This window comes from Rhizobium sp. K33, from assembly GCF_056501445.1.
Map to the genome: position 1 here is coordinate 4206347 of NZ_CP096478.1, position 57671 is coordinate 4264017.

At 58.4% G+C, this 57671-nt stretch carries 47 protein-coding genes and 1 tRNA gene (2 of these 48 running past the window's edge); 26 read left to right on the forward strand and 22 right to left on the reverse strand.

Going from position 1 to position 57671, the window contains the following annotated elements:
• Window positions 1-409: the 3' portion of a uracil phosphoribosyltransferase gene (gene upp / locus M1E12_RS20255; protein ID WP_113458212.1), read on the forward strand. It extends 221 nt beyond the left edge of the window; only the last 409 of its 630 coding nucleotides appear in the window; the start codon falls outside the window, past its left edge; the stop codon is at window positions 407-409.
• Between the two features lie 124 nt (window positions 410-533).
• Window positions 534-1055 (forward strand): TIGR02281 family clan AA aspartic protease, encoded by a 522-nt coding sequence (locus M1E12_RS20260; protein ID WP_479563060.1) that lies wholly within the window; start codon window positions 534-536, stop codon window positions 1053-1055.
• Between the two features lie 12 nt (window positions 1056-1067).
• On the opposite strand, the gene deoA is transcribed toward M1E12_RS20260, so the two are convergent.
• From deoA to M1E12_RS20310, 10 genes are all read right to left on the reverse strand, one after another.
• Window positions 1068-2384 carry a thymidine phosphorylase gene (gene deoA, locus M1E12_RS20265; RefSeq protein WP_479563061.1) on the reverse strand — a complete coding sequence of 439 codons (1317 nt, stop codon included), beginning with the start codon at window positions 2382-2384 and terminating at the stop codon, window positions 1068-1070.
• 3 nt (window positions 2385-2387) lie between these two features.
• Complete coding sequence (deoC, locus tag M1E12_RS20270) at window positions 2388-3158, reverse strand: deoxyribose-phosphate aldolase (RefSeq protein WP_479563062.1); 771 nt, start codon at window positions 3156-3158, stop codon at window positions 2388-2390.
• Window positions 3151-3957, reverse strand: coding sequence for a purine-nucleoside phosphorylase (locus tag M1E12_RS20275; protein WP_136539961.1), 807 nt, complete (start codon window positions 3955-3957; stop codon window positions 3151-3153). The genes deoC and M1E12_RS20275 overlap by 8 nt, the downstream gene beginning before the upstream one ends.
• Window positions 3954-4346 (reverse strand): cytidine deaminase, encoded by a 393-nt coding sequence (locus tag M1E12_RS20280; RefSeq protein ID WP_113458217.1) that lies wholly within the window; start codon window positions 4344-4346, stop codon window positions 3954-3956. The genes M1E12_RS20275 and M1E12_RS20280 overlap by 4 nt, the downstream gene beginning before the upstream one ends.
• A gap of 3 nt (window positions 4347-4349) precedes the next feature.
• Window positions 4350-5321, reverse strand: coding sequence for an ABC transporter permease (locus M1E12_RS20285; protein WP_113458218.1), 972 nt, complete (start codon window positions 5319-5321; stop codon window positions 4350-4352).
• Between the two features lie 10 nt (window positions 5322-5331).
• On the reverse strand, window positions 5332-6435 hold the full coding sequence (locus tag M1E12_RS20290; protein ID WP_113458219.1) for an ABC transporter permease: 1104 nt from the start codon (window positions 6433-6435) through the stop codon (window positions 5332-5334).
• A gap of 7 nt (window positions 6436-6442) precedes the next feature.
• Window positions 6443-7963 carry an ABC transporter ATP-binding protein gene (locus tag M1E12_RS20295; protein ID WP_113458220.1) on the reverse strand — a complete coding sequence of 507 codons (1521 nt, stop codon included), beginning with the start codon at window positions 7961-7963 and terminating at the stop codon, window positions 6443-6445.
• 68 nt (window positions 7964-8031) lie between these two features.
• On the reverse strand, window positions 8032-9024 hold the full coding sequence (locus tag M1E12_RS20300; RefSeq protein WP_479563063.1) for a BMP family lipoprotein: 993 nt from the start codon (window positions 9022-9024) through the stop codon (window positions 8032-8034).
• 255 nt (window positions 9025-9279) lie between these two features.
• Window positions 9280-9939: a peptide-methionine (S)-S-oxide reductase MsrA gene (gene msrA / locus M1E12_RS20305; protein WP_479563064.1), complete on the reverse strand. Its 660-nt coding sequence runs from the start codon at window positions 9937-9939 to the stop codon at window positions 9280-9282.
• Window positions 9940-10119: 180 nt separating this feature from the next.
• A complete protein-coding gene (locus tag M1E12_RS20310) occupies window positions 10120-10437 on the reverse strand; it encodes a hypothetical protein (protein ID WP_246035034.1) in 318 nt (105 codons plus the stop codon).
• Window positions 10438-10609: 172 nt separating this feature from the next.
• Here M1E12_RS20310 and M1E12_RS20315 point away from each other — a divergent pair.
• The 4 genes from M1E12_RS20315 to M1E12_RS20330 all read left to right on the forward strand — a co-directional run bounded on the left by M1E12_RS20315 (window position 10610) and on the right by M1E12_RS20330 (window position 13084).
• Window positions 10610-10699: transfer RNA gene (locus M1E12_RS20315), tRNA-Ser, on the forward strand.
• Between the two features lie 222 nt (window positions 10700-10921).
• Complete coding sequence (locus M1E12_RS20320) at window positions 10922-11326, forward strand: helix-turn-helix transcriptional regulator (RefSeq protein ID WP_479563065.1); 405 nt, start codon at window positions 10922-10924, stop codon at window positions 11324-11326.
• A complete protein-coding gene (locus tag M1E12_RS20325; RefSeq protein ID WP_479563066.1) occupies window positions 11323-11781 on the forward strand; it encodes a hypothetical protein in 459 nt (152 codons plus the stop codon). Before M1E12_RS20320 ends, M1E12_RS20325 begins: the two co-directional genes overlap by 4 nt.
• A 190-nt stretch (window positions 11782-11971) precedes the next feature.
• Complete coding sequence (locus tag M1E12_RS20330; RefSeq protein ID WP_479563067.1) at window positions 11972-13084, forward strand: tyrosine-type recombinase/integrase; 1113 nt, start codon at window positions 11972-11974, stop codon at window positions 13082-13084.
• A gap of 23 nt (window positions 13085-13107) precedes the next feature.
• On the opposite strand, the gene otnI is transcribed toward M1E12_RS20330, so the two are convergent.
• The gene (gene otnI / locus M1E12_RS20335; protein ID WP_479563068.1) at window positions 13108-13875 is read right to left on the reverse strand and encodes a 2-oxo-tetronate isomerase; all 768 of its coding nucleotides are present in this window, start codon (window positions 13873-13875) and stop codon (window positions 13108-13110) included.
• 1 nt (window position 13876) lies between these two features.
• The gene (gene ltnD / locus M1E12_RS20340; protein WP_479563069.1) at window positions 13877-14791 is read right to left on the reverse strand and encodes an L-threonate dehydrogenase; all 915 of its coding nucleotides are present in this window, start codon (window positions 14789-14791) and stop codon (window positions 13877-13879) included.
• Between the two features lie 303 nt (window positions 14792-15094).
• Between ltnD and M1E12_RS20345 the strand changes: the two genes are divergently transcribed.
• The 3 genes from M1E12_RS20345 to otnC are packed head-to-tail and all read left to right on the forward strand — an operon-like array spanning window position 15095 to window position 18027.
• Window positions 15095-16096: a LacI family DNA-binding transcriptional regulator gene (locus M1E12_RS20345; protein ID WP_479563070.1), complete on the forward strand. Its 1002-nt coding sequence runs from the start codon at window positions 15095-15097 to the stop codon at window positions 16094-16096.
• 27 nt (window positions 16097-16123) lie between these two features.
• Window positions 16124-17389, forward strand: a complete 1266-nt coding sequence (otnK, locus tag M1E12_RS20350) for a 3-oxo-tetronate kinase (RefSeq protein WP_479563071.1) — start codon at window positions 16124-16126, stop codon at window positions 17387-17389.
• Complete coding sequence (gene otnC / locus M1E12_RS20355) at window positions 17386-18027, forward strand: 3-oxo-tetronate 4-phosphate decarboxylase (protein ID WP_479563072.1); 642 nt, start codon at window positions 17386-17388, stop codon at window positions 18025-18027. The genes otnK and otnC overlap by 4 nt, the downstream gene beginning before the upstream one ends.
• A gap of 33 nt (window positions 18028-18060) precedes the next feature.
• Here otnC and M1E12_RS20360 read toward each other — a convergent pair whose 3' ends face one another.
• From M1E12_RS20360 to M1E12_RS20370, 3 genes are read right to left on the reverse strand one after another with little or no spacing between them, the layout of a single operon-like run.
• Window positions 18061-19122 carry an aldo/keto reductase gene (locus M1E12_RS20360; RefSeq protein WP_479563073.1) on the reverse strand — a complete coding sequence of 354 codons (1062 nt, stop codon included), beginning with the start codon at window positions 19120-19122 and terminating at the stop codon, window positions 18061-18063.
• A gap of 16 nt (window positions 19123-19138) precedes the next feature.
• Window positions 19139-19834: an aspartate/glutamate racemase family protein gene (locus tag M1E12_RS20365; RefSeq protein WP_479563074.1), complete on the reverse strand. Its 696-nt coding sequence runs from the start codon at window positions 19832-19834 to the stop codon at window positions 19139-19141.
• The gene (locus M1E12_RS20370) at window positions 19831-20913 is read right to left on the reverse strand and encodes a LacI family DNA-binding transcriptional regulator (RefSeq protein ID WP_479563075.1); all 1083 of its coding nucleotides are present in this window, start codon (window positions 20911-20913) and stop codon (window positions 19831-19833) included. Before M1E12_RS20370 ends, M1E12_RS20365 begins: the two co-directional genes overlap by 4 nt.
• Before the next feature lie 185 nt (window positions 20914-21098).
• Here M1E12_RS20370 and M1E12_RS20375 point away from each other — a divergent pair, with 185 nt between their 5' ends.
• The 7 genes from M1E12_RS20375 to M1E12_RS20405 all read left to right on the forward strand — a co-directional run bounded on the left by M1E12_RS20375 (window position 21099) and on the right by M1E12_RS20405 (window position 29150).
• Window positions 21099-22121 (forward strand): ABC transporter permease, encoded by a 1023-nt coding sequence (locus M1E12_RS20375; RefSeq protein ID WP_479563076.1) that lies wholly within the window; start codon window positions 21099-21101, stop codon window positions 22119-22121.
• Window positions 22122-22151: 30 nt separating this feature from the next.
• Window positions 22152-23162, forward strand: a complete 1011-nt coding sequence (locus tag M1E12_RS20380) for a substrate-binding domain-containing protein (protein ID WP_113460716.1) — start codon at window positions 22152-22154, stop codon at window positions 23160-23162.
• Window positions 23163-23261: 99 nt separating this feature from the next.
• Entirely contained in the window at window positions 23262-24806 is a 1545-nt protein-coding gene (locus tag M1E12_RS20385; protein ID WP_479564931.1) for a sugar ABC transporter ATP-binding protein, read from the forward strand.
• Between the two features lie 2 nt (window positions 24807-24808).
• Window positions 24809-25834: an ABC transporter permease gene (locus tag M1E12_RS20390; RefSeq protein WP_479564932.1), complete on the forward strand. Its 1026-nt coding sequence runs from the start codon at window positions 24809-24811 to the stop codon at window positions 25832-25834.
• 14 nt (window positions 25835-25848) lie between these two features.
• Entirely contained in the window at window positions 25849-26850 is a 1002-nt protein-coding gene (locus M1E12_RS20395) for a dihydroxyacetone kinase subunit DhaK (protein WP_479564933.1), read from the forward strand.
• Window positions 26851-26854: 4 nt separating this feature from the next.
• The gene (locus tag M1E12_RS20400; RefSeq protein ID WP_479563077.1) at window positions 26855-27502 is read left to right on the forward strand and encodes a dihydroxyacetone kinase family protein; all 648 of its coding nucleotides are present in this window, start codon (window positions 26855-26857) and stop codon (window positions 27500-27502) included.
• Window positions 27503-27533: 31 nt separating this feature from the next.
• Window positions 27534-29150 carry an FGGY-family carbohydrate kinase gene (locus M1E12_RS20405; RefSeq protein ID WP_479563078.1) on the forward strand — a complete coding sequence of 539 codons (1617 nt, stop codon included), beginning with the start codon at window positions 27534-27536 and terminating at the stop codon, window positions 29148-29150.
• A 573-nt stretch (window positions 29151-29723) separates the two neighbouring features.
• On the opposite strand, the gene M1E12_RS20410 is transcribed toward M1E12_RS20405, so the two are convergent.
• From M1E12_RS20410 to M1E12_RS20420, 3 genes are read right to left on the reverse strand one after another with little or no spacing between them, the layout of a single operon-like run.
• Entirely contained in the window at window positions 29724-30929 is a 1206-nt protein-coding gene (locus tag M1E12_RS20410; RefSeq protein ID WP_479563079.1) for a GIY-YIG nuclease family protein, read from the reverse strand.
• Window positions 30929-33055, reverse strand: coding sequence for a DEAD/DEAH box helicase (locus M1E12_RS20415; RefSeq protein WP_479563080.1), 2127 nt, complete (start codon window positions 33053-33055; stop codon window positions 30929-30931). Before M1E12_RS20415 ends, M1E12_RS20410 begins: the two co-directional genes overlap by 1 nt.
• Window positions 33056-35734 carry a class I SAM-dependent DNA methyltransferase gene (locus M1E12_RS20420; protein WP_479563081.1) on the reverse strand — a complete coding sequence of 893 codons (2679 nt, stop codon included), beginning with the start codon at window positions 35732-35734 and terminating at the stop codon, window positions 33056-33058. It abuts the gene before it with no gap.
• Between the two features lie 333 nt (window positions 35735-36067).
• Here M1E12_RS20420 and M1E12_RS20425 point away from each other — a divergent pair, with 333 nt between their 5' ends.
• Window positions 36068-36694, forward strand: coding sequence for a hypothetical protein (locus M1E12_RS20425; RefSeq protein ID WP_479563082.1), 627 nt, complete (start codon window positions 36068-36070; stop codon window positions 36692-36694).
• Between the two features lie 54 nt (window positions 36695-36748).
• Here M1E12_RS20425 and M1E12_RS20430 read toward each other — a convergent pair whose 3' ends face one another.
• Window positions 36749-37999 carry a PDDEXK-like family protein gene (locus M1E12_RS20430; RefSeq protein WP_479563083.1) on the reverse strand — a complete coding sequence of 417 codons (1251 nt, stop codon included), beginning with the start codon at window positions 37997-37999 and terminating at the stop codon, window positions 36749-36751.
• Window positions 38000-38393: 394 nt separating this feature from the next.
• Here M1E12_RS20430 and M1E12_RS20435 point away from each other — a divergent pair, with 394 nt between their 5' ends.
• From M1E12_RS20435 to M1E12_RS20455, 5 genes are read left to right on the forward strand one after another with little or no spacing between them, the layout of a single operon-like run.
• Window positions 38394-41537, forward strand: coding sequence for an AAA domain-containing protein (locus M1E12_RS20435; protein WP_479563084.1), 3144 nt, complete (start codon window positions 38394-38396; stop codon window positions 41535-41537).
• Complete coding sequence (locus M1E12_RS20440; RefSeq protein ID WP_479563085.1) at window positions 41509-43029, forward strand: hypothetical protein; 1521 nt, start codon at window positions 41509-41511, stop codon at window positions 43027-43029. The genes M1E12_RS20435 and M1E12_RS20440 overlap by 29 nt, the downstream gene beginning before the upstream one ends.
• Window positions 43030-43038: 9 nt before the next feature.
• Window positions 43039-45075, forward strand: a complete 2037-nt coding sequence (locus M1E12_RS20445) for an McrB family protein (protein ID WP_479563086.1) — start codon at window positions 43039-43041, stop codon at window positions 45073-45075.
• Window positions 45075-46571, forward strand: coding sequence for a DUF2357 domain-containing protein (locus M1E12_RS20450; RefSeq protein WP_479563087.1), 1497 nt, complete (start codon window positions 45075-45077; stop codon window positions 46569-46571). Before M1E12_RS20445 ends, M1E12_RS20450 begins: the two co-directional genes overlap by 1 nt.
• Complete coding sequence (locus tag M1E12_RS20455; RefSeq protein WP_479563088.1) at window positions 46571-48916, forward strand: hypothetical protein; 2346 nt, start codon at window positions 46571-46573, stop codon at window positions 48914-48916. Before M1E12_RS20450 ends, M1E12_RS20455 begins: the two co-directional genes overlap by 1 nt.
• Before the next feature lie 454 nt (window positions 48917-49370).
• Here the strand turns inward: M1E12_RS20455 and M1E12_RS20460 are convergent, their stop codons facing one another.
• The 3 genes from M1E12_RS20460 to M1E12_RS20470 form a co-directional block, all read right to left on the reverse strand.
• Window positions 49371-50663 (reverse strand): McrC family protein, encoded by a 1293-nt coding sequence (locus M1E12_RS20460; protein WP_479563089.1) that lies wholly within the window; start codon window positions 50661-50663, stop codon window positions 49371-49373.
• Window positions 50660-53119, reverse strand: coding sequence for an AAA family ATPase (locus M1E12_RS20465; protein ID WP_479563090.1), 2460 nt, complete (start codon window positions 53117-53119; stop codon window positions 50660-50662). Before M1E12_RS20465 ends, M1E12_RS20460 begins: the two co-directional genes overlap by 4 nt.
• 351 nt (window positions 53120-53470) lie before the next feature.
• Window positions 53471-54679 (reverse strand): tyrosine-type recombinase/integrase, encoded by a 1209-nt coding sequence (locus tag M1E12_RS20470; RefSeq protein ID WP_479563091.1) that lies wholly within the window; start codon window positions 54677-54679, stop codon window positions 53471-53473.
• A 395-nt stretch (window positions 54680-55074) separates the two neighbouring features.
• Here M1E12_RS20470 and M1E12_RS20475 point away from each other — a divergent pair, with 395 nt between their 5' ends.
• From M1E12_RS20475 to M1E12_RS20490, 4 genes are all read left to right on the forward strand, one after another.
• Window positions 55075-55377 carry a hypothetical protein gene (locus M1E12_RS20475; protein WP_479563092.1) on the forward strand — a complete coding sequence of 101 codons (303 nt, stop codon included), beginning with the start codon at window positions 55075-55077 and terminating at the stop codon, window positions 55375-55377.
• Window positions 55378-55423: 46 nt separating this feature from the next.
• Window positions 55424-55633 carry a hypervirulence associated TUDOR domain-containing protein gene (locus M1E12_RS20480; RefSeq protein WP_479563093.1) on the forward strand — a complete coding sequence of 70 codons (210 nt, stop codon included), beginning with the start codon at window positions 55424-55426 and terminating at the stop codon, window positions 55631-55633.
• Between the two features lie 96 nt (window positions 55634-55729).
• Complete coding sequence (locus M1E12_RS20485) at window positions 55730-56887, forward strand: osmoprotectant NAGGN system M42 family peptidase (RefSeq protein ID WP_479563094.1); 1158 nt, start codon at window positions 55730-55732, stop codon at window positions 56885-56887.
• A 68-nt stretch (window positions 56888-56955) separates the two neighbouring features.
• Window positions 56956-57671, forward strand: partial view of a GlxA family transcriptional regulator gene (locus tag M1E12_RS20490; protein WP_113458251.1) — the 5' portion only. It continues 271 nt past the right edge of the window; only the first 716 of its 987 coding nucleotides appear in the window; its start codon is at window positions 56956-56958; its stop codon lies beyond the right edge, outside the window.

Sequence of the window (57671 nt, forward strand, 5' to 3'; positions counted from 1 at the left end):
CGCTTCCATCCTGCGTGCCGGCAATGGTCTGCTCGAAGGCATGCTCGAGCTGGTTCCGGCCGCCCGCGTCGCCCATGTCGGCGTCTATCGCGATCATGAAACCCTGCAGGCCGTCGAATACTACTTCAAGGCACCGGAAGCCCTGTCCGAGCGCTTGATCATCGTGGTCGATCCCATGCTCGCCACCGGCAATTCCTCGATCGCAGCCATCGAGAAGCTCAAGGAGCGCGGCGCAAAGAACATCCGCTTCCTCTGCCTTCTCGCCGCACCGGAGGGCATCAAGAACTTCCACGCCGCTCATCCGGACGTGCCGATCTTCACCGCCTCGATCGACAGCCATCTCAACGAGAAAGGCTATATCATGCCAGGCCTCGGCGATGCCGGCGACCGCATGTACGGAACGAAGTGATTTCTTAACCAGATCGCAAGCTTTGGCGGCCCGAAACCCCGGTTTCGGGCCGTTTTGCGTGATGCGTTATCCAAATTCCGGATCGCGGCTGCTAGCATCCCGCCAACGCTCACGGAGATGACGGATGTTCGCTCGCACGCTGTTCACGGTCCTGATGCTCGCTCTGTCGGCCAGCCAGTGGCCGACGATCGCCGAGAAGGTTCAGGTGATGCTGGACGAGCGCGAGACAGCCGGTCCGCAAGACGTCGCCGCCAAGCCCGTCGCCGCGACGCCTTCAGGCCAGACGGTGCTGACCATGGCGCCCAATGGCCACTATACCGGTACCTTCAGGATCAACGGCAAGCCCATCGAAGCCATGGTCGATACCGGCGCCTCACTGGTCGCGATCAACGTCTCCACCGCCCGCCGCCTCGGCTTCAGCCCGGCAGCGCTCGATTTCCAGCATCAGGTGAGAACGGCCAATGGATCGACGAAAGCCGCCCATGTGGTTCTCGACCGCATCGAGATCGGCAGCATCCGCGTACGGGACGTCGATGCGGTGGTTCTCGGCGACGAGGCACTGTCTTCCACGCTCGTCGGCATGAGCTTCATGCAGAAGCTCAAGTCCTATACCGCCGAAAAGCGCGTCCTGCGGATGATCCAGTAAACCCCTTGGCTTTTACTCTGCGCCGATGCGCAGACCGATGACCGGCGTCGCAGCCGGCTTTGCAGCAGAAATGCTGTAGCATTCCGCCACTGTCTTTGCGGCTTCAGCCGCGGCCACCTTGTCATTGGCCCGCACGAAGGCGATCGGCTCACCCTTCGCGACCTTCGTGCCCAGCGGCTTGAAGCCGGAGAGACCCACGCCATGATCGATCGCGTCGCTCGGACGCTGCCGGCCACCGCCAAGGGACACCACTGCCAGCCCGAGGCGACGTGTGTCGCAGGCGCTGAGATAACCGTCCTGCTCGGCAAGAACCGGGACGTCGACCTTGCCGCGCGGCAAATAGCTTGACGCCTTCTCCATGAAGTCTGAGGGGCCACCGAGTTCGCGCACCATCTGGCCGAAGAGCTCTGCCGCCTGACCGGAGGCCAGAGCGTCCCGGCAACTGGCCAGCGCCGCTGCCCGGTCGCTTTCGACCCCGGCATTCACCAGCATCTCGGCGCCCAGCGCCAGCGTCACCTCTTCAAGCCGCGTGCCGCTCTTGCCGCCCTTCAGGAAGTCGACCGCATTCTGCACTTCGATCGCGTTGCCCGCGCAGTCGGCCAGCGGCTCGTTCATGTCGGTCAGAAGTGCCGTGGTCTTCACCCCGGCGCCGTTCGCCACCCGCACCAGCGAGCGCGCCAGGGCTTCGGCATCCTCGGCTTTCGCCATGAAGGCGCCATTGCCGACCTTCACGTCGAGCACCAGGCTCTCAAGGCCGGCTGCGAGCTTCTTCGACAGGATGGAGGCGGTGATCAGCGGAATGGATTCCACCGTCGCCGTCACGTCGCGGATCGCATAGAGCCGCTTGTCGGCCGGCGCCAGATCCCCCGTCTGGCCGATGATCGCGCAGCCGGCACGATCGACCGTCCGGCGGAAGGTGACATTGTCAGGCATCACGTCATAGCCAGGGATCGACTGCAGCTTGTCGAGCGTGCCGCCGGTATGACCGAGGCCTCGGCCTGAGATCATCGGCACCGCCAGCCCGCAGGCCGCGACGATGGGTGCGAGCATCAGCGAGACATTGTCGCCCACGCCGCCGGTCGAATGCTTGTCGGCCACGGGTTTGCCGACACCTGCCCAGGAGAGCACATCGCCGGAATCGCGCATCGCAAGGGTCAGCGCCACGATCTCGTCCGGGCTCATGCCCTGAAAGAAGACGGCCATGGCGAAGGCCGCGACCTGTCCCTCGGAGATCGTTTCCCTGGAAAGGCCCCCGATGAAGCTGGCGATTTCCTGCCCGCTGAGAGCCTTGCCGTCACGCTTGCGCCGGATGATCTCCTGAGGAAGCATGGTTCAATATCCCGATGCCGCCGCCGTGGATCGTTCGCCGGACAGGACGGCGATAATGTCGTCGAGAAGGCCGGAAGCGCCGAAGCGGAAGGTCGAGGGGATCACCCAGTCGTCGCCCATGATGGTATCGGCGAGCCTTAGATAGTGACCGGCATCGGCAACGGTCGAAATGCCGCCGGCGGGCTTGAAGCCCACCTTCCTGCGGCTGTCGCGGATCGCCTGCAGCATGATGTCGGCGGCTTCCAGGGTCGCGTTGACGCCGACCTTGCCGGTCGAGGTCTTGATGAAGCCGGCCCCTGCGGCAATCGAGAGATCCGACGCACGGCGGATCAGCGCGATGTCCTTCAGCTCCCCGGTCTCGAGGATCGTCTTCAGGATCGCCGGGCCGCAGGCCGCTTTCACCGCCGTCACCATATCGGTCACGGCCTTCTCGTCGCCCTTGGCAAGCGCACGATAGGGAATGACGAGGTCGATCTCGTCGGCGCCATCGGCCACCGCATCGCGCGTCTCGGCCAGCACGTCCTCGGTCTTCATCTCGCCGGAGGGGAAGTTCACCACGGTGGCAATCCGGATTGGACTATCGGGACCGAGCAGCGTGCGCGCCTGCATCACGAAGCGCGGCCAGATGCAGATCGCAGCCGTCGGGCCGAATGGGCTCTGAGCCCTCTCGCAGAGCGTAACGATCTGGTCGGGGGTGCAATCGTCCTTCAGATTGGTGAGGTCGAGGAGTGCAAGTGCCCGTGAAGCCACGGCACGCAGTTCTGGATTATTCAATGTCGTTTCCTCCGCCGAGCATCCTCTTGAGGATGCTGGCCAGACGTTTGCCGCCGATCGGCGCCATGTCTTTTGTTTCTTCGTGGCTGAGTTCGCCACCGGTCATTCCAGCCCCATAATTGGTGATGACGGACGCAGCTGCAACCCTCAGGCCAAAGAAGCGGGCAAGAATGACTTCCGGCACGGTCGACATGCCGACCGCATCTGCCCCGAGAATACGGGCCATCCGGATCTCCGCCGGCGTCTCGAAGCTCGGCCCGGAAAACCACATATAGACGCCCTGCGAGAGCGGCACGCCTTCCGCTTCCGCGGCTGCCCGCATGGATGCCTGCAGCTCGGCATCATAGGCCGAGGTCATGCCGACGAAGCGCCCGTCGCTCGGCTCGCCGATCAGCGGGTTCTTGCCCGAGAAGTTGATGTGGTCGGTAATCTGCATCACCGAACCCGGTGCCATGTCCTCACGTAGCGAGCCGGCCGCATTGGTCAGGATCAGCGACTTGACGCCAATCCCCATCAGCACTTCGATCGGCTTGCGCATGGCGTTGGCATCGCCGTGTTCGTAGTAATGCATGCGCCCGGCCAGCATGATGACGGGGGTGCGCCCGAGATAGCCGGCAACGATTTCGCCGGCGTGGCCGGAAACGCCGCTCAGCGGGAAGCCCGGCAGATCGGAATAGGGGATGCGGACGGCGTCACGAACCTCGTTGACGAGCGAGCCGAGGCCCGAGCCGAGAACAATCCCGTGGCGGGGCATGAGGCCGTTCAGGCGCTCGACGAGAAGATCGACCGCTGCCTTCATCCCAGGATATCCGTCTTGAAGCTGAGCGGCAGCAACTCGTCCATGGTCATGGTCTTCTGCACGCCGACCTCGTCGCAGAGATAGATCTTGGTGCTCGCCGAAGCGAATTCCGAGATCTTCTGCCGGCAGCCGCCGCAGGGCGGGCAAAGCGCCAGCTTCTCGGCAATCACGGCCATTTCGATGATCTTCTTGCCGCCGCCCATGATCATGCAGCCGATCGCCGTCGGCTCGGCACACCAGCCTTGCGGGAACGAGAGGTTCTCGATGTTCGCGCCGGTATAGATCTTGCCGTCATCCGCACGGATGGCTGCACCCACGGGGAACTTGGAATAGGGCGCGTGCGCAAACTGCATCGCGTCGCGCGCGGCTTCGAAGAGGTCGTGAGCCATTAATCAGCGCTCCTTGGTATAGGCGACGCCACCGGCCTTGGGCGGGTTGGCAGCACCGATGAAGCCCGCAAGCAGAATGCAGGTCAGGATATAGGGCAGGGCCTGGAAGAGCTGGACCGGCACTTCGCCGATGACCGGGATCTCCTTGCCCTGCATGAAGTTTGCAAGTGCATCGAGGAAGCCGAACAAGAGGCAGGCGAACATGACCGGCACTGGTTTCCACTTGGCGAAGATGAGGGCTGCAAGCGCGATGAAGCCCTTGCCCGCGGACATGTCCTTGATAAAGGCCGCCGACTGGGCGATCGCGAGATAAGTCCCGGCAATGCCGCACAGCAGCCCGGCCATCAGCACGGCGCGGTAGCGCAGGAAGGTGACCGAAATACCCGCCGTATCGACGGCACCGGGATTTTCACCGACAGCGCGCAGGCGGAGGCCAAAGCGCGTGCGATAAAGCACCCACCAGGAGATCGGCACGGCAAGGAAGGCCATATAGGTCAGGATGTTGTTGCCGGAGATGACGTTCGAGTAAAGCGGCCCGATGAACGGCACGTCACGCATCACGTCCGCACCCGGCAGAATGATCGGCGAGAAGCGGCCTTCTCCGGAGACCTGCGGCGTGCGTCCGCCCTGGCCGAACCAGGCTTGCCCGAGCACCACGGTCAGACCCGCAGCGACGAAGTTTAGCGCCACGCCCGAGACGATCTGGTTGCCGCGATTGGTGATCGAGGCAAAGCCGTGGATCAGCGAGAAGACGAGTGAAACGGCGATGCCGGAGAAGAGCCCGAGCCAGGCCGAGCCGGTGAGATAGGCAACACAGGCAGCAGCAAAGGCGGCCGCCAGCATCTTGCCCTCGAGACCGATATCGAAGACTCCGGCGCGTTCGGAATAAAGACCGGCAAGGGCCGCGAGGATCAGCGGGATCGACAGACGGATCGTCGAACCGAGGATGCTGATGAGCATGTCAAAGGATTCCATGGTCTCGTCCTCAGGCCTTGGTCAGTGTCTGGTAGATGCGCACGATCATCGGCCGGCACATGTATTCGAGTGCGCCGGCAAACAGGATCACGAGACCCTGGATGACCACGATCATCTCGCGGGTGATGTTCGGCATGTCGAAGGAGAGCCAGGCGCCACCCTGATAGAGAATGCCGAACAGGATGGCCGCAAGCACGATGCCGAGCGGATGGTTGCGTCCCATCAGCGAGACGGCAATGCCGACGAAGCCGGCCCCCGCGACGAATTCCACCTGCAGTCGGGCCGAGGCGCCGAGCACCGGGTTCAACGCCATCATGCCGGCAAGGCCGCCGGAGATCAGCATGGTGATCATGACGATCTTCACATAGGGAATACCGGCATAGGCGGCAGCCGAGCGGCTGATACCAAGCGTCCGCATCTCGAAGCCGAGCTTGGTCCGCCAGATCAGCACCCAGACCAGGACACACATCACGAGTGCGATCAGGAAGGAGACGTTGAACGGGGCCGGGCCGAGCGTGCCGCCGAACATCGAGATCAGCCAGTCGAGCTTCGGCAACTGTCCGCCCTCGAGGAAGGTGCGGGTTTCCGGCGCCATCTTGCCCGGCACGATCAGCACGTTGACGAGCAGATAGACCATCAGCGCTGCGCCGATGAAGTTGAACATGATCGTGGTGATGACGATATGGCTGCCGCGCTTGGCCTGCAGCCAGGCCGGGATGAAGGCCCAGGCAGCACCGAAGAGCGCCGCTGCCATGATGGCAAACGGCATGGTCACATACCACGGCACGTAATGATCAAGCGCCAGTGCCGCGAGCGCTGCGCCGAGACCACCGAGATAGGCCTGACCCTCGGAGCCGATGTTGAACAGTCCGGCATGATAGGCGACAGCCACCGAAAGCCCGGTGAAGATGAAGTTCGTCGCGTAAAACAGCGTGAAACCGATGCCTTCGCCGCTGCCGAGAGCGCCTTCCAGCATCAGCTTCAGGGCGTCCCACGGGTTTTCGCCGATGATCCAGACGACAAGGCCCGAAACCAGGAAGGCGAGCAGGAGGTTGATCAGCGGCAGCAGCGCATAGTTGATCCAATTCGGAAGGGGTACGGATGCAGTGCTCATCAAATCCTCAAGCGGCAATGCCGGCCATCATTAGGCCGAGTGTCTGTTCGCCGGTGTCAGGCGTCTTCTCGCCGACGACCTTGCCGGCGAACATCACCAGAATGCGGTCGGAAAGCGAGCGGATCTCGTCGAGTTCGACGGAAACGAGCAGCACGGCCTTGCCGGCATCGCGCGTCTCGACGATCCGCTTGTGAATGAATTCGATCGCGCCGATGTCGACGCCGCGGGTCGGCTGGCCGACGATCAAGAGCTTCGGATCGCGCTCGATCTCGCGGGCAACGACGATCTTCTGCTGGTTGCCGCCGGAGAAATTGGCGGTCTTCAGCCGCGGGTTCGGCGGGCGGATGTCGTACTTCTCAATCTCCTCGACGGCCGCCTTGCGGATCAGGTCCGGGCTTAAGAACATGCCCTTGCCGTAGCGTTCGTCGCGGTGATAGCCGAGGATCGCGTTCTGGCTCTCCTCGAAGGGCAGCACCAGGCCCATGTGATGGCGATCTTCCGGAATATGGGCGACCCCGATGCCGCGCAGTTCCGCCGGATCAAGCCCGGCCACGTTCTGGCCATTGATCCAGATCTCGCCGGCCACCGGCTTGCGAATGCCCGTGATCGCCTCGAGCAGCTCGCTCTGGCCATTGCCGGCCACACCGGCAATGCCGACGATCTCGCCGGCGCGGACGTCGAAGGAGACATTGTCCACCATCACGACGCCGCGATTGTCCTTGACCGTCAGATTGCGCACGGAGAGGAAGATCTCGCCCGGATTGGCCGGCTTCTTCTCCACATGCAGGAGCACGCGGCGGCCGACCATCAGCTCGGCCAGCTCTTCGACCGTCGTCTCGGCGGTCTTGCGGGTGGCCACCATCTCGCCACGGCGCATGACGGAGACCGTGTCGGTGATCGCCATGATCTCGCGCAGCTTGTGGGTGATCAGGATGACCGTCTTGCCCTGGTCGCGCAGCACGCCGAGGATCTTGAACAGGTGGTCGGCTTCCGCCGGTGTGAGAACGCCCGTCGGCTCGTCGAGGATCAGGATCTCGGCGCCGCGATAAAGCGCTTTCAGGATTTCGACGCGCTGCTGCAGACCGACCGGCAGTTCCTCGACAACAGCGTCGGGATCAACATCCAGTTCATAGTCCTCTTCCAGCTTCTTCAGCGCCGCACGCGCAGCATCCGTGCCCTTGCCGAGCAGGGCGCCGCCTTCGGCGCCGAGCATCAGGTTTTCGAGCACGGTGAAATTCTCGACCAGCATGAAGTGCTGGTGCACCATTCCGATCCCGGAATTGATGGCGGTCTGACTGTCCTTGATGATGATTGGCTTGCCGTCGATCTGGATGGATCCGTGATCGGCCTGGTAGAAGCCGTAAAGGATCGACATCAGCGTCGATTTGCCGGCGCCGTTTTCACCGATGATGCCGTGGATGGAGCCCTTGGCGACCGTCAGATTGATGTTCTTGTTGGCATGCACCGCACCGAATTTCTTGTCGATGCCGATCAGTTCGATCGCGGGTGCCTGGTTGGCTGCACTCATTCCGGTCCCCCAGACATACAATAAGGGCGCAAGACGACAAGAGAGCCGTCCTGCGCCCGGATTTCAAATCACTTCGGGCAGGAATTGTCCGACATATAGTCGTGGACCTTGACCGTGCCGGCAACGATATCGGCCTTGGCCTTCTCGACGGCAGCCTTCATGTCGTCGGTGATCAGCTTGGCATTGTTGTCGTCGAGGGCATAGGCAACACCGTCCTGAGCCACGCCGAGAACCTGGAGGCCGGGGGTGAACTTGTCGTTCTTGGCGTCCGAATAGGCGTTGTAGACGGCGAGGTCGACGCGCTTGACCATCGAGGTCAGAACCGAGCCCGGATGCAGGTGGTTCTGGTTGGAATCGACGCCGATCGACATCTTGCCGTTGTCGGCTGCGGTCTGAAGAACGCCGAGACCGGTTGCACCGGCTGCCGCGTAGATCACGTCTGCACCCTGGTCGATCTGGTTCTTGGTGAGCTCACCGCCGCGAACCGGGTCGTTCCAGGCAGCACCCGTGGTGCCGGTCATGTTCTGGAACACTTCGATGTCAGCCTTGGCAGCGCGTGCGCCCTGCTCGTAGCCGCAGGCGAACTTGCGGATCAGCGGAATGTCCATGCCGCCGACGAAGCCGACCTTGCCGGTCTGCGAAGCCATGCCGGCGAGCAGGCCGACGAGGTAAGAGCCTTCCTCTTCCTTGTAGACGACCGAACGGACATTCGGCTTGTCGACGACGGCATCGACGATCACGAACTGGGTGTCCGGGAATTCAGCGGCAACCTTTTCGATGGCCGAGGTCCAGGCGAAGGAGACGGCGACAACCGGGTTGAAGCCGCGCGAAGCGAAGTTGCGGATGGCCTGTTCGCCCTGCGTGTCGCTGGTCGGCTCGAAATCGCGGTAGTCGATGCCGGTCTCGGCCTTGAACTTCTCGGCGCCGCCGTAAGCGGCTTCGTTGAAGGATTTGTCGAACTTGCCGCCCGTGCCGTAGACCAGCGCCGGCTTGACATCGGCCGCAAGCGCGGTCGCCGACATCGCGGCCAAGGCAAAGAGACTGAGGAGGGTTTTCTTCATTGTGCAGCCCTGTTGTTGCTATTGATCTTGTTGGGTCCTCCCGCAAGCCTTCCTCATGAGAAAGACATGTCTGCGGAACCGCCGCCTCCTTATTGGAGGTCCTGGCTGGCTTTCATCCTTGCATGGCTCGCTTCAAAATTCACCAGATTTTTTTCATCTGGTAAAGATTCACAAGCCTGCTGATTTTTCAGCGCTTGGCGCTGAAAAATCAGTCAGATCAATAGGATTTTCTGCTGCTGCTTTGGGCAACTGCTCTCAGGCAGCAGGCGAGATCGGGCAGGACACCCCGGTCCCACGCAGGCCGCAATAGCCGTTCGGATTCTTCGCCAGATACTGCTGGTGATAGTCCTCGGCATAGTAGAACGGGCCGGCATGGGCAATTTCGGTGGTGATCCGGCTGTTGCGGCCGGCCTTCTCCAGCGCTTCCTGGAACCGGTCGCGAACCGTCACGGCGAGCGCCATGTCATCTTCGTCCTCGACATAGATCGCCGAGCGATAGGTCGTGCCGATATCATTGCCCTGGCGCATGCCCTGGGTCGGATCATGGGCCTCGAAAAAGATCTTAAGCAGGGCCTCGAGCGATATCTTGGCCGGGTCGTAGACCACCTTCACCACTTCCGTATGGCCGGTCAGACCGGTCACCGTCTCCTGATAGGTCGGGTTCGGCGTGATCCCGCCCTGGTAGCCGGCAGCGGTGAGATAGACCCCCGGCGTCTGCCAGAGCAACCGCTCGGCACCCCAGAAGCAGCCCATGCCGAGATAGACGGCCTTCATGCCCTCGGGCAGGGGACCCTTCAGCGGCAAGCCGGAAATGAAATGCGTCGCCGCCGTCGGGATCGGCTCGGCGCGTCCGGGCAGGGCGTTCTCCGCCGTCGGCATCACGGTCTTCTTGTTGAACATGTCGATCAGGAACATTCTATACCTCCTGAGGCCATCAAAGGGCCTGTCACGTCGTTGGCAGTGCAGCCTTGGGCGGATCGGCAACCTCTGCTTCCGCCGGGCTTCATTGTCTTAAGTCTTATGTCGTCGCGACCGCCTGAAACTTACAGTCGGGTGCGTCAAACACGCATCTCCACCCAGAAAGCCGCAGGCGGCTCAGGCCGCAAAACGCCCGGCTGGCGAAGGCTTCTTGTAGCCGATCATCCAGAACAGCAGCGAAAGAACGAAAAAGGCGCCGGATGCCGGCTGCGGCAGGATCACGTCGCGCAGCGCAAGCCAGGCACCATCGCCAAGCCGCGTCTCGACCAGGCCTTCCAGCGCCATCAGCGAACCGGGATGGGCATCGATCCAGGCTTCCGAGAGCGGCGTCATGATCACCTGCGAGGCCGAAACCGAAGCGATCGAATCGACGACGCCGAACACGACACCGACGCAAAGCGCAAGCAAACTCAAGACCCTGAACAGGAACCGCACCACCAATGTCTCCGGCTGAAGCCCGCCACGGCCTGCAATCCGCCGCGCGTGAGCCTATAGATAGGGAATTGTCGGCCGATGTCAAAATTCTGATAGATTTCGGTTGATCCGCCGAAATTCATCGGTATATATCGCGCCCGACCAACCGCGGTGATTTTCCCGCGTTCCCCCTGGACAGGTGGCCGAGTGGTTTAAGGCGCACGCCTGGAACGCGTGTGTGCGTGAAAGCGTACCGTGGGTTCGAATCCCACCCTGTCCGCCACTTTCTGATCTAAATATCTGATATTGCAGTGGAAATTATGGCGCCCGAGCTCCGGCCCGCCAGTCAGCCCGCCACGGCATTTTGGCAGACATTTTCCTGCTATCTCCACAGAAGAAATTCAAATCACCCACTTGCCAATCGTTACGTTATTCGACTACTTGAGAGTCATTGTCTAACCAACCACTGCGCAAGACGTGCGGGGTCCTTAACAAAGGGACACCTATGTCTGCTGATCCGCAGTTGGGCCTATTTTCTGGCCTTGGTACCTTCGAAGCTACTCCATCAAGCGATGTAGCGACGACAACCCCAGACTATTGCAAAGCCACTGCCGCCAATCCTGCTGCAGTCTCCGAGCGCGCGCCGATATCACAGCCCGTTTCTACAGAAAGCGCTCATCCTCGGCGTAAGAGCAAGGCCGCATGGGACGGCCAACCGCACGCAGAAGAGCGCTATCTCTCTGTCCAGGATGTTGCGCGCCGTTATGCGATCAGCATCCAGACCGTTTGGCGCCATACCAAGCAAAATCCGGCCTTCCCGAAGCCGATAAAGATCCTGAATGGCACTACTCGTTGGAGGATGAGTGACATCCTCTCGTTCGAGCTCGCGCGCCAGGAGGCTGATCAATGAGTTCCTCGGTTTCTGCCAAGAAGAAGCGGCGAAACGTCCAGAGCGATCAAAAGGCAAAGCTGCACTGGTTGTATGCCGATGACGACGTCATGAAGCTCTATGATGTTTGTCGGAACACGCTCATCAACTGGGTTGCCGCTGGTCTGCCGTTCATCAATGCCAAACCGCGCCTGTTTCGGGGGGCGGACCTCAATGCATTCCATCGCAAGCGCAGGGCGAAGCTAATCGGTGAGCCGCTTGGAACACATGAGGCGAGGTGCTTTAGCTGTAAGCGCCACCACTCTCTGCTGGAGGGCGTAATCGATATTTCGGCGGCTGGCGACAAGGGGAACTTCTCGGTGTCTGTGGCGTGCCGCGAGACTGGATCGAGAGCCTATCGTTGGATGAATCGTCAGGAATTGGAGACCTTGGAGCGACTTCGCCAAACCAATCCCGGACCCAAGACTCCAGACTAATATGTTTCGCTGGTCCACTCCGGCTTTGTGCAATCTGGCGGTTTTGACTCCGAGGCCGCCAGAGCAACAACGCCCCCGCCATTCCGAGGGCATCACCGGCCGCAAAACCTCTTCTCTCCCAAGGGCTGCGTCCCGGCTGGGCTGAAATCACCCTGTCTATATCAATCTCAATCAGTCGGAAGAAATGCATATGAATGCAATGGAGCAAAATGCCTCTATCGTTTATCTCTACCAAGGGGAATTGAAGCACGCAAAGGCGTATCACCTCAAAACCATTGACGGCATCCTGCGCCATATCTGGCAGTTTGAGCGCTGTACAGGTTCAGTTGATTTTCGCTCTGTCACTCGCAACATAATAGCGGACTTCAAGGATGGGCTCATAAGCAGATCAGAAAAAGCTGGCAGAGAGGGGCTCTCTGCCTCGACCATTGTTCACACCTTCGGCGACCTGAAAGCCTTCTTCATGTGGCTATCCACGCAGGATGGATACAAGCGGTCGATCACAGCCGGGATCTACAATCACTTCAATTCGCCACGACGCCTGGTAGAGCTTGCGGGAGCGGCGGCTCAGAAGTTCGTTCCGAGTTCGGACGAGATCAGGATGGTGTTGGAGGTTATGCCCAGTAAGACGCCGGCCCAACTCAGGGATCGGGCAATACTTGCAGCGCTCTTACTATTCGGTGTTCGCGACGGCGCGCTTGTCTCCCTTCGGCTCAAACACGTCGACATTGATTGCAAGCAGCTCTTTCAGGACGCGCGTGAGGTGAATACGAAGTTTAGCAAGACCAGTGTTGTCGACTGGTTTCCGGTTGGGGACGACATGGAGTGCATTGTTACTGACTGGATTGCCACACTAAGGAGCATGGGTGCGCAGGACGATGCTCTACTCTTCCCAAAGACACCCTTTAAGCCTTGGATTGGTTGCCACAATGTCGAGTTCAACGTCCCGACTTCGAAGAAGCAGGTTCGTGAGGTCCTTCGAAAGGCAACTGCGGCCGCTGGCGTTCCCTATTTTAAGCCACATGCAGTGCGATCGACGGTCGCTAAGCTATGTGACGAATGGGCCACCTCTTTTCGAGATGTTAAGGCACTTAGTCAAAATCTCGGTCATGAGCAGTTCGATACCACATGGAAGTACTACGGGGACGTCGATGCCCAGCTCAAACAGGAGCTATTTCGTAAAATGCGGGAGAAGCAGAGGGCGCCAGTTGCTCGCGACATTGCGGAGCTTGCCGAGCGCGCCAGCCTAGAAACTCAGGATGTCGTCCGAAAGATTCTGCAAATGGACTTGAACAGGAACTGAGTGGCTGGGACCTCCCCGCAAGATTAGAGTGTACTTATCCAGCCCAAGCCCTCACGGGTGCCTGCAGCCGGACGATATTCGCAGCCAACATAGCCCTGGTAGCCGATCGCATCGATCTCAGCGAAGATCCTCCGGTCATCAAGCTCGCCAGTGAGTGGTTCATGGCGTGCGGGCACAGAGGCGATCTGTATATGGCCGATGACCGGTGCCATCTGTCGTAGGGCCGTGATCACGTCCCCATGCAGGATCTGCCGGTGGTAGACGTCGAATTGCAGCTTCACATGGGCCGCATCCATGTCGGCGATGAAATCGATTGCGCGGTTGAAGTCGTTGAGGAAATAGCCAGTCATGTCGCGACCGTTGATAGGCTCGATGACGAGACCAATGCCGGCTTCGCCTGTGCGGTCGGTGGCGCGCTTCAGGTTATAGCGATAGGTGGCGATTGCGGTCGGATCGGTCGCTGGTGCCAGGCCTGCCATCATGTGTAGCAGTGGCGTGCCGATCACATTTGCATAGGCGATTGCCGTGTCCAATGCGGCCGCGAAATCCGCCTCGCGGCCCTGAAGTGCTGCCATGCCGCGCTCGCCTGCCGCCCAGTCGCCGGGTGGCATGTTGAACAGCGCCTGGGCCAAGCCTGCAGCCTGCAGGCGCTCTGCGACGAGTTCGGCCGGGTGATCGTACGGGAAGAGATATTCAACGGCCGTGAAACCGCAGTCGGCTGCGGCAGCGAAACGGTCAAGGAAGGGAACCTCGTTGAACATCATCGACAGGTTGGCGGCAAACTTCGGCATGTCAGTCCTCGTCTTCCGTACCAGGCAGCTTCAGCCCGGCAATCTTTGCCAGCAGGCGTGCCACCGAGCTGTCGTCGTCGCGACCCATGCCGGCGGCCTCTGTCATGATGAAGAGCTGAAGCGCGGCGCTTGCGATCGGTAAGGGGAATTTCGACTGGCGGCCAATATCCGAGACGATGCCGAGGTCCTTGGTGAAGATCGCGACAGCACTATGCGGGGTGTAGTCGCCTTCCAGCACATGCGGGATGCGATTTTCGAACATCCAGCTGTTGCCGGCCGATTTGGTGATGACGTCAAAGACGCGGGAGATGTCGAGGTCCATGCTCTTGGCGAAGGTGATCGCCTCGCAGGCAGCGGCGATGTGCACGCCCGCCAGCAGCTGGTTGACCATCTTGAACGAGGAGCCAATGCCTGGCTGATCGCCGAGTTCGTAGACCGTTCCGGCCATCGCATCGAGGGCTGATCGGGCGGCCGCAAAAGCGGCGGACGAGCCAGAGGCCATGAAGGTCAACTGGCCGGCTTCGGCCTTCTTCGAACCGCCGCTGATCGGGCCATCGACGTAATGAAGCCCTGCCTCTTCGACACGGGCAGCGAAGCGCTTGGCTTCGGCCGGCGAGATCGTTGCGCAGGCAATGATGACGCCGCCGGACTTCATGGCAGCGACCACACCATTCTCCCCAAAAAGCACGGTCTCTGTCTGGGCAGCGTTCACCACCACAATAACGGCAACATCGGCGCCCGCAACAGCATCCCCCGGATTGGCGCCCGGGGTGCCGCCGGCGGCCTCGAGCGCGTTCAGCGCATCTGCACTGATGTCAAAGCCACGCACGGCGTGTCCGGCCCCGACCAGCGAGCGCGCCATGCCGAGGCCCATGGAGCCGAGGCCGACGACGGCGACGGACGGAAGGTGAGACATCAGCGAAAGCTCCTTTTGTAGCCACGGATCAAAAGCATGGTCAAAATGATGACACCGAGGACAATCTGCCTGAAGGCTTCCGGCATCTGCAGCACAGAGAGGATAGGGGGCAGGCGTGATAGAGATGGAGCCGACAGTCCCAGCGCAATCTCAGCGGCAACATCCTTTGTCAGCCATCCTCTAGCCACGATCAAGCGAAATATATTAGCGCTGAGATAAAGTTTCTGGCACGGTTCTGAAGAGCAGATCGCGTGTCGCCGTCTTGGCCAGTTGGGCAATGCGGCAAGGGAGGAGGCGAAACGAATGCAGCCGGAGACGCCGACGCTCACTCATGTGGCTCGCCTGGCGAATGTCAGTGAGAACACCGTGTCACGGGTCATCCGCAACAAGGGCTCGATTGCGGAGGAAACCCGCAAGCGCGTTCTCGACGCCATCGATACGCTCGGCTACGTGCCCAATCGCGCGGCCGGCTCGCTCGCCTCCTCGGCCTCGCTGATCATCGGCGTGATCCTGCCCTCGCTATCCAACATCGTTTTCCCCGAGGTGCTGCGCGGTATCCATGCCGGTCTCGCCGACACGCCTTATCAGCCTATGATCGGCGTTACCGATTATGATCTCGGCAAGGAACAGCAGCTCGTCTCCTCGCTGCTCGCCTGGCAGCCGACAGCGCTGATCACCACAGGCTTCGAACACACGGACGCTGCGCGCCGGATGCTGGAGAACAGTCGCATTCGCATTGCCGAACTTATGGACATCGACAATCAGCCGATCGATCTCGCGGTTGGCCTGTCTCATCGCCGGGCCGGTCGCGCGACAGCCGAGCATCTGGTGCGGCGCGGCTATAGCCGCATCGGTTATGTCGGTCACGATTGGACCGCCGACCGCCGCGCCCGCGCCCGATATGATGGCCTCTGTGAAGCGCTGTCTGAAGCCGGCCTGTCGCTTTCCGTCGAAAAGCGCCATGACGGTCCGAGCTCGACGATTGCCGGCCGCGACACGCTGGCCGGCCTGCTGGCCGATGGCGCTGTGGCTGATGCCGTCGTCTTCTCCAATGACGACATGGCGGTCGGTGGTTTCATGCATTGTCTGGGCGCCGGAATCCCCGTGCCGGAGCAGCTCGCCCTCTTCGGCTTCAACGGGCTGGAGATCGGCCAGGCGCTGCCGAAGCCACTGTCGACCGTTCGCTCGAACCGCTTCAACATCGGCAAAACCGCCGTCGAAGCGCTTCTTGCCCAGGCCGAACGGCCGGGTGAAGCGCAGATCATCGACACCGGATTTGCCATCATCGACGGCGCAACGGCCTGACCGCGCGCCACTTCACCGGAGACTGCCATGCTTTTGGGCGCCATTGCCGACGACCTGACCGGAGCCACCGACCTTGCGCTGATGCTGTCACGCGAGGGCATGCGGACCATCCAGACGATCGGTGTTCCCAAGGCCGGCCTTGATCTCTCAGGCGTCGACGCGGTGGTGGTTGCGTTGAAGTCGCGCACCAACCCCGCAGCTGAAGCGGTCGCCATGTCGCTCGAAGCGCTTTCCTTCCTGCAAACGGCAGGCGCAAAGCAGTTTCTGTTCAAATACTGCTCGACCTTCGATTCAAGTCCCACCGGCAATATCGGTCCCGTCACCGAAGCCCTGATGCAGGCGCTCGGCACGGATCTGACCATCGTCTGCCCGGCTTTCCCGGCCAATGGCCGCACCATTTACAAGGGCCATCTCTTCGTCGGTGACCAGCTGCTTTGCGACAGCCCGATGCGCAACCATCCGCTGACGCCGATGACCGACAGCTCACTGGTTCGCCTGATGGCTGGCCAGTCGCAGCTGAAGGTGGGGCTGGTGACCCGCGAGACGGTCGGGCACGGAGCTTCAGCCGTCAAGCAAGCTTTTGAGGCCGCGCGTGGCAAGGGCGAACAGGCGCTGGTCGTCGATACTCTGACCGATGCAGATCTCCGGGTGATCGGTGAGGCCGCTGCCGGGCTGACCCTCATCACGGGCGGCTCCGGCATCGCGCTCGGTCTGCCGGAGAATTTCCGACGCGCCGGCGTGTTACGGCCTGCCAGCGACGCGCTCGCCTTTTCCGCGCCGGCGGGTCGGTCGATGATCCTTGCCGGATCCTGTTCGGAAGCGACCCGCGGCCAGATCCGCACGGCGATTGAGGCGGGGATCCCGACGCTCAAGCTCGACCCTATGGCGATTGCAGAAGGTCGCTTCCGGGTCGAGGAGGCCCTTTCTTGGGCGCTGGCCCAGTCTGCACGGGCGCCACTGATCTATTCGAGTGCCGAACCGGAAGAGGTGAAGGCAGCCCAGGCTGCCCTTGGTCGCGAGAGGGCCGGATCGCTCATCGAGCAATTCCTCGCCGAGACTGCGCTCGGCCTCAAGGCTGCTGGCGTCCGCCGCCTGGTCGTCGCCGGTGGTGAGACCTCGGGTGCCGTGGTCGGCGCGCTGGCACCCGATGCCCTTTTCATTGGTCCGGAAATCGATCCCGGTGTTCCCTGGACGCTGACGCTGGGGCAGACAGAGCCGATGGCGCTGGCGCTCAAGTCCGGCAATTTCGGTGCGCCTGATTTCTTCCTCAAGGCTTGGGACCTACTGGCATGACATCCATTCTCTCCGAGGAAACCCGCCTGCGCGACGAGATCGTAGAGGTCGGCAAATCTCTCTTCGATCGTTGCTTCACCTTCGGCTCGACCGGCAACATCAGCGCTCGACTCTCGACCGGCGAGATGCTGATGACGCCGACAAATGCCTCCATGGGGTCGCTCGATCCCAGCCGGCTGTCGAAATTCACCGCCGAGGGCGTGCATATCGGCGGTGACAAACCAACCAAGGAAGCCGTCCTGCACCAGTGCATGTATTGCGCGCGGGAAAGCTCGGGCGCGGTCGTACATCTCCATTCCACCCATGCGGTCGCTGTCAGTCTGATCGATGGTCTCGATCCCAATGACGTTCTGCCCCCGCTGACTGCCTACTACGTGATGCGGGTCGGGCGCTTGCCCATGGCGCCCTACTTTCCGCCGGGGGATGCTGCTTTGGCAGAGGCGGTCCGAGATCGGGCTCGCGATAGCCACGCGGTTCTTCTTGCCAATCATGGCCCTGTCGTCGCGGGCAAGACGCTCCGGGAAGCGCAATATGCGACTGAAGAGCTGGAAGAGACTGCTAAACTGTTCCTGATGCTCCGCAACGAGAAAATCCGGCCTTTGACTGCGCAGGAAGTCGCGGCTCTTCGGCAAGCCTAAGTCCTCGCACTCACCAACGAAGCCTGTTTCTCGTCAAATCAGCCCAAGATCGTCGAACGAGCGATGCAGTGCTAGGTCGGCTGGAGACAGCCGCTCGCCCGCAAAGTTATGTTGATGCCAGTAGGGGTAAATATATGGAGGGCGACTGACCAGATTCAGTCGCGACAACTCGGATTCGGAAAGTTTGAGGTCGCAGGCGGCGATGTTGTCGCGAAACTGGTTCTCATTGAGGCCGCCGACAACAAGCGTCGAAATGGCCGGACGGGACAATGTCCAAGCAAGGTTCACCTGAGCCACTGACACGCCCCTTTCCGTGGCGATCTCCTCCAGCACATCGACGATTCTCCACAACCGTTCTTGATCGCGGATTGGCGGTTCGCTCCAGCCTTGCGCCTGCCGCGACTGTTCCGGTGCCTTGTTCCGTCCGAACGCTCCCGAGAGAAGCCCAGCTGCCAGAGGGCTCCAGACCATGACTCCCAGTCCCTGATCCACGGATAGTGGGAGAAGCTCATATTCAGCCTCTCGCGCTTCAAGTGTGTAGTGAATTTGCTGAGTGATGAAGCGGGATAGTCCGCGGGCATCTGAGGTCTGTAGCGCCTTCATGATATGCCAGCCGGAATAGTTCGAGCAGCCGATGTAGCGGATTTTGCCTTGTTCGCGAAGCGTGTTCAACGCCTCCAGCGTTTCATCAAGAGGCGTCAGCCCATCCCATTCATGCATGAAATAGATGTCTATGTGGTCGCGCTTCAGCCGCGAGAGCGAGCGTTCACACTCTCGGATGATATGAAAACGGGAGGCCCCCTCGTCGTTGGGGCCGTCGCCAATCTTCATCCTCGCCTTTGATGATATGAGCACCTCATTTCGCTTTGTCCCCAGCGCTTCGCCGAGAATTTCTTCTGAACGCCCAAGCGAATACATATTGGCGGTATCGAAGAGATTGACTCCGAGTTCGATGCAGCAGTCAATCAGGCGTCGCGCTTCCTCGACCCCTTGGTCGGCCACTTTGGCAAAACCGCCGACGCCACCGAACGAAAACGTTCCCATGGATATTGCAGAGACCTTGAGGCCTGAGCGGCCGAGTGTTCTGTATTCCATTTTCTCCTCCAGAAAATCATTTGCCGGACATGCGCGTAAGGCGCAGTGACTCCGCGATGTGATCCATGCCTAGCTCGGGGCTTGTCAGGTAAGGCTTAGGCTGTGGGCCGGCTTGAAGCGCGCGCGCCATGGATGCCTGAGCAAGAACAACAAGCTCTACCTCTTCGGCTAGCATCTCGTAATCTTTGCGAACCAGTTCGTCGTGGTGCTCCCGGTTGCCAGCTTTCAAGCAGGCAAAGGCGTCGGACGAAAGCCGCTTGATGAACTTGCAACGACGACCCATACGCTTGGCTGTCCTCTCCAGCAGCCTGGTCGTTGGATCAAGCGTGGTGGGTAACGTTGCCAGGATGCCGATCGTCGACGCCTGCAGCACAGCTTTTTCCGCCATTCCCCGGTCGATTCGATAAAGTGGCGTTACCGTCCGGGCTGCCAATGTGTCGACAGCTTCGCCCAGAGTTGAGCAGGTGACGATGATCGCGCTGCTCCCGGCATCTGTCGCCACTTGTACATGGTGTGCGAGGCGTTCAAAAGTTTCGAGGTGAACGCAACCGTCCTCTATGGTCCTCGTCAGTAGGCTCTCATCGACAGTTGATGCACTGTCCCACTCTGGCAGTCGTTCGGATGCAAGAGATCCAAATAAAGGCTCAAGAGCCGCGACAGTATGGATGAATGTCAGCTTACGCGCCGATTTCAACGCCCGATGCGTCATCATTCAGCCGGCTGTTTGAGTTTCGGGGCGCTTTTTTTGCCCGGCCGCTGAGAAAGCTTCTCGTGGCTTCCGCGCAGGACGAGTTCGGCACCGACTTGGATCTTCACGGCCGGCTGCGGCTCAGCAGATTGAATGAGATCATCCAGCATTGTGACGGCGAGGTATCCAATTTTACGTTTGGAGACTTCGATCGTCGTCAAACCAGGATCCATGGTGGCACTCTGGGGTAGGTTGTCGAAACCGATTATTGAGACGTCGTCGGGAATAGAGAGGCCGTGTTCCCGTAACGCTCGAATAAACCCATAGGCGATTATGTCGTTGGTGCAGAAATAGCATTCTGCAAGAGCAAGGCCGTCTGCGAGAAGCTGGCGCGTGTCACCATAGGCACCATCATAGGTTGATTCGACGGACAGTATGTCCGACTCCTCAACCGCAAGACCAAGGCGCGCCATGTTCTTGAAGAACGCATCTCGGCGAAGCTTGAAATTTGTCGTCTCCACGTGGGAGGCGACGAAGCCGATCCGCCGAAACCCCTGCTGGTGAAAGCGGGATAGCACCTTGTAGACAGCGTCTTCATTGTTCATGTCGACAAAATTGGCGTCGATGACATCGAAGAAGGTATCTATGAAGACGGTCGGATAGCCCAATCCCTGGATGAGTCGGATATCGGCTTCGGTCAATTCAGTGCCTAGCGCAATGACGCCTGATATGGGTGCTCCGGCTAGAGACTCGGCAACCGAACTGATTGGTTGACCTTCGAAGCTGACGACTTCGAGCGTATAACTTCGTCTCGTTGCTTCGGCGGACATCCCATCGATGTAGTCGGAAATAAAGACGCTATGGTCGCGGTTTACGGTGTGGCCATGCTTGGCGATCTTTAAGAATCGAAGCGTCTCCCCCGGTTCTGCCGTCGGTTTGCTAGCCCGCGGAACGTAGTTGAGGCTGGCAACCGCTTCGAGCACCTTCGCGCGCGTCACGCCCGAAATATCGCCCTTACCATTCAAGACGAGAGACACCGTTGCGGCGGAGACGCCGGCCGCTTCGGCTATGTCTCGGATCGTCAGGCTTTTACCGTTCTTCATCGCCGTCCCAAATGCTGCATCTGCGAAATGTTTTACTAAACAGAGTATCCGTTAAGCCGGATGTTTACGGCAAATGCGACGAATCCGCAACGAGGTTTCCGCGTAAAATAGGGCTTGTCACCGCGTTTGTGCTTTGCTAGCGTTTAGTGAAGTCGTGCAACGTTCACTAAACATGGGAGGAGACCATGCGGCGAACCGACGGCCAATTCGTGATGCTTGTCGTCATGAACGCCATGCTGCTTGTTGCTGGAGTGGTCATCTCTGGCGGCTCCTTTCTGTCGCTGTTCAATCTGCAGTCCATGGCCGGCCAGGTTCCTGAAATCGGTCTGCTAGCCATCGGTGTGATGCTTGCTATGTGCGCAGGCAATGGTGGCATTGACCTCTCGGGGATTGCGCTTGCCAACCTTTCGGGGGTGGTCTCAGCTGTGCTGATGGTCTCGATCCTCGGTCCAGCTGCCGATCCGACCACATTTAGCTTGGGCTTCATGGTTGGCTGCCTTCTGGTTGGCCTCGCAGGCGGTCTGTTCAACGGGTTTTTGATAGCCCGCTTCTCAATCACTCCAATCTTGTGCACGCTCGGCACCCAGATGGCATTTATGGGTCTGGCTATTGTGGTGTCTGAGGGGCGTGCCGTGACCGTTGGCGCTCCTGCGTTGCTCTGGAGCCTTGGCAACGACATGCTGTTTGGCGTCCCGATCAGCTTCGTCATATTCATCATCGTCGCAGCGCTGATTGGCGCGGTGTTGAAGTTCACGCCCTTCGGTCTCTGGCTGATGTTGATGGGAACAAATCCCAAGGCTGCTACCTTCGCCGGCTTTCCCAAGAACGGTGTCATTCTCGCCACCTACGGCTTGTCTGGAGCGCTCTCGGGTCTCGCTGGCATCATCATCGCGGCGCGCAACGTCAACGTGAAGTTCGACTACGGTAGCTCCTATTTGCTGATTGCCATCCTGATTGCAGTCATGGCCGGTGTCCGTCCTGAAGGTGGCTATGGCCGCGTGATCTGCGTGGTCCTGAGTGCGGTGGCGCTTCAGCTGATGTCGAGCCTTTTGAACTTCGGCGGCCTTTCAAACTTTGTCCGTGATTTTGCCTGGGGAGCTCTGCTGCTCACCTTCCTGGCAGTCGGCCGCTATGACGTGATGGGTTTCCTTGCCCCGATGCGTCGCCCTGAAGATTCTTCGGCGTCTGTCCCTCAATCGCCGAAGTAACAAATCGAGGGAAAATTTGTGGAGGAAAGCATGAACTCGTTTGCCAAAAAAATGATGCTCGGCACCGCGCTTGCAGCCGTCACCCTGGGAGGCTCTGTTGGCGTGCTCGTTGCGCAGGAGAAGCCTGTGATCGCAACTGTGGTCAAGATCAGCGGTATCCCGTGGTTCGACCGCATGAACACCGGCGTGGTTGCCTTCCAGGAAGCAAATGCGGATGTCGTGGCGACCCAGAGCGGTCCAGCAACAGCCGACTCCGCCCAGCAGCTGCAGATCGTCAACGATCTCGTGGCCAAGGGGGTCAATGCGCTCGCAGTGGTGCCGATGGATCCGGCCGTGCTCGAGGGGACGCTGCAGCGCGCCATGGAGCGTGGCATTGTTGTCGTCACGCATGAGGCTGACAACCAGATCAACACGAATGCGAACGTCGAAGCTTTTGACAACGCCGACTACGGTGCTGCTTTGAATGAGCGGCTTGCAGAATGCATGGGCAAGGAAGGCAAGTGGACCACCTTCGTCGGTTCGCTTGGTAGCCGTACCCACATGCAGTGGGTCGGTGCTGGCGAGGAAAACGCCAAAAAGTATGCCGGCATGGAACTCGTTGATCCCAACAACGAGTCGTTTGACGATGCCAACGCGACCTATGAAAAGGCCAAGGAAATCCTGCGTAAGCATCCCGATATCAAGGGCTTCCAAACTTCTGCAGGCAACGACGTACTTGGTGTCGGCCGAGCTATTGACGAAGCCGGTCTAAGCGGCAAGGTCTGCCTCGTTGGTACCGGCCTTCCGAACCCTTCGGCTGATCTGCTTGAATCCGGTGCAATCACCGCGATCGGCTTCTGGGATCCGCAGAAGGCGGGCATGGCTATGAATACGATCGCCAAGCTCCTGCTGGAAAAGAAGGAGCTGACCGATGGCATGGACCTGGGCGTGCCCGGTTACGAAAAGGTGACCGTGAAGCAGGGGGCCGGCAAGGGCTTGCTCGTTGTCGGTAACGGCATGGTCCTCGCCGACAAGGCGACCTACAAGGACTTCCTGTTCTGATCCTTCCGCCAAACACCGTGACCGGGGAGCACCCCCGGTCACAGCGCCGCGGCAAAATCCGCCTGCGGAAAGAATGAGGATCGTGTTCCCGTGGTCGCAATGCAAATGAATGTTGAGCAGCCGGCTGAGCTGCTGCGATTGAACAACGTCGAGAAGTGGTTTGGTGGCGTGCACGCGCTTAGGGGCATTAATCTGACCCTTGCGCGCGGTCAGGTGTATCACCTTTTGGGTGAAAACGGCTGTGGCAAAAGCACGGTCATCAAGATTATGTCCGGTGCGCACCCGCCATCTTCCGGCGAGATCGTGCTCGATGGAAAAAGCTTTTCAGCTCTGACTCCGATTCAGTCTCTCGCCGCGGGAATTGAGACCGTCTATCAGGATCTCTCGCTTTTGCCCAATTTGACGGTTGCGGAAAACGTTGCGCTGACCGAGCAGCTTGTGTCGGCTGGAGGGCGGCTGGCACGCCTCTTCAATCGCGGCCAGATGCAGGAAACAGCGGCACGTGCTCTTGCAGCAGTCGGCCTGCCCACAGATCGCACCTTCCTGAAGGAAATTGTCGCAGACCTGCCGCTCGCTTCACGACAATTGGTGGCGATCGCACGCGCAATCGCGACACGGGCAAAGCTCGTCATCATGGATGAGCCGACAACCTCCCTGACCCGACGTGAAGTCGACAATCTGATCGAAGTCGTCGAGCGCCTGCGGCTTGAGGGCGTTACCGTACTTTTCGTCACTCACAAGCTCGAGGAATGCTATCGGATCGGCGGCAACGCCATCGTTTTTCGCGATGGAAAGTGTGTCGGCCAAGGGCCGATCGCAAGCTTCACCAAGGATGACCTGTCTGAACTGATGACGGGAAGGCAGATCACCGCGACCCGCTATCGCGAGGGGCGACCGGACGGCGAAACCTTTTTCGAGGTAGACGGATTGCGCACGGACAATGTCGAAGGTGTTTCGCTCGCCTTGCGCGGCGGAGAGATCTTGGGTGTTACCGGGCTTGCAGATTCTGGTCGCAATGAGCTGGCCATGGCACTTGCCGGGGTGCTGCCTGTCGAGCATGGAAAAATGCTGATTGACGGCAAGGAGGTGCGACTAACCTCTACCTCCGACGCCATCCAACACGGAATTGGATATGTTCCGGAGGACCGTCTGGCAGAAGGACTGTTCCTCGACAAGTCAATCCTTGATAATGAAACCGCTCTCATACTTCGACACCTCACCAACGGCATCGGAGTTATTGATCGCAAGCGCGCAAGGGCCCTCGCTGAAGACCTGTCGGCGCAAATGCGCCTCAACACAAAAAACATAGATTTGCCGGTCGGTTCCCTATCGGGCGGTAACCAGCAGCGTGTTCTGATTGGCCGCTGGCTGAGCATCCGCCCGAGGCTTCTTATCCTGCACGGGCCGACAGTGGGCGTCGACGTCGGTTCAAAGGACACGATCTACAAGGTTATCCAGTCGCTCTCCGCATCCGGCATGGGGCTCATCATTGTCAGCGACGATCTGCCAGAGCTCTTGCAGAATGCTGATCGCATCATCGTCATGAACGGTGGCCGGATCGTCTCAGAATTTGAAGCAGAAAAGGCGTCCGAGGACGATCTCTACCGGGCAATGCTCGGTGGTGAGAAGGGGGCTGAAGAATGAATATGACCAAAGTAGAGCAGGCCCAGATTTCAGCATCGGATGGGGCCTTTAGCCTAGGCGCGTTGGTCCGACGGCGTCCAGAGACGATTACATTCGCAATTCTCGTCACCATCTGCGTTGCGGTTTCGATCGCTAATCCGGCATTCCTTCAGCCTTCGACCCTGATCGATATCGGCCGCGCCAGCGTCGTGATGGGACTCTTCGCGCTTGGCGTTTTCGTCATCTTGGCAGCCGGTGGCATCGATGTTTCGTTTACCGCGATCGCTGCCTTCACCATGTATTCTGTGACACTGCTGGTGCAGACCTATTTGCCCGGGCTACCCATCATTGTGATCATCCTTATCGCAATGGCAGGTGGTGTCTTCCTCGGCGTCATTAACGGTCTGCTCGTTCACCACCTGCGTGTTCCTTCCCTCATCGTGACGATCGGCACCCAGTATCTGTTTCGCGGTTTCCTTCTATCCTTCATTGGCACCGTCTGGATCATGTCGCTGCCGCCGCAGATGGGGGCCTTCGGGCGAATGCCGCTCTTGCAGTTCGAGACCGCCAATGGCGCTCTCGTCACTCTGCCCTTCTATTTTCTCGTGCTTCCGGTCGCCGCCATCCTGACCTGGTGGATCCTGAACAGGACCCTGATGGGGCGCGCGATTTTCGCAGTGGGTGGCAATCCCAATATTGCAGAGCGTCTCGGATACAGTCTGCGCACCGTGCATCTGTTTCTATTCGGCTATGCAGGCGCTTTGGCGGGCCTTGCAGGTATCATTCACGTGTGTGCCAACCGTCAGGCAAACCCCTTCGATCTGGTTGGTACAGAAATCAATGTAATTGCGGCCGTCGTTCTGGGAGGCGCTCGCATTACCGGGGGAACGGGAACGGTTCTTGGCACCATTCTCGGCGTTCTCCTTATTGTCGTTATCAACAGCGTCCTGGTGCTCGTCGGCATCCCAAGCACTTGGCAGCGACTGGTCGTTGGCAGCTTCATCCTGCTTGCAGCTGCCTTCTTCGTCATGCGCCAGCGCAAAAAGTAACAGTGGAGGATAAAGTGAAGAAGTTTCTCAACGATCCGGTCAACTTCGTCGACGAGATGCTCGAGGGCATCTATGCGGCGCATCCGATGGTCACTTATGCGAATGACGATCTGCGGTGCCTTGTAACCGCCAAGCGGAAGCCCGGAAAGGTCGGGCTGACGACAGGCGGGGGCTCGGGTCATCTGCCGACATTTTTGGGATTCGTCGGCGACGGCATGCTGGATGGCGCAGCTGTTGGCGGCGTCTTCCAATCCCCCAGCGCCGAACAAATGTATCAGGTGACGAAGGCTGTCGATCAGGGCGCCGGCGTCCTTTACATCTACGGCAATTATTCCGGCGACATCATCAATTTCGACATGGCTGCCGAGCTGGCAGATCTCGATGGAATTACGGTGAAGCAGGTTGTCGGAAACGACGACGTCGCCTCGTCGATTGTCGGCGAAGAACACAAGCGTCGCGGCGTGGCAGGCATCTTCTTCATCTATAAGGCGGCCGGAGCAGCTGCCGCTGAAGGTCTGTCACTCGACGAGGTCGCCCGGATTGCGGACAAAGCACGGCTGAAGAGCCGTACCATGGGTGTTGCACTTTCGAGCTGCGTCGTTCCTGAAATCGGCCACGCCACTTTTTCGATTGGCGAGGACGAAATGGAAATCGGCATGGGGATCCATGGCGAACCAGGCATCAGTCGCAAGAAACTGGCGCCCGCAAATTCCGTTGTCGACGAGATGATGGACCGCATCTTCAACGAAACCGACTACAAATCGGGAGATGATGTAGCGGTTTTGATCAACGGTCTGGGTGGTACGCCACTCGAGGAACTTTACATCTTGTTCCGCCGCGTCCGCCAACTCCTTGATGCCCGCGGCGTGAACGCTAAGCATGTGTGGATCGGAGAGTTTGCGACCTCTATGGAAATGGCCGGTGCCTCCATATCGATCCTTCATCTTGATGAGGAGCTCGATCGCCTTATGGCAGCGCCCGCCAACACGCCTTTCTTCAAGCACGTGACGGGTTGAGATCATGAGCCTCGAAAAACTGGAAGCGGGTCATCTGATCGGGCTGTTTCAGAGCTGGCAGCAGCTGTTTGCCGAACAGCGAGAGTTTCTCATCGCGCTCGATGGCAAAGTTGGTGATAGCGACCTTGGCATCACAATGGCGAAGTCTTTTGCAGCTGCGGCGGAAGCCGTCGCTGCCGAGGGAGCGGACGCCGGTCTCTCCAAACTGCTCCGCACGGCCGGTGCCACAATGGCGCGCACAGCTCCGTCGACGATGGGGACATTGACGGCCACGGGCTTTTTGAGAGCGAGCAAGGCGGTCGAGGGGCTCGATGCTCTTGATACCCGAGCACTGGCTCAGTTCTGGCGCGCCTACACAGATGGAATCGCTGAACGCGGCAAGGCAAAAGTCGGCGACAAGACCCTACTTGATGTACTTGATCCATTGACGAGGTCTCTCGAGGACGCGGCCGGAAAGGGCGAAGATCTGACGGCAGCGCTGTCTTCTGCCGCCAAAGCCGCGGAAGATGCGCTCGAAGCGACGAAGTCGATGGTCGCGCAGCACGGAAAGGCCGCTGCCTTCCAGGAAAAAACCGTAGGGCTGCAGGACGCCGGCGCAACCGTGGGGTTCTTCCTCATCAGGCAGATGGCAGAATTCGCGGAGCGCCAATGAAATTGCGTTGTCGGCCGCAGGATTGATCCAAATGTCCGAGAGTTACGTCATCGGCGTCGATGTCGGAACGGGCAGCGCACGTGCTGGTCTCTTCGACCTTGAGGGGCGCATGCTGTCGGTTGCGAAGCGCGATATCACCCTCTTTCGCGAGGCAGGCTCGATCGTCGAGCAGTCGAGCACCGAGATCTGGAACGCAGTCTGCGCCATCATCCGCGAGGCGGTGCAGGAGGCCGGGGTGTCGCCGGGCCAGATCATCGGTCTCGGCTTCGATGCGACCTGCTCGCTGGTGGTGCTGGGCGAGGGGGGCAAGCGGCTCGCCGTCGGTCCGTCGGAAGATGCAAAGCGTGACATTATCGTCTGGATGGACCACCGTGCCGTGGTTCAGGCCGAGCGCATCAATGCGATCGGGCACGATGTCTTGCGCTATGTCGGCGGCCGTATCTCGCCGGAGATGGAAACGCCGAAGATCCTGTGGCTGAAGGAAAACCGTCCGGCGACCTTCGCCGCCGCCTGGCAGTTCTTCGACCTCGCCGATTTCCTGACCTGGAAATCGACCGGGGATCTCTCACGTTCGACCTGCACTGTAACCTGCAAATGGACCTATCTCGCCCACGAAGCGCGCTGGGATGAAAGCTATTTCAATCAGATCGGCCTTGAGGAGTTGGCTGCCGAGGGCTTTGCCCGCATCGGTACCGACATCGTCGAGCCTGGCACCCGGTTGGGGCAGGGGCTGACGAAAGAGGCGGCCGAAGCCATGGGTCTCAAACCCGGTACGGCCGTCGCTGCGGGCATGATCGATGCTCATGCGGGTGGCATCGGCACGGTCGGCATCGGCGGCAAGCCGGCAGAAAACCTGGCCTATGTGTTCGGGACCTCCTCCTGCACCATGACCTCGACAGCAGATCCCGTCTTCGTACCCGGTGTCTGGGGACCGTATTATTCGGCCATGGTACCCGGCATGTGGTTGAACGAAGGTGGTCAAAGTGCTGCAGGGGCTGCGATCGACCAGCTTCTCTCCTTCCATCCCGCTGCCGCCGAGGCGACCGCCCGGGCACAGGCCGAGGGCAAGTCTCTACCCGCCTTCATGGCCGAGCAGGCGACACTCAAGGTCGCGAATGCCTCAGAGGCCGTCAACCTTGCTGCTGGCCTGCATGTCGTGCCGGAGTTTCTCGGAAATCGCGCACCCTTTGCCGATCCGTATGCCCGCGCCGTCATTGCTGGCCTTGGCATGGAACGTGACTTTGACAGTCTGATCGCTCTCTACATCGCCGGCCTTTGCGGGATCGGCTACGGACTGCGCCAGATCATCGAGACACAGGCAAAATCGGGTGCTTCCGTCGAGCGGGTGGTCATCAGCGGTGGCGCAGGCGCAAGCCCACTGGTGCGCCAGATCCTGGCGGACGCCTGCTGCAAGCCTGTTGTCGCGACCGAGGCGGAGGAACCTGTCCTGCTCGGCTCTGCCATTCTTGGAAGCGTCGCGGCGGGTGCCTTCCCCGATGTTCGCGTTGCCATGCGTGAGTTATCAAGAAGTGCTGTAGAATACGTTCCTGGCAGCGACGCTGTGGCTGTTACTCATGCGAGCCGGTATCAAGCGTTCTTGAAGTTACAGACTGCTGCGCGAGATTTGAACTTGCAAGACGTTGTTTGACGCGCAACGCCTTTCAGACGCGCAAGTGCGAGCTAATTTTGAGGCAGAATGATGTTCTTGCCTTGTCCAAATCCGAGGCATGCCGACACATCAAACTATATACGGAACTGATGAAGCCTTTCAGTTCACACAGAGGTGCGGCTCGAAGCTTATGCTGCACCCAACCTACACGATCCATAGCCATGTGCCCTTTCAGTGAAAGTGGAGTATCATTCCGGGCAGGTCACCAGGCGTGCGGACCAGGACGCTATTCGTGCGGGTAAACATGGAGGCTAACGGTGGAAAGAGAGCTTCAACAAATCCTGTCTCGACTGGAGAGTCGTGTCGCGTCAGATAGCCAAGCGATTACTTCCGAAATCGCGACGCTTAAGGCTGCACTTGAGGAAGCTGAGGCGAAAAGATCTCAAGAGCTTAGAGGAGGTCGCTTTTTGGAGGCGTCGGTTTTGCGTGATCGAATTGCTCGCGACTTGGACAAAATGAAGTGGTTAGGATTCATGCCCTCAGATCTTCGCGAACCAATCTCGGATGGCAGCCTAAGTGCAATGTTTCGCAGCACATTGGTCGAGGTCCCATCTAAGCTCTTTTGACAATCTTCTGGGTATCACGGTCATACCGATAGAGATGAAGCTGCCCGTCCTTGATGAGCTGGGCCGCCTGGGCGACGAGTTCTGGCAGCACATAGAACCATTCGCGCGGCCTGATCTTCTTGCCGAAGCGGTCAATGATGAAAAGCTCACCGGGCCTTGCGGCATCAAAGAACCGATGGAGTAAGTTCTCGACCTTGGAGCGTGACAGGTTCTGCAGCTCGTAAGTGGCGACAATCTCGACCGGTGCCAGAAGGAAGGTCGGATCGTTCCGGGCATCAGCTACGCGACGCCGGACGTCCTGTGAGGTTACGCCGATCTTGTAGAGGATGTCGCGCTGCGGTTTAATCGCAGGATCCTCCGAAAGACTGCGGGCCACGTAGATCGTGCCCGACAACGAAACCTTGTCGGTTTCCCAGTCAGGATCGAGCGGTCCAAGCCCGAGGCGCTGAATCACTCGGGCCGTCTTGTCGTCATTAAGGGACTTCCGGAATGATGACATCAGCGGGTCGCTCTCGGTGCCGTTCGAGAAAATGACCCGGAGACGATGATCGCGTGCTCCGCCGCGCTGCGTACTTTCACTCTTTTCCGCTATGTAGGCTAGAAGGCCGTTGCGGATGAAAAAGTCGCCTTCGACAGGCTCGATAACAGCCCATTTTTCAATTAGCGTGGCTTCGCGTGCGCCGCTATCGAGAGCCTGCTGCATGGTCTCGAACAGTCCCGCAAACTGATCGAAATCCTTGCAGGGGATGAAGTCCGCCCGATGGTCAGGCATCTGGCGTTCCGCTGCCGGCGTCACGTGTTTGAGCTGAACAAGTTCCGGCTGAACGTCCAGACCATCATCAGCAAAGATGTCATCGAGCGTTGCCGGGATGTCGTCGTCTTCAACCTCGTCGCGCCAGGAAACCTCGGCAACGTTCCCTTTCCGTGCCAGAAGTCCAAGCCTGTCGGCCTGCCTCAGTTCGTCGGTGGGAGATTTGGCGAGGTTTTCCCATATGGTGCCAAGCCGCATCTCTTCGTGGTTGGATGCGTTGGCGTCGGGCAAACGTCCGTGCTGCTCGAAAAAACGCGTCACATCATTCAGGATCGAAACGCCATTGTTTGCTGAAGATGACGCCCTCGGTTTCAGCTTCACAGCGAGAAGACCGAATTCGTCTGGCTCTGCAAAGATCTCTTCCAGTGTCGGGCGGGGCATCAGCTTGCCGTCTCCCGTATCGTCTGCGCCTTGCGGTTCTTGAGCCAGGCCAGCGCTTCCGCCATGCGCTTCTCCAGGGCGTCTTCTGCATGGACATTCGGCTCGCGCCCCTCCTGCGCCCGGAACCGCTTGATCCTGGGCCAAAGCGTCCGCGCTTCCTCTTCCGTCATCTGCACACGCATGGCCACCATGGCGGACTGTACCTGAGACAGAAGCGGGGCATCGAAGCTGCGTGAGGCCACCTCGAAACATTCCTGAAACGCGTTGACGCTATCGATCAGGTCAATATCCAGCTCACGCACATTGATGAAGCGACGCACCATGGCCAGCAGCGTGTTGGGTGCCACCCGCATGTCGTCGTCTGAGTCGTTGCCGTCAGCCTGCCCGGCGTCAGCGCCCGTTCGGGGCGCTTCGCCGCCTGGCTGATCGGCACCTAAGAACTGAGTACCCGCTTCCCGAAATCCACGTTCGGCTTCCTGGCGTGTCAGCGTCAGCAGGTTCATGCGCGCCGCAAGGTTCTGGCGGATGGCTTCGGTTTCGTCGTCGTTGAGGTTCTCGTAGCGATGCTCGATAATGTCCGTCAGCAGCATCTGGGTTGCCACTTCCGGGGCCGTGTCTGGCGAAACGATACGGGCATCGACAGCCTGACAGGCGGTTGCCATCAGATCGGCCATATCGTTTTCGCAGATGTCTCGCGCCCGGTCGGTCGGCGGTTCCATCAGACCCTTGATGCCGATGGTGATGGTGCCCTGGCCGTCATCTGTGATCGGTTCGCGAATATCGCCATCTTCCCGGCGATAGAATTTGAAATTGGGTGCCAGCACCTGTTCCATCAACAAGGAGCCGGAAATGGCCTTCAGCATGTCGTTGACGGCATCCTTCACCGCCGACGTTTCCACGCCCGGTTCCGCGACCAGATTGGTGAAGATGGCTTTCGGCTTGCCCGGTGCATCGCGCGTGGCGCGGCCAATGATCTGCACGATCTCGGTCAGCGATGCGCGGTAGCCGATGGTCAGCGTGTGTTCGCACCACACCCAGTCAAAACCCTCCTTGGCCATGCCAAGCGCAATGATAATGTCCACCTTGGCGCGGTCCGCTTCATCGTCGCGCTTGCCATTTGGTCCCTTGATCTCGCGGGAAAGGGCAGCCTTCACCCCCTCACGCTCCGGGCCATCATGAACGAGATCGGCCACTTTCAACACGCGGCCATGTGCCGTCTTGATCAGATCGAAGCCCGTTCCCTCTTCCACGCCGATATGCTCGCCGATCAGATCGAGAATGCGGCCCACCTCATCGTTCTTCTCGCCAAAGGCTTCCGCCGAACCGCGATGGGGAATGTGGATGATGGTCTTGAGCTTCGTGTCGAGCACATCCGGCAGGCCGTTGAGATACTGGCCGCGATAGAAGCTGTAGTTGACGCCGAGCGCCTTCAGATACTCATAGCCTTCAAGCTGCTCGTAATAGGAATAGGTGATCGTCTTGAAGCGCGCCTCGTCCTCCGGGCGCAGCACCGGCACGGCGTCACCACGAAAGTAGGAGCCGGTCATGGCCATCACATGGCACTGGCCGCGCGCAACAATCTGCCGCAGAATTTCGCCGAGACGGTTGTTATCGGCTGCCGAGACATGGTGAAACTCATCAATGGCGAGAAACACGTTGTCGAAGGCCTCGATGCCATGCGCCCGCTCCACCGCCTCGAAACCGAAGCGGAAGGTGGCGTGGGTGCACACCAGCACGCGGGCGTCGGACTGCATGAAATCAGAAAACGCCTTCACCTTCTGCGCAGTCGAGCCATCTTCGGTGCCGGAAAGGCAGAGGTTCCAGCGGTCCTCCACCTGCCAGTCCGCATCGAAACCGTAGCTTTTCAGGTCGGTTGAGCGGAAGGAGCCACCAATCGAGGTTTCCGGCACGCAGACAATGGTTTTCGACAGCCCCTGATGGTTCAGCTTGTCCAGTGCCACGAACATCAGCGCCCGGCTCTTGCCCGCCGCAGGCGGGGCTTTGAGCAGAATGAACTGCGCGCTGCGGGCGGCATAGGCGCGGGCCTGCATGGGCCGCTGGCCCAACGCATTGGTGGCCTTGGATTGCCCGGTGCCATTGTAGCGCACATTGACCATCTCAACCATTTACTTCGCCCCCTGCTTCACCCGCGCCGCATACAGCTTGAACAGCTTTTCCAGCCGCTCCGTATCGTTGCGGAAGGGGCGGCCAATATACATGCTCTCCAGCAGCTCATCATTGTCCCGGTGCACAGCGCGCAAATCCTCCGGCATCTTGTCCGGGTCATAGAGATCGGCAATGGTTTTCGGGTAATGCTGGTAGCGCGTTTTCAGAATGCGACGTGCGGAGGCGGAAAGCTGCTCCAATTGATCAGCGGTGAGTTTCGGCACCGGAAAGGTGTTCCAGCCCAGCGTGTTGGAATAGCGGAACCGGGATTCAAGCCGTCCGCAAACCGTCCCGATCCAGACGAGATGCAGACGCGAGGCAATCAGCGCGATGCACCAGTCGGGGGCGTCGTAGAGAACCTGATTCAGGTTCGAAGAAATGACGTCGGCTCCAACGCGGTCAACCGGAAGGTAGGGACGACGTTCTGAGGTGACGCTGGGGATGAGGATCGAGTGGGACTTCGCTTCGAAGATTTGCTTGAATGCGTGTGACCGGGGCAAAAGTTTTTCTCTCACATACGCATCAGTACTCTTGGCACGAAATTCCTTCACCCGCTCAATTCGATTAGCGATTTCGACAATCTTTAGCGCGTCGTTCAACCTATTATCAGGAATCCAGAGACAATATCGTTTTGTACCCCTCACGACTTCCGCTGATCCCATGAATGGTCGAATAAACTCCTTCGCTTCAGGAAACTCGAGTTCGAGCTGCTCTTTCTCTCCCTCTTCTAAGATCAGGTTCCCACCCTCGACCGGCTTGTTGCCGTAGTCCATCGCCGGAAGCTCGAACTTCCCAGTTCGGGTGCCTTCCACATATATGGTTGGGCCAGCGACGAGGTAGGGATTAATGTTATCGGCGACAGCTTCCAGATCGTCGTGAAACAAGCGCTTTTTCAACGAACATTTGTTCCGCAGGCCAATAATCGAGCAGATCACGGCGGCGTTTGCTGAAGCGTTGTTACGCCACTTGAAATCTTTATGCGCGAAGGCAATTTCAAGTTCGGCAGAGAGAATATGCGGCCAAAGTGCAGCGACCGAATAGCCTTGGCAAATTGAATTCGTTGATACCAATGCGGAACGCGCTGAACGTCCCTCGACATATCTTGCTGCTTTGAAAAACCATGCGGACACGAAGTCGAATGCTGCATAACTGGGCGTCACGCCCGCAAACACCTCGCCCAAGTCGGCTTTCTGTTCCTTCGACTGATACGTAGAACCCAAAAACGGTGGATTGCCCGCAATGAAAACCTCTTCGCTCCCAACTGGAGGTGGGCAAACCTCATCCCAATTCACCCGCAGAGCATTGCCGCATCTGATTTGCCCACCATCCCGCAACGGCAGCAGCGGAGGCATCCGCCCGAACACATCGGCAAAATGGGCATTCGCCTGATATTCGGCAATGAACAGCGCGAGCTTCGCCGTTTCCGCCGCAAAGTCCGTCAACTCGATGCCATAGAACTGGTTGAGACTGACGGAGGAGAACATGACGTTCTGCGGATTATCCTCCAGCTCTCCTAACCGTTTCAGAATGCGAATTTCGCGTTCCCGCATCTGCCGGTAGGCGACGACCAGAAAATTGCCGGAGCCGCAGGCGGGGTCGAAGACGCGGATTTTTGAGAGCCGATGAAGCTGGGCCTTCAGCGCCGCCGGCTTGTCCCAGGCCTTCTCCAGTGCCTCATCCAGATCATCCAGAAACAGCGGCCCCAGCACCTTCATGATATTGGGCACCGATGTGTAATGCATGCCCAGTTCGGCGCGGGCCTTGGGATCGGCAATCGACTGGATCATCGAGCCGAAAATATCCGGGTTGATCAGCTTCCAGTCCAGCTCGGCGGCGTCGCGCAGATAGCGGAAGGAGATGGGATCAAATTCCGGGGCCTCGATGGCATCGGCAAACAGCCCGCCATTGACGTATTCGAAGGTGTCGGTCCAGGCAGGCAGGCCTTTACGCTGATCCTTGGGCAGGTTCATGGCTGTGAACGCCTGCACCAGAACATCGCGCGCGTGTTCGCCCTTGTTGCCGCCATAGGAGAAGACGGCGAAGGAGAACTGATCTTCCTTAAAGACGCCGACATCCTCAGAGAACAGGCAGAAGATCAGCCGCGTCATGAACAGGTTCATGGCATGGCGGCGCTCCGGCACGGCCCAATCCGGGTTTGCCTTCAAAAGCGCATCGTAAAGTTTCGCCAGTTTGCCGGTGGCCTTGATGTCGACCGGGTTTTCCTCTGCCGCCCGATAGCGCTCCTTGCCAGCCGCAGGCAGGAAAAAGGAAAAATGCGTGCCAAGCTCCGCAAAGGGGCAATGCAGCGTTTCCTCGGATTTCGGATGCTCGGCGGCAATCATCTCGCCATCCGTGGCGATCAGGATTGCAGGTTTTGCTTTCACTGTGCGTTTGGAGGTGCGAAGCGCATTCAGCATTTCAGCCGCCATGCCCGGAAGGGCCGGAGCATAATGAAACTTGCCGTTCAGCAGAACGCCGCCCGCGATATCCGACTTGTTGGTGGTGCCCACCTTCAGCTTGGCAACAGTTGCCTGCGCATTATCCGTCGCCTGTGCGAAGGCATAGCCGAACTCTGTGGGGTCAAACTTTGCGCTGGCAATGTCATCCAGGGCGTCTGCGATTTCAGTAGGGTTCATCATGAAAGGTCAGGCTTCTTTCGCAGTGGTGGCAAGTGGCCGCCGCGTGTTGCGATCGGATTTAGTGCAAATGCAGCCTCTTGCAGATCGCCATCAGGTAATCCGCACAATTATTCGCAGGCTGCTAAATGAGTCGCCTGGCTTTAGGCCATTCCAGAATTTAGCAACGTTCGGGTGACTGATGCCGTTCAGCATGCTGCATTCCATTCCAAATCATGTCTGCGCGACTGTAGCGAAGCGAAGCGGAGAGGCAACCGGGGGATGAGCGATGACCTGGCCTTGCCCAAAGAAACTCCCGATGCTTCAGTGACGCATCATCAAGGGGAAGGACCGAGAATGAAGAAGCCGACCAGCGTCACCAGCCTCACCGAATTTGGCCGCGTGCGCCTTTCGAAGACCTTCTTCATGCGGGATTTCCTCTTCTCCGACATCGCATCGATCCACGGTTTCAACAATGCACCGGACGATCCGGATCTCGCGATCGCTGCCGGCACGCGCCTGTGTGAGGACCTGCTTGAACCGTTGCAGGACGCTTTTGGGCGGATCGCCATCCGCTCGGCCTTCCGTTCGGTGGAGGTGAACGGGTTCGGCAACGAGATGCAGCGCGGCAAGAAGGCTGGATACAGCTGTGCATCGAATGAATCGAACTACGCCGGACACATCTGGGATCGTCGCGATGCGGACGGCTTCATGGGAGCCACCGCCTGCATCGTCGTGCCGTCCTTCTGGGACCGCTTCCAGGCAGAAGGCGATTGGCAGAAGCTCGCCTGGTGGATCCACGACCACCTGCCTTACTCCTCGCTCTACTTCTTCCCGACCTACTGGGCTTTCAATATCAGCTGGCACGAGCGCCCCGAGCGACGCATCGACAGCTACACGAAACCGGTGGGTTGCCTGACGAAGCCTGGCATGGCGAACCATGAGGGAAGCCATGCGGCGGATTGGGCGGGGATCGTGGCTTAGAAGCCAACATCCCGTCCCGAGCGGGTTCCATTCGCGCTCTGGCACATTTGGCGGCTAAGGCCCTGAACGCGCAGTGATGTCGGCTGTCGAGCCATCAATGTTGGCAAGGATGGGATCAAAGTGATTGAAGACCTTTGCTGCGAATTTGTCCAGACTGCCGATCACGGCCTCCATCGCCAGATCCAGGTCCGAATCCTCGTCTATTTGGTTGGGTAGCATGTCAGCCTTGGCGAGGCACATCCAATCGCGCCCGGCGCGCGCGTTTGGTCGATGCAGCCTGGTTTTGTCGAGTAGCGCCAGGTACTGGGATCGCGCGGCTTCATCACCCGGACCAAGATAGAGATATGCGGCGATACTGGATTTCTCTCGCTTCAATTCCAAAAGTATAAGTCGCTTGCTGTCGGTCCAGCGAGAGCTCTTGAAGCCAGGAAGGGTGTCCCATTGCTCGAATGCAAACCTGATAATATTTTTGTATTCGGCATCCAGAACAACGTTTAGCCCAATGTCCTTCAGCGACTTTAGGACAGCGGACTTCCGTTCCTTAAGTATTTCAAACAGGTTTGCTGTCGCATCAGGACGATTGTCTGCTAGAAATTCGAGCGCTTCACGATGGCGAGACCAAAGCTTCCGAGCGATGTCTTCAAGGTCTGCGTCTTCCAAATGGTGCCTCCTCAGCATCCTCAAGTAAGCTTTCAGGCTATCATTGCCGGGGCCTGGGCTCGCTCTCGCGCTCACAATGTCCAGTTCCGCAACAAGATCGCGGAGGTTCAGCGCGTGCCAGTGCTCCGCATCGATCGGCTCCTCTTCGTATTTTGTAAGGAACACGTTGACATGTCGCCAACCATCTCCCTTAGGCCATTGGCTCTCAACGATACCGCGATATCGCAGAAGCTGGTCGGATCCCTGCGATGACTCGACCTTGAGCTCGATTGGAATGACTAGTTTTTCTGCCGGAATGACGATCAGCAGATCGATGCTTCGCCACTCTCGCCTGACATCCGCCTGCTCGATATCCATCAAATGTACGTTGAGCGGCTTAAGCCGAGAAGCGGTCTGGGAAGACCGACTTGTTGCTCGAGATACCGCCAACAGGAATGCCCTAAGCACGTCCGTGTGGAAGCCATGAGGTCTGCCCGGCTCTAGCAAATAGGCGAGAAAGTTGCCGTGACGCACTTCTGACCGAACCATACCTAGCGCTTCGAAAGGACAAAACTGGTCGAACTCGTTCTCGAGCCTACGGAATTCATCGTCATTTACGAGAAGCTGCTCAAGTTGCGATTCTAGATTCGGTCTAACAGAACTCACGCAAGCCTCGCTGCTTGTTGGAGACGATTGAATTGATCTGCCATCAGTAGTGCGATGATTCTCCAGCTTGGACAACCAGGGATTGGATCACGCGCTGAGGCGCGCTCAGTAGCCTAGGGCCGAAGCGAAACGGTCATGACTCCATCCGAGATCTCCTGCAGGGCCCCCCAGTTGATGCTCGACCTGACGCCCAAAATTGCGCCGGGAAAATTGGTCGCATTCGCATTTATCATCATTGACATTTCACTGAATGATTGTGCACCTATGCCGTGCGAAGCGATGACATACCGTTCAATGACTGTAATGCAGAATCCTGGGTTACCTTCAAACTATTCGGCTTTTCTCTCGGTTCTCCAGAAGCTTAACGGCTTAACGTCTTAACTGAGAAAAGCTGATGTCTCTTCTGCTGCGAACGATCTCTGCAATGCCGAGCGGACGAACGACGAGTGAGCTTCTTGCTCTCCTCGATGTCGATTTCGATCCCAGGATGCGGGCTTCGATCTATGCTGAAATTGCCGCCCTTTCAGAAGCAGGCAAGATCTCCAAGGGCCGCGATGGCCGCTGGCGTGCGGTCTCTGCCATCCGTCCCATGCCTTCCGCCGTAAATGGCTCACGCGAACCATCCGGTGCCGGAGTTCTGCAGGCAGCACCTGCAGTCTTTCTCAGCCTCTACCAAGATGGCGATCTGCCTGAGCCAACTGATACACCGAATGCGCCTGAGCCTGCCGCGTTGCTACGTTACTACCGCTCAGCTCTTCGTTCCGATCCACGCGGCGCAATTTCTCAGGCTGAAGATCGCCATGGGGTTCAATTTCATCTCATAACGGGATCAGGTCCCCTTACCGGCGACGATGGGAAAGGCATCCGAGTCAAGATCGGGCTTAATGACCTCTCTGACGAGTTCAGGAAGGCATTGCTCAAACGTGAAGCCAACGAGCAGACGATGGCAGTCGGCTGGCCCATCGCGGTCAGCCAGACCAAAGGCGCGCCGGTCATCTGGCCAATCGGGCTGATTAGCGCGGACTGGGTGCGTACCGACACACATCTGGAACTAACCATCGACGCCGATGATGTTCTGGTCAATCCTGAGTGGCTCAAAGGGGCAGCACGTAGTGAGCGATGGACTGAAAAAGCTCTCCGCGAAGTTTTCAGTCAACCGGAAGGCACCGGTCTGCCGCTCGACGACTTTTTAGCTCGACTGAAGGAGGCAGTGGGCGGCAGCTTCAAGGGAAAGCTTTCAGGCCGTGGCCTCGCAACAGAGCTCGATCCAGCTCGACCTGGAATCTACAACATCGCCGGCATCTTTCTGCCAACTGATAGCACATTCACTGCTGGAGCTGTTCGTGATCTCGACCGCATTGCGGCATGGAGCCAAGACGAGCTCTCTAGAACGGCTCTTGCGCCAATCCTTGGCCTACAGAGCTCGGTTGAGCCCACACCCGCCGCAGCGCTCAACACAGGACCGCTCAACCGCGAACAGATTGCAGCAGTTGAGAAAGCGCTGGGCTCCAGCCTCACGGTCGTCACAGGCCCCCCGGGGACCGGCAAGAGCCAAGCAATCGTCTCGATGGTGGCATCTATCCTCAATGCGGACGGATCTGTCCTCGTGGCGTCGAAGAACCATCAAGCCCTCGATGCGGTTGAAGAGCGGCTACGCGGCATTGCCAACGACGTGCCATTTATTGTTCGGACACTCGATCCGGCTCGGGACTTGGATTTGTCATTCAACGCAGTCCTGACGGAATTGATTAGGGAGCCGAGTAGGTCCGGTCCTGCACCAGATCTAATTGCCCGTGCGAAGCTTGCTACTACCGCTAGGTTGAGGGCAGACGCGCTTCAGACGATTGATGAGATTGGTCGCCTGCGATGCCACATTGCAGATCTTATAGAGCGCCTCGAGGCCCGTCGCGAGGCGGAACCTGATCCGTCTGAAGCGCCATCAGCTGCCGCACGCGTTTCCATCTTCACCCGACTGCTCGAAGTGCTCAAGCGGCTCATTGGGAGAAAAAGTGCTGCCATCGTTAACGATGATCCGGCAGCCGAAGGCGCTTCGGACGAGATGCTGAAGAAGCATCTTGCCAAGCTTCAGCAGGAATGTGAGCGCCTTGGCGCGCCAGAGGATCCGGTTTCGCTAACGGCTGAGATTGCGGAACTGGTGCAGTCGATCATGCCGCGGGTTCTGCTCCAAAGGACGGTGCTGACCGAGGCTGAAAGACAGGAATTGGGTGAGGAGCACGCAAACCTTGAGCTGGCTCAACTGACCGGCCCCTTACGTCCTGAATTGGCCCGGAAGGTCGTTAATCACCGCCCGCTTTGGCTTGCGTCGGTCCTCAGTGCTCCAAAGCGCATTCCGCTGGCGGCGGGGCTTTTCGACTTGGTCATTTTTGATGAAGCCAGTCAGTGCGATGTCGCTTCAGCGCTGCCACTTTTCGCGCGCGCCAAGCGCGCTGTTGTTGTGGGTGACAATAAGCAGCTGTCTTTCATCAGTCAGCTGGGGATCGCCCATGACCGCAACCTCATGCAGGCGCAAGGTCTGCCAATCGGCTCGATGGGCCGCTTCGCACAAAGCCGGCAATCGTTGTTCGACTTGGCGAACCTGACACCGGGGGCGTCAAAGGTCATGTTGCGCGACCAATACCGTTCAGCAACTGATATCGTCGAATACATCAACGAAGCATTCTACGGCGGAAAGCTGCGTGTCGCTGGCGACCAACAGAGGCTGAAGGCGCCCGCTGGATTGAAACCTGGAATCGCCTGGAAGGACGTTCCTTCTCCGTCGACGCCCATGTCGACAAATGTGAATTTGGCCGAAGTTTCTGCCATCACGGATCACCTGAAGCTCTTGCTTCTCACTGAAGCATATTCTGGCACGGTTGGCGTTATTGCGCCTTTCCGACCTCAGGTGCAGGCACTGAGCGACGCAATACATGCGGCAATCCCTGAGCAAGTGATTGAAAAGGCCGATCTACGAATTGGAACAGTGGATAGCTTCCAAGGGCAGGAACGTGACCTGATCCTGTTCTCACCCTGCCTCGGACCATCCAGCGCCATGTCTGCCGTTTCCTTTGTCCAGAAAGACTGGCGCCGGTTGAACGTAGCGATCAGTCGTGCGCGCGCGGTTGCTCACGTGTTCGGGGACCTCAGCTACGCTCGATCTGGCAAAGTCAGCAGCCTTCAGAAGCTAGCAAGGATTGCAACCGAACCTCGAAAGAGGGTCGCAGAGAGCACGTTTGACAGCAAGTGGGAATGGCGTGTGTTCAACGCCCTAAAAGAGAAGGGACTTGAACCCATCCCGCAATTCGAGATTGCCGGCCGCAGGCTCGACTTCGCACTGTTCGGGAGAGGCGAGATCAAGCTCGACCTAGAGATCGACGGACGCCATTGGCACGCCGACACAGATGGAAAACGCAAACTCGCCGATCACTGGCGAGACAAGCAGCTTCAATCACTTGGATGGCGCGTTCAGCGCTTCTGGGTCGACGAGCTAGAAAAGGATTTGGAGGGATGCATTGAGCGCGTCAAACAACAGCTTTCGTAAATCGCATCGTTTCACAGTCTTGGCTGGCTTGCTGGCCGGTGTCTCAGTTGCAGCGCTTGGAACTATCTTCTTCCAAATGGATCAGATGGAACGTCGCTATGGCGTGATCGCATCAGAGATTGATCGTTTTAACAATGAGCGCACAGCTGCGCTCAGACAGCGAGATGAGATCAACTCGGAGATCGCTTCAAAGAACCGAGAATTTGAAAAACTGCAAAGCGAGCTGGCCAACAAGGTTACCTCATTGAAGACCGCTGAAGACCAGTTGGTTGACTTGCAAACTCGGCTGAACGAAGGCGAGACTGCATTGCAGGCGCTGTCAAAGCGGCAAGAAGCTGCGGAAGCAGCCATTGAAGAAGCAGCGAGGCTAAAGGCAACCGTCTCGTCGCTTCAGGCTGAGAGGTCGAAGCTGCAGGCCGAGCAAAAGAAGTCTCAGGCGGATTTGGATCGTCTGACGCGGAGTTTGAAAGACAGTGAGCAAGCTTACAGCCTGAAGCAGCAGGATCTCGAAGATGCAGACGCACGGCTTGCGGAGCTCAACCGCAAAATTGCTGATGCGCAAGTCCGTAGTAGCGACCTAGACGATCTGAAACGACAGGTGGAAGATTTAGAGAAGAACCAAGCGAGCCTACAATCGGCGAAGGCCTCGTTGGAGCAAGAGGTTCAAACTTATGTCACTCAACTCGCGACACTGAAGAGCCAAGTTGAGAGCGCAAAGGCTGAGGCGGCATCGGCGCAAAAGGACGCCGAGGACCTCAAGATTGCCCGAGACGCATTAGCGACGAGCAACGAAGACCTAGACAAAAAACTGCAGCAGCTTCGCTCAGACATCGCACGGCTCGAGGGGCAGCAACAGAGCGCAACTCTTGCCACCGACGCCGCGAAATCTGCCGCGGCTGAGGCGGAAGGTCGGCAGAGACAGGCTGAAGAACTACGAACGCAAGCTCAGAGTCAACTTGCAAGCCTGCTGCCCCAAATAGACGCGGCACAAAAACAAAGGGCCGAACTTGAAGCCACGATTGAAGCACTCGAAAGAGACGCTGTGGCTGCCCGCGTGGTTGCTTCTCAGGCGGCAGAGGCGGAGCGACGTAAGAGCGTGGCGGAGGCAGCGCAACGAAGTTTGAGTGAGCAACTGGCCGCCGCCCGGGAAGAGCTATCGCAGCTACAGAGCCAGCGCGAAACCGAACAGGCAAGCCTGGACGCTCTTCGAGCCCAGTTGAGCAAGCTTCAAGGCACAGCGGAGCAGACGCGCCTCATTTCGGCAGACATCGATGCTCTGCAGGGTCAGCTGAAAACCTTAACACAACAGGTCTCAAATCTGCGGCAAGAGCAGGCGGCTCTGACCGAGGACATCAAGACCAAGCGGTCTACGCTCAGCGCTCTGAGTTCCGATCCCGCAAAAATACCGGGGTCGGTTTCGCAGGAATCGACCGACGAGACCCCGATAATTTCTGAAACAACCCAACAGCCCAACACTGCCCCTGAGCAATAAGGTCCAGCAATGCTTACGTCGAATACCCTTATATTTCTGCTGCTTGGGATCGGCCTATTTGGACTCATCGGCATCCAGTTGTTCTTCGCGATTTTTCACGACCGCGTCGTCTCTGCCGCAGGTCCACAGCGTGCGCTGGAGGCCCTTCTAGTTGATATCGACAGCAAGAGAGACCTTCTGAGAGATGTTGAGACAGAACTTGCTGAACGCCGGAAGCGGCTTGAAAACATCGCAGACATCCAGGCCGAGTATGATGCCACCAAGCGGCAACTAGACGAGCTAAAGCTTGAGTGGACTCTTCAAGACGAAAAGCGAGCAGAGATCCGCAAGCTGACCGTCGAAATGGAAACTGCTCTCGCAGAGAAAGCGACAGTTGACGCAGATCTCGCGACGGCCCGGCTCGACCTTGAAGCCGTGCAGGATCGCATAGTCGCGGCTGAGCGCATGTTCGCACAGATCGAACTGATGAAGACCGAACTGGCGGAACTAGAGCGCCAGATCACCGCTCTACGCGAGGAGAAGCGGGCACTAGTAGATGCCGAGGCGCGCCTCGAAGAGATTAATCGTTCGTTGGCTGACAGCGAACGCGAACTGGCCCATCTGGATGGCAGAGTTGAAGCGGCCCGCAGTGAGCTTGAGTTGGTGCGTGAACAGCAAGTGGCAGAACGCGCCGCAGCCGTCGAGGCAAGGTCTGAGCTGGCAAACGTCGCAGCCAAGCTTGCAGCCGCACAGGAACAGATCAGTTCCGCTGAACGGTCTGTCGAGTCGCTGGAGGATAAGAGAGCCGCCCTTCTGGCCAAACTTGCCTATCTGGAGGAGTTAGCTGGTGACGCAGCTGACGCGGGCGCCGATCCGGACATTTCAAAGCAAGTTGATGAACGGCTTAAAGAGCTGACACTTCTTCCACCTGTTCTCTCTGGACTGAAAGAATGGAAAGAACGGGCGCCGGAAAACGAAGCTGATGCTCTCAAACACGTCAGCGACAGGCTGAAGGCCAGCGGACTAGACTACCCTGATCGGGTGGTGAGGGCGTTCCATACCGCCATGAAGGTAAATGAGACAGCGCAGATGGCTGTTCTCGCGGGTATATCTGGGACGGGCAAGAGCCAGCTGCCCAGGCAATACGCAGCCGCGATGGGTATCGGCTTCCTTCAGGTTCCCGTGCAGCCCAGGTGGGATAGCCCTCAGGATCTGATGGGCTTCTACAACTACATCGAAAAGCGCTTCAGGCCGACCGACATGGCCAGGGCGCTGTATCAGCTCGACTTCCTGAACAATCCGAAATCGGAGTTCCAGGACCGAATGCTGATGGTTCTGCTCGATGAGATGAACCTCGCGCGAGTCGAATACTATTTCTCTGACTTTCTCAGCCGGCTTGAGAGCCGACCGTCTGCCAAAAACGTTGAAAAGGCTGAACTCCGCAAGGACGCCGAGATCGAACTGGAAATTCCAATGCCCAAGGGTCGGGAGGCGCCCAGAATCTTCCCCGGCTACAATCTTCTCTTCGCGGGCACCATGAACGAGGACGAGAGCACTCAGTCCCTTTCCGACAAGGTTGTAGACCGAGCCAACGTTCTGAGATTCGCCGCGCCGAAAAAACTCAAGACAGCCACGGTATCGGAAAAGCTACCAACGCCCGAAGCACTCTCAGCTAAGCGTTGGAGCAGCTGGGTTCGCGATTCGAAGGCTGTTGAAGAGAAGCCACTGGTCCAGTCCAGCCTAAACACCATGATCGAGCTGATGAGCGCCTTCAAGCGTCCTTTTGGTCACCGGCTTGGAAAAGCAATTGTGGCCTATGTGGCAAACTACCCATTAAGCGATCGAGGCCAAGTTCTGCATGCGCCATTGGCAGACCAAGTCGAAATGAGGCTTCTCCCCAAGTTGCGCGGGCTCGAAGTGCATAGCTTTGATGAGCCGTTCAGCAAACTCCGCGATTTCGTGGCCAGAGACCTTGAGGATGAGGCGCTCGCCCAGGCGATCGAAGACTCACGCCAGGCCGCTCAGGATGGATCTGGGCAATTCGTTTGGAACGGGGTCATTCGCTAATGCTGCACCTGCCCCGTCCATGGAGTAGCGAGCGTCTGGATGCCTTTGGGGCGACGGACTGCCTGATCAGCGAGGTGACCCCACCTGCCCGCTCCAAGACGGAGCACACGGTGTTGCTCAAGGGCATGATCCAGGGGCAGCCGATCGATCTGCTTCTGCATCCATATCCGCGCGCAGGTTCTGGAAGAAATCCAACTCGACAGGGCTTCCCTGTAAGGCCGCCGAAAACGATTGAAAGCGAAACAGAAGACGATCTGCGAGCGCAGGCACTTTTGCGTCGAATGAACGAGGTGCTGGCTCGAGTCCAGGAGTTGGGTGAGGCATTGGACGAGCCCGCTCACGTTTGGCCCCGCCTCAAAGCCGCGTGGGAAAGGGCGGAGCACGAGGATGATCCGCGCATGGCCGAGATCATCCGCCAAGCGAGAGAAATCCTCCCGAAGCTCAAGGACCTTGAACCGCGGATCCGGAAGGTGCTGCGTCGCACCCGAGAGCTCGTGCCATTGGACAGAGTGCGGGAGATGGATCGTGCTTCGATGCGCTGGCTTGTGCGGCAGCCTGGCAGCACTATTGCAGAGCGAGCAGGTTCCAGCCAAAGGATCTTAGCGACAGTTCGCCGCGAAAATTTCGATACTGCTGAGAACCGCGTCTTGCACGCTTATACGGTTCTTGCCTCGGATGTGGCGAGGCAATGGATGAAGGAGCATCCGAAGGCCAAGGCTAGCCGACGCTACGAACAAGTGGACGCGCTATATCGCTTCTGCAGAATTTTTTCCCGCCTCTTGGCGGAATTGGACGTAATGGTCGCAGAGGCGGGCATTGCTCCGAACTATGTCCTCATGCAGGACGCCAACTACCGAGCGGTCTATCAAGCGTGGTTGAGACTGCTCAAGCACCAGCTGGTTGTTGACGACCTTTGGGCATGGCAGGCAGAGACATGGACAGATTTCTGTGTTCTAGCCGTGATCTTGGCACTTCACGATGTTGAGGATTGCGAACTCGTTGCGCAGTCGCCAATCTTCTGGCGCTCGGAAGCAAGCCTCGGTCGATGGTTTGATCAAGATAATCCCATCGCAGTCTTCTGGCTGAAGCGACTCAATCGTGTTGTTGAAGTTCATTCCCGCCCAAGTCAGGCCAGGGGGCTTCTAAGCTATGCGCGGTCACATGTGGCTTTGAAGATTACAGACCCAAGCCGCGTTGACGTCCCCCGCACAGTGGCAGTTTGGACACCTCATACTCTTGACCGCATAGACGTCAAGGAGGCTGTCGTAGAAGCCAATAAGCGCCTGATGGCCATCCAGAAGGTCTCAACGTCAGAGACCTTGAGGCAGGGCCTTATCCTCACGCCAGCTAATGGTTTGCCTGAGGTGGTGGAGGCCAGCGATGTCCGGACAAATGTCCAGGGTATAGCTTTCGATCCGGTAGGGGCCGGGCTCAAGCTTGGTCTTGATGCGATACGAGCATTCGCCCGCGGCGACATCTACAAGTCGGGGCCCTAATGAAAAAGCTCTGTGGCTATGACCTAAATGGCTGGCGGGACTTCGCAAGTCGCAATTGGCAAATTGCGGCCGATGGTGAAGAAGCGGCAAACGATAACACCACCGAAGGTGGCATATTCGGCTCAGTCATTGTGGTCGGGGATGGCAAAGCAAGCCGGCTTGTCGGGGGCGCACAAGCCGGGCATGCTCCACATGGCCGAGGCGGCGGATGGGGAGCATTAGGAAGCGATGATCGCAGGATATCGGTCAGATCCTTGCTGAGCTCCCCTGATCCGAGCGTTCTGGCTCTTAGCCACGCGTTCTCAGGCATGTTCGTCGGGGCAGGCATCGGCGTTGCGAGCATCGACGATGTCACGGACAGCAGCGAAATCCTTCAGGAACGGCTTTTGAGCGCGCTCCGGCGGTCGAAGATATCTACACCGCTTCTGGTTTGGAGGCCGGTCCTTTCGGTTCTGTATGGACTATCGGCTGAGCTCATCCAAAAGCCCTGTCGCGTCGGCGTGATCAATCATGTCGATCGAGGGTTTACTGTTCAGGCGCTCACAGTCAGGAATCACAAAGGCCAAGGCAGCGGGGTGCTCGCACCTGAGCGCCGAAACTTCAGTCAGCTCATCGAATGCTCCCTTGGATATGAGCATCTGGCGCAAGCCGCACTCAGTAGCCTAGAGGCGTCAGTCTCTAAGCACTGGAGCGCACCACTGCATGCCGCAAGTTCAGTCGGGCGATTGGCGCTTGGCATTGAAACCAAGCCAGAGTTGCTTCGCATGAACAACGGCGACTGGCAGGCCCTCGAGCCGCCAAACAAGCTTTCCCTAGAGTTCCCCGACCTGCCATCCGCAATACTGCATCTGCTCCGCAGTTGCGACTTGGTGCTTGTTGAGTCTCTGACTGACGGAGCCGTAAGGCAACATATACAAGATCATTTTGCAGATGCGCTGGGGATGCCGCTAGTATCACTACCACCATCGGCCGTCGCCAAGGGGGCTTTGGTCGCAGCGACACGAATGAGCAAGCGGGAACCCGTCTATTTCGACTTTCTGCCACAGATTTCCACAATTGTGCAAAGGCCTTCAGGCGCAGAAAGCTATGACCTCATAGATCCAGAGACAACGCTCCCGGCGGGTGAGATTTATAGAAGCCCTGCGCCTGCCCAGTTCGCGATACAAGCGGGGCAGGAGCGGTTCTCCATCTACCTACGCAAGCAAAACGTCACCAAGCCCAGAAAGGCGATTGTCGATCTGGGTCTGAAACCCTCGGGCGCTGTGCCGGTTGAGTTGAGTGTGGAGCAAGCACCGGCATCTGGACGCGCCAGGATTTTTGTCTACGCGGAAAGCCTTTCGAGGCAGTTCCTGGTCGATTGGGATAGCGCAGAAGAACTCGATGAGGACTGGTCTGAACTTCTTACCAACCTGGAGAAGCCAGAACCAACAGTTCCAAGTCGTCTGGTCATACCGTGCTCCAAAGCTCTGTGGGATGCGAGCGTCTTCGAAGTGGGTTTCGCCGAGCTCGTGAATGCGAACGCCAACGCAGTTGAAGTCGATTGGAAAGCCTTGGCGGATAAGGCAGATGATCGATACGCACGGTCTTATGCAGTTTCAAGCGATGGCGAGCTTCCATCCGAGATCGGCGACGTAACGGTAGCAAATCTGCGCAAACTGATTGATAAAGCAGTCGCTCATGTGAACTTGCGCTTGTCCGGCAAGTTGCATGCCGGTAACGACTCTCTCCGGTTTCTGACTTGGCTGTTCCGGCTTTGCCCGAACGACGTGGCGATCGTTCTTCTTGACGCTTGGGACCAACAAATGTCGGGTCATAAGCTCTTCAACCATCCAAGCCATTGGAAGCTAGCATACCAGGGCTTTGGGCGGATCGTTTCCGACAAGACGCTCGAGTTGCGAGCCATACACAAGATCCTTCAGAAGCCGATACAGAACTGGGTATGGCAGCGCGAAACTGCAGCCCTAGCCTTTATGCTCTCTCGATCCGAAACCGCTCCCCGGCAGCTCACGAGGCAGAATGTCGAGCTGCTCGCCAGACGCGTGCTTTTGGAGTTCCGGGAAAACCTCGGCACCACCTACAACAAGTTTCACTACGCGCCGTTTCTCCTGGTCGGTCTTATCCGTTGGCGAATGGTCGACAGACATGCGTTGGTCATAGGAACCGATCCAGTAGCGGACGCGCTCGCCAAAGCAACGAGAAGAACTTTGGCTGACCTCGCCCATCAGAGCCGCGCCAGCGCTCAGGGCAAATACGGTGTGATCCTGGAGCAGATATTGGAAGAGCTACAGGGCCAGGGATCAAACCCTGAACTGCTGCTCGATATCTATGCTGGCGAAGAGGGCTAGCGGATCGCTCCGTGTGCTAGCAATGCGTGCCGGTTCCTTTGTGGCGAAATATGTGGCCCTTACAATCGTCAGGATTTAGACAATGCTCACTTATTGAAGAAGCACGGAAGCAACTCTTGTTTGGAAGGCTATGAAAGCTCCCGCTGCCGCTCCCTATCGGGCTAAGTTGCCGAGCATCTCCGTTCAGTTTCCCGCATGAGCTTGAATAGAGACCAGTATCGGACGCAGCGCCATTTCACGCACCCCTGCAATTATAATATGAATGAATAGCCGATGCCCCGTATGGTGCAGTAATCTAGGTGATTAGGCAATGCCTAGCTTGGCTCTGTGGTCGTCGATGAGTATGATACTTCACCGAGCCCATGATCGGTCGACAATGATCAATAAGATCGGTAAAACGGCAGCAGAAGTTACCCGGCCGTCTGCGTCAATTTACCCCTCCTTTGCATCAAATTCAGTTCTCGAAGTGTTGAAAGAAAAACGACTTCAATCGATCGAGCACCCCAGAATCTGTCGACAGATCAATGGCACGGACCTCGATAGACTGGCCTCCTGTGTTAACGCGAAATGTTGAATGGATACCGTCTGCCGCAGCTAGGCCGTTGTGGTGTGGATACAAAAGCGTGAGACGAGGACATTTGTACAGCTGGCCATACGCCATCATCTGGTAGACATCTCCCTGAGAGACGTCTTGCTTAGGATCGTCTGCCGCACTTTTGATAGTCTTCCACTTGGTGTCGATCAGGTGCACAACATCGTTGCCGCGTTTGATAAGAATGTCAGGCCTGGTCTGAAAAAGCGGCTTCTTCGCTTCATTCTCCAAGCAATAAAGCCGTCCGCCTTGGCTAACGACCTTCAGATCACTGTCCCGTAACGCACGATAGAGCATCCGGGTAACGTACTCTTCGAAAAGCGTGCTCATTTCGAAAAGGAGTGCATAGCCGTCCGTTCCTCCTTCTGAAGTTGTCTGAAAGCGATGGCCAAGAAGCATCTTCGCCAGGCTCAACAGCTCCGCCCATTGTTTACTCGTGCGGTCCAATACAACGTCGTCCCATCGAAGCAATGAGATTGGCACTTCCGATACTTCGGAATAGACAAATTCAAGTTCGCGTAAACGCTGCTGGTTGGCATTCGTTCTCGCGATTTTTGCCAAACTTCGGATTGCGGCCTTCATAATCTGGTTGAGGGCGATGTCCCGCGTAAGGGCATCAAAACGGCACGCAAGCCGTGAAGGATTGCCCCCGAGCGTCGTGAACTGCCGGGTTAGATCTAGCCTCCCTCGAATAGATGGCAGGTCCTCGTGCAGCTCAATATAACGTCGCGGCATTCCTCGGCGCACGGAGTGTGCGAGCTTTTCGCAGAAGAGCTTTATCAGGATTTCTAGTAAGGTTTCCTTTTGCCAAGATAAATGGGTCAGTGCACCAGCATCTATTTTCAAATCTAGAGCAACCGCCAGCATGTGAACTAGTCGCTGTCGCACAGCTCCAACTGCGTCCTCACCCGCAGATGGTAGGGCGTCAATTTTCGGCAGGATCTCCAAAGTACAGCCCTTGGCTGCTAATACGCCGACAACGCCCTGCGCACGCAGCCCGTTTCTACCATGCTCAAGCACCCGATTACCGCTTCGACCGGCTAACGGCGAGGCCCTGGCAACCGCAGCAAGCCGATCGGCTGCATCGGCAGGTATCTCCAGGCTACCGCTGCCGTAGGAAATTGAACTCCATTCCTGGATCGTGCGTCGGATCATGTTGCCATGAAATCCTGGTAGGAAAACTCCTTGCGGACTGACCAACGGTAGCGCGCCGTCGCATCACCGTCATCTGAGGCCATGGAACTAGGAACCTTAAGTAGTTGCCGGTCTATGAAATTCCCCTGCCGATCACCTTCTCGATTGTGGGCATCGCCCAGTACAATCGCAACCTTCTGCCAATCGTCGTAAAAATATTCTGTAAGTAGCGGGATTATTCTATTGCGCATCACCTCATCGACGTCGGCTTTGGAGCTGCAACTCATGAAGTACGCGTGCCCAATTTGATGTTCTCGGTCGAACAGATACTCAATTCGATCATTCAATGTTTTCAGCAGCAACGGTAGGTCAATCCCCTCCACGACGTCTAGCATCGAGGGGTCGGGCATGAGTTCTCTGAAGATGAAACGTCGCCGCAAGGCAGTGTCCAATAGGGCTATCGATCTATCGGCCGTGTTCATTGTCCCGATTATGTGAAGGTTGGCTGGAACGCCAAAGGCATCTTTCGAATACGGCAACCTCACTTTCAATTCATTGGGCTTGCCGAGCCTTTTGTCCGGTTCCAAGAGTGTGATTAGTTCGCCGAAAACCTTGGAGATGTTCGCCCTGTTAATCTCATCGATGATAAGGACGAACTGCTCCGGCGCTCCGCGCCCCGTGTTTTGCTGGCTCGTGATGTACCGCTCCAGTGCAGGGAGATTCAGTTCTGAAGGAGTAAGCAGGTAGATCGACTTCATACTAAAGTTGCGAGCGTAGACCTCCGAGACCGGTACGCCGACCCGATCAATCCACAACCACTTCACTGCGCGGCGATGTCCATAGTCACCGCCTTCCCGGGGAGCGAACTGGTAGTCACCCGTTACCTCGCCGATTGCACGAAACAGCCCGTTGCCCTTTGAAACAATGATTATGTCACCCTTCTTCAGCAGGTTTCGGAAAATGAAGGGCATCTGGACGCGACCGCTCATTGCAGTCGGCTCTTCGCTAGAAATCTCACCGTGCGTTCGTACGGCCTCTATGATCGCTTCACGCTCGAAGTATTTGCTGTCTGACCAGTCTATGTCTTCGTAACCCAAAAGCGTGTAACCCCCGGTTATGGCTTCTTCGAAAAGATGCGCATCGTCAGGGTTATTGGCCGCGCCGATCGACATTTTATAGATCTGCCGCCCCGCCAGTGAAAACGGCACATTTCCTGGTCCCGTACTAGTCTCTGCGCGGCGTGAGATACGACGAAAGACGCCGTGCTCCGGCTTCAACTCGAAACCAATCGACGCGTCATCTGCCCCCTTGGACGGCCGCAAGCCTTCGACGAAATCTTCGTAAGCCATGGACTGATGAAAGGTGACGAATTCGATACGGCCTGCATCGAGAAGGCGACGATACGTAGCCATCAGTGCTGATCGATCCGCTGGTGCCGGCTCTCCACAGAGTCGAATTGCTTCTGCTGCGGTTTGGTGGGTCTTTCCGGTTCCAGGCGGTCCATACAAAATAAGGTTCGTCGGCTCTGTAGCGAGAGGCAACGCGAACTGCACTTTTGATGATCCGTCCCCTAAGTCGCCGGCAGGAGGGATGCCTAAGTCACGTGCGATCATTGGATCCAGTTCGTAACGGACGAGTTTGCCACCGAATTGAACATAGTTGGCGCTTCCGCCTCCAATCGGTCGTACCCTTGCTGGGAGGCGCTCGATCAGCATAGCGCGAGCTACATCAGTTATGTCATCGAATGCCAACGCCTGGTCGGCATCGTTCGTCGCTCCCTCTGGCTTTACTCTGAAAGCAAGGCGTTCGTCAGCTCGGCTTCGTATTCTCGCCGGAGCGAACCCCGAACCATCCCGATCAAATAGAATTAAACCTGGAACATGATCGATTTCGGGCTGGTGATCGAAATGGAACCTGAAAATGGTCGCAGGGCTAGCTTCTGCACCTATACGTTCAGGAGCCGATACGTCTGCTAATTCCTGGAACATCGGTCCGCTTAGGGCCTGACTGATGTTGGGCCATGCCTCTGTCAATCCGAGCGCAGTGTTTACATCTCGGACAAGAACATCAACACTGGGATCATCTCGCTCGCGGGCGGGCTCAATATATTGATCCAGCACGTACTGCCGAATCCGGTCTGCGTCGCGGGGAGCGCGAACCTCACCGCTTAGAAAGCGTCCGTAGAGTCTAAGCCAAGAACGCCAGCTTGAAAGCCGATTCTGCGGCCTGACCGATTGCGGCATTAAGATGCGGTAATCGTGACGAGCAACAGCCTCATCAGTCCGCATGTCCGCAATACGTTGTAGCAACTGGGCAAACTGATCATCCTGATGAGCGGAAGCTAGATCGCTGTGCAGGGATCCTAACGCTTTCAAGTTGCGTTCGATCGTACGGACTGCGTAAATTCGGGTGTTGATCGCGTCCTCCACATTGGCGCCGCCTTCTTGCAGCCACTGCTTAAATCCACTTTCGTCCATGTGATGCTCCCAGCTCTAGCGCTTCGAATTTCATCGACGAACTAGCATCGTATTTGCTAACGACCCGTATGTTCGGGTTGCGAAATTCGTGAGTCTGAATGCTTTGGTTGTGGAGAGCCGGCCGTCAGCAAATTAGATCCTGGTGCCTTGGAACTTCCACGGAGCATCCAAGCTCAAGGCCACATTGGCCTTTCCGTTCGCCTGGACAAATGAGCGCGATCGGAAACAGCGCCAGTTCACGCACCGCTGTTACACTGCGCTGGATGACTGGCCCGCGCGCCGACCTTCAATTAGTTCAATAATCACTTAGCACTCTCAGTGCCGCTCTACGGAGCGATGCTAGCCAAGTAGTTATCTTCCATCCAGGCAGTACCTCTCCCAGTCCATCATCATCGGTCGCCGCTGATCCAGAAGATCGGTCCGATGATAAGCAGCCTCGACAGCATTCTTCACAGTATGCGCAAGAGCACGCTCAGCTAGATCCCGCGGATACCCGTTCTCCGACGCCCAGTCGCGAAAGCTTGATCTGAAACCATGCGCTGTCGCATGTCGTCCGGGGCTATCGCTTTCGACTTCATGATCGTGCAGGAATTTTGTTAACGCCATATCCGTGACTGCCTTTTTGGTGCGAGACGGGAAGACGAGGCCCTCTCCGCTTTCCGTAAGCTCCAGCCGTTCTTCAAGAATGTCGATGGCTCGCGGTCCCAAAGGCACGCGGTGAGCAACCTTTGCCTTCATCCTGGGGGCAGGTACCGTCCAGATCCGGTGAGAGAAGTCGATCTCCCGCCAATCCATAAGCCGAAGTTCCCCTGAGCGACTGCCGGTCAGGATCAGCAGTTCGAGCATCTGCCGCGTACTGTTTGACTCTCCTGCATAAAGGACTTCTGTAAAGAACGAAGGCAACGATCTCCAAGGGAGGGCAGGATGATGCTCGACCCGCTCTCGTTTGCCCGGCTGCTTCGGCAACAACTTGTCGACGACGCCGACGGGGCTTGCCAGAATGAAGCCGTTCGCGGCGGCCCAATTCATTACCGAGTCGCAACGCTGCTTTACCCGGGATGCGGTTTCCGCCTTTTCAAGCCAGATGGGCTTAAGGCAGGCGGCAAAGTCGGCCGGAGCAAGCTCGTCTACGCGGGTCTTGCCAATCTTCGGGAAAACAAACCTCTCTAGTGTACTGATCCATTGATCACGGTGCTTCTTGTTGCGGAAGCCCTCCGCCTTGTCCGCAAAGTGCTGGCGCGCAGCCTCTGCAAAGGTCGGAACAGCGGCAAGACGAGCGGCCTCCCGTTCCTGCTTGCGGCGGATCTCCAAAGGGTCGTTTCCGTCGTCAATCACGGTACGTGCTTCAAAAGCCTTCGCCCGGGCTTCGCGGATTGATGTAGTTGGATAACTTCCAAGCCCCATTTCTCGACGCTTGCCGCTAGCCGGTGATAGGAAACGCAGGATCCACTTACCGCTGCCGGGGCTACCCCCAGGTACGAGGTAGAGCCCGACAATCGTACCGTCTGAAACGGCTTTGTCATTTGGTTTCAGCTTGCGTGCCTTGGCGTCGCTCAGCATCTTTTTCGTCTCCTTTATGCTCTCCATGCAGGTTTGCTAGCCCGCCACTCAGCCCGCCACAAGTGCCGCGATTTGATGTTACGGGATGAGACGAGATGGCATGTGGACAAGCCGAGTAGTGGGAAAAGAACGTGTAAATACAATACGATATGAGCTGGATTGAGTTTGACTGATCAGCTGTCTGGAGCGGCCACCCTGTCCGCCATCTATCCTAACACATCCTCCCCGTCCTGTCCGCATCCCCGTCAGCGCGCGCATCAGGCCTCCTTGCCCTCCGCCGAGCCGCGCTCCGGAACCGGATCCCGGCTGCACCGTTCTCCTGCGAGAGCACGGGCGCCGCGTCACGCATTGTCGAGCGACGCCCTTGCCCGCCATTCATGCCGGAGGAAGCCGAGATGTCCGATACGTTCAAGCCGACCGCAGCTGTGGCCAAGGAGGCGGCGCGGGGGCTGGAATTGCGCCAGAAGTTCAACCGCGGCGGAACCCAGGTCGGCGTCGCCCGGGCGCGCGATCTCAAGAACCAGCGAAATCTCAGCGAAGACACGATGAAGCGCATGAAGAGCTATTTCGCCCGTCACAAGGTCGACAAGCGGGCGAAGAATTTCGGTGACGACGACAACCCCTCCGCCGGCTACATCGCCTGGCTCCTCTGGGGCGGCGATGCCGGGCGCGACTGGGTGAAGGAACAGATTCAGTAAATGCAGCAGGCGCTGCAAGCCAAGCCATCAAATGGGAGATCCGAACATGACGAAGAACCTGCACAAGGGCGACAAGGTCGAGTGGAAAACCAGCCAGGGCAAGACGGAAGGCAAGGTCGTCAAGAAGCAGACCTCGCCAACCAAGATCAAGGATCACGAGGTGAACGCGTCGAAATCGGACCCGCAATACATCGTCGAGAGCAGCAAGACGGGAAAGCGCGCCGCTCACAAGCCCGGGGCCCTGCACAAGGCCTGAAAGCACCGGCCGGAAAGACCAGGAGATCCATCCGGCCCTGAAGCGAATGGCCCCCTTGCTGTTGACCCCGGCGGCAGCGGCTGCCAAAAAGCCAGGATGCAGACACCGATCGATATCGACCCGGATTACCTCCGGTCCCGGCTGAAAGCACTGCTTGCGATCCCGAGCCCCACCGGTTTCACCGATGAATCCGTTCGCTACACGGCGCGCGAACTCGAGCGCCTCGGGCTTGAAGTGAAGCTCACCCGCCGTGGCGCGATCCGCGCCCGCCGCGCCGGCGCCCATGAGCGGCCGGCCCGCGCCATCGTTTCGCACCTCGATACCCTCGGCGCCCAGGTCAAGGCCCTGAAGGACAATGGCCGCCTCGAACTCGTGTCGATCGGTCATTGGTCGGCGCGCTTTGCGGAGGGCGCGCGCGCCTCCATCTTCTCCTCCAAGGGCATCTATCGCGGCTCCATCCTGCCGCTCAAGGCCTCCGGCCACACATTCAACGACGAGGTGGACACTCAGCCCACGGGCTGGCGCCATGTCGAATTGCGCATTGATGCGCTCGCGCGCGATCGCAAGGACATCGTCCAGCTCGGCATCGACATCGGCGATATCATCGCCATCGATCCGCAGCCGGAATTCCTCGACAACGGCTACATCGTCTCGCGGCATCTGGACGACAAGGCCGGCGTCGCGATCATGCTGGCGGCGCTGGAGGCCATGCAGCGCGAGAATGTCGAGACACCGGTCGATACCTATTGGCTCTTCACCATCGGCGAAGAAGTGGGCGTCGGGGCCTCCGCAGCCCTTGTGCCCGAGATCGCCTCCCTCGTGGCCGTCGACAATGGCACCACGGCGCCCGGGCAGAATTCCGATGAGTTCGGCGTGACGCTGGCCATGGCCGACCAGACCGGCCCCTTCGACTACCATCTGTCGAAGAAGCTTTACGAACTCTGCGGCGAACATGGCATTCGCGTGCAGAAGGATGTCTTCCGCTATTACCGCTCCGATGCCGCCTCGGCGGTGGAGGCCGGTCATGACGTGCGCACGGCGCTCCTCGCTTTTGGGGTGGATGCGTCGCACGGCTACGAGCGCATCCACCTCCATGCCCTGATGTCGGTCGCAAAGCTCGTCATCTATTATGCCGCAAGCGAAGTGCAGATCGAGCGCGATTCGGAGGAAGTCTCAGGCCTGCGCGGCTTCACCCGCCAGAAGGTTGTCCCCGCCCATCAGGACCTCAAGGCGAACGAACCCGACGAGTCGTGATTGCAGCGACATCGGTCCGCTGATAGCGTGGAGGATGGCGATTACGCCGGAATTCGGAGACCAGGGCAATGTCGGGTGACGAGGCAACGAAGAGGCCGCGGCTGAAGATCGGTTTCGTGCTGTCGCGATCCTTCACGCTGTCGGCCTTTGCGCTGTTCATCGATACGATCCGGCTCGCGAGCGACGAATACGATCGCTCCGGCCGCGTGCTCGCCGACTGGCAGGTCATCGGCAGCACCCGCCATCTGATCAGCTCCAGCTGCGGCGTGCAGGTCGCGCCGACAAGCGATTTCGTCGACCCGAGCCGCTTCGACTACATCGTCGTGGTCGGCGGGCTGCTCGGCCGCCAGCCGGCGGTCGATGACCAGACCATCGCCTTCCTGAAGAAGGCGGATGCCCAGAAGGTCCCGCTGATCGGGCTCTGCACCGGCACCTTCATTCTCGCCGAAGCCGGCCTCATGAAGAACCACCAGACCTGTGTCAGCTGGCTGCATTACCAGGAGTTCCGGGATCGCTTTCCCGGCCATGATGTCCGCTCCGACCGCCTCTTCAATCTCGATCGTCGTCGCGGTTCCTGCGCCGGCGGCAGCTCGTCGGCCGATCTTGCGGCCTTCATCGTTCGCCAGTATCTCGGCCATGATGCCGAACGCAATGCGCTGGAAGTCCTGCAGATCGAAAAGGCCCGCACCAACAAGGACATCCAGGTCCGCCGGCCGCTCACCATCGAATGTGATGACCCCCGCGTGAAGGCGGTGCTGATCCTGATGGAACAGAGCCTGGAAAA

Bases quoted from the DNA above. Each gene is read 5' to 3' on its own strand.
- deoA (WP_479563061.1), bottom strand. From the start codon at position 2,384: ATGCTTCCTCAGGAGATCATCCGGCGCAAGCGTGACGGCAAGGCTCTC.
- M1E12_RS20260 (WP_479563060.1), top strand. From the start codon at position 534: ATGTTCGCTCGCACGCTGTTCACGGTCCTGATGCTCGCTCTGTCGGCC.
- M1E12_RS20475 (WP_479563092.1), top strand. From the start codon at position 55,075: ATGTCCGATACGTTCAAGCCGACCGCAGCTGTGGCCAAGGAGGCGGCG.
- M1E12_RS20445 (WP_479563086.1), top strand. From the start codon at position 43,039: ATGCTTACGTCGAATACCCTTATATTTCTGCTGCTTGGGATCGGCCTA.
- M1E12_RS20405 (WP_479563078.1), top strand. From the start codon at position 27,534: ATGTCCGAGAGTTACGTCATCGGCGTCGATGTCGGAACGGGCAGCGCA.
- M1E12_RS20285 (WP_113458218.1), bottom strand. From the start codon at position 5,321: ATGGAATCCTTTGACATGCTCATCAGCATCCTCGGTTCGACGATCCGT.
- M1E12_RS20275 (WP_136539961.1), bottom strand. From the start codon at position 3,957: ATGAAGGCAGCGGTCGATCTTCTCGTCGAGCGCCTGAACGGCCTCATG.
- msrA (WP_479563064.1), bottom strand. From the start codon at position 9,939: ATGTTCCTGATCGACATGTTCAACAAGAAGACCGTGATGCCGACGGCG.
- M1E12_RS20420 (WP_479563081.1), bottom strand. From the start codon at position 35,734: ATGATGAACCCTACTGAAATCGCAGACGCCCTGGATGACATTGCCAGC.
- otnI (WP_479563068.1), bottom strand. From the start codon at position 13,875: ATGCCGAAGTTTGCCGCCAACCTGTCGATGATGTTCAACGAGGTTCCC.
- M1E12_RS20460 (WP_479563089.1), bottom strand. From the start codon at position 50,663: ATGATCCGACGCACGATCCAGGAATGGAGTTCAATTTCCTACGGCAGC.
- M1E12_RS20360 (WP_479563073.1), bottom strand. From the start codon at position 19,122: ATGGAATACAGAACACTCGGCCGCTCAGGCCTCAAGGTCTCTGCAATA.
- M1E12_RS20385 (WP_479564931.1), top strand. From the start codon at position 23,262: ATGCAAATGAATGTTGAGCAGCCGGCTGAGCTGCTGCGATTGAACAAC.
- M1E12_RS20435 (WP_479563084.1), top strand. From the start codon at position 38,394: ATGTCTCTTCTGCTGCGAACGATCTCTGCAATGCCGAGCGGACGAACG.
- M1E12_RS20365 (WP_479563074.1), bottom strand. From the start codon at position 19,834: ATGATGACGCATCGGGCGTTGAAATCGGCGCGTAAGCTGACATTCATC.
- M1E12_RS20450 (WP_479563087.1), top strand. From the start codon at position 45,075: ATGCTGCACCTGCCCCGTCCATGGAGTAGCGAGCGTCTGGATGCCTTT.
- M1E12_RS20390 (WP_479564932.1), top strand. From the start codon at position 24,809: ATGACCAAAGTAGAGCAGGCCCAGATTTCAGCATCGGATGGGGCCTTT.
- M1E12_RS20345 (WP_479563070.1), top strand. From the start codon at position 15,095: ATGCAGCCGGAGACGCCGACGCTCACTCATGTGGCTCGCCTGGCGAAT.
- M1E12_RS20325 (WP_479563066.1), top strand. From the start codon at position 11,323: ATGAGTTCCTCGGTTTCTGCCAAGAAGAAGCGGCGAAACGTCCAGAGC.
- M1E12_RS20480 (WP_479563093.1), top strand. From the start codon at position 55,424: ATGACGAAGAACCTGCACAAGGGCGACAAGGTCGAGTGGAAAACCAGC.
- otnK (WP_479563071.1), top strand. From the start codon at position 16,124: ATGCTTTTGGGCGCCATTGCCGACGACCTGACCGGAGCCACCGACCTT.
- M1E12_RS20375 (WP_479563076.1), top strand. From the start codon at position 21,099: ATGCGGCGAACCGACGGCCAATTCGTGATGCTTGTCGTCATGAACGCC.
- M1E12_RS20290 (WP_113458219.1), bottom strand. From the start codon at position 6,435: ATGAGCACTGCATCCGTACCCCTTCCGAATTGGATCAACTATGCGCTG.
- M1E12_RS20470 (WP_479563091.1), bottom strand. From the start codon at position 54,679: ATGCTGAGCGACGCCAAGGCACGCAAGCTGAAACCAAATGACAAAGCC.
- otnC (WP_479563072.1), top strand. From the start codon at position 17,386: ATGACATCCATTCTCTCCGAGGAAACCCGCCTGCGCGACGAGATCGTA.
- ltnD (WP_479563069.1), bottom strand. From the start codon at position 14,791: ATGTCTCACCTTCCGTCCGTCGCCGTCGTCGGCCTCGGCTCCATGGGC.
- M1E12_RS20380 (WP_113460716.1), top strand. From the start codon at position 22,152: ATGAACTCGTTTGCCAAAAAAATGATGCTCGGCACCGCGCTTGCAGCC.
- M1E12_RS20400 (WP_479563077.1), top strand. From the start codon at position 26,855: ATGAGCCTCGAAAAACTGGAAGCGGGTCATCTGATCGGGCTGTTTCAG.
- M1E12_RS20465 (WP_479563090.1), bottom strand. From the start codon at position 53,119: ATGGACGAAAGTGGATTTAAGCAGTGGCTGCAAGAAGGCGGCGCCAAT.
- M1E12_RS20300 (WP_479563063.1), bottom strand. From the start codon at position 9,024: ATGAAGAAAACCCTCCTCAGTCTCTTTGCCTTGGCCGCGATGTCGGCG.
- M1E12_RS20330 (WP_479563067.1), top strand. From the start codon at position 11,972: ATGAATGCAATGGAGCAAAATGCCTCTATCGTTTATCTCTACCAAGGG.
- M1E12_RS20280 (WP_113458217.1), bottom strand. From the start codon at position 4,346: ATGGCTCACGACCTCTTCGAAGCCGCGCGCGACGCGATGCAGTTTGCG.
- M1E12_RS20485 (WP_479563094.1), top strand. From the start codon at position 55,730: ATGCAGACACCGATCGATATCGACCCGGATTACCTCCGGTCCCGGCTG.
- M1E12_RS20295 (WP_113458220.1), bottom strand. From the start codon at position 7,963: ATGAGTGCAGCCAACCAGGCACCCGCGATCGAACTGATCGGCATCGAC.
- M1E12_RS20415 (WP_479563080.1), bottom strand. From the start codon at position 33,055: ATGGTTGAGATGGTCAATGTGCGCTACAATGGCACCGGGCAATCCAAG.
- M1E12_RS20320 (WP_479563065.1), top strand. From the start codon at position 10,922: ATGTCTGCTGATCCGCAGTTGGGCCTATTTTCTGGCCTTGGTACCTTC.
- M1E12_RS20370 (WP_479563075.1), bottom strand. From the start codon at position 20,913: ATGAAGAACGGTAAAAGCCTGACGATCCGAGACATAGCCGAAGCGGCC.
- M1E12_RS20455 (WP_479563088.1), top strand. From the start codon at position 46,571: ATGAAAAAGCTCTGTGGCTATGACCTAAATGGCTGGCGGGACTTCGCA.
- M1E12_RS20410 (WP_479563079.1), bottom strand. From the start codon at position 30,929: ATGCCCCGCCCGACACTGGAAGAGATCTTTGCAGAGCCAGACGAATTC.
- M1E12_RS20425 (WP_479563082.1), top strand. From the start codon at position 36,068: ATGAAGAAGCCGACCAGCGTCACCAGCCTCACCGAATTTGGCCGCGTG.